This is a genomic window from Paenibacillus sp. FSL H7-0714 (assembly GCF_038003765.1).
Lineage (GTDB): Bacteria > Bacillota > Bacilli > Paenibacillales > Paenibacillaceae > Paenibacillus_AQ.
This window is the reverse complement of record NZ_JBBOPT010000001.1, coordinates 5,765,295-5,822,965: the sequence shown is the minus strand read 5'-3', so window position 1 is coordinate 5,822,965 and position 57,671 is coordinate 5,765,295. Positions and strand designations below refer to the sequence as shown.

39 protein-coding genes, 1 tRNA gene and 1 other annotated feature (2 of these 41 cut by a window edge) are annotated in these 57,671 nt (G+C 45.3%); of the genes, 30 read left to right on the top strand and 10 right to left on the bottom strand.

From position 1 onward, the window contains the following. Positions 1-302, bottom strand: the beginning of a protein-coding gene (locus NST34_RS26135) for a serine hydrolase domain-containing protein (protein WP_341129068.1). 607 nt of this gene lie to the left of the window's left edge; only the first 302 of its 909 coding nucleotides appear in the window; the start codon lies at positions 300-302; its stop codon lies beyond the left edge, outside the window. 403 nt (positions 303-705) lie between these two features. Between NST34_RS26135 and NST34_RS26130 the strand changes: the two genes are divergently transcribed. The 4 genes from NST34_RS26130 (at position 706) to NST34_RS26115 (ending at position 8,197) form a co-directional block, all read left to right on the top strand. Beyond that, entirely contained in the window at positions 706-1,725 is a 1,020-nt protein-coding gene (locus NST34_RS26130; RefSeq protein WP_042191311.1) for a LacI family DNA-binding transcriptional regulator, read from the top strand. A 117-nt stretch (positions 1,726-1,842) separates the two neighbouring features. Beyond that, complete coding sequence (locus NST34_RS26125) at positions 1,843-2,592, top strand: alpha/beta hydrolase (protein ID WP_042191309.1); 750 nt, start codon at positions 1,843-1,845, stop codon at positions 2,590-2,592. Between the two features lie 44 nt (positions 2,593-2,636). Beyond that, complete coding sequence (locus NST34_RS26120; protein WP_341129067.1) at positions 2,637-4,805, top strand: glycoside hydrolase family 3 N-terminal domain-containing protein; 2,169 nt, start codon at positions 2,637-2,639, stop codon at positions 4,803-4,805. Between the two features lie 47 nt (positions 4,806-4,852). Beyond that, positions 4,853-8,197 (top strand): GH36-type glycosyl hydrolase domain-containing protein, encoded by a 3,345-nt coding sequence (locus NST34_RS26115; RefSeq protein ID WP_341129066.1) that lies wholly within the window; start codon positions 4,853-4,855, stop codon positions 8,195-8,197. Positions 8,198-8,251: 54 nt separating this feature from the next. Here NST34_RS26115 and NST34_RS26110 read toward each other — a convergent pair whose 3' ends face one another. Continuing rightward, positions 8,252-10,117: an arginine--tRNA ligase gene (locus tag NST34_RS26110; protein ID WP_341129065.1), complete on the bottom strand. Its 1,866-nt coding sequence runs from the start codon at positions 10,115-10,117 to the stop codon at positions 8,252-8,254. 40 nt (positions 10,118-10,157) lie between these two features. Further along, positions 10,158-10,374, bottom strand: a binding site (T-box leader). A 279-nt stretch (positions 10,375-10,653) separates the two neighbouring features. Here NST34_RS26110 and NST34_RS26105 point away from each other — a divergent pair. The 3 genes from NST34_RS26105 to NST34_RS26095 all read left to right on the top strand — a co-directional run bounded on the left by NST34_RS26105 (position 10,654) and on the right by NST34_RS26095 (position 15,764). Beyond that, entirely contained in the window at positions 10,654-11,013 is a 360-nt protein-coding gene (locus NST34_RS26105) for a hypothetical protein (RefSeq protein ID WP_339266825.1), read from the top strand. Between the two features lie 14 nt (positions 11,014-11,027). Then, on the top strand, positions 11,028-13,835 hold the full coding sequence (locus tag NST34_RS26100) for a beta strand repeat-containing protein (protein WP_341129064.1): 2,808 nt from the start codon (positions 11,028-11,030) through the stop codon (positions 13,833-13,835). Between the two features lie 381 nt (positions 13,836-14,216). Beyond that, positions 14,217-15,764, top strand: coding sequence for an exosporium glycoprotein BclB-related protein (locus NST34_RS26095; protein WP_341129063.1), 1,548 nt, complete (start codon positions 14,217-14,219; stop codon positions 15,762-15,764). 80 nt (positions 15,765-15,844) lie between these two features. On the opposite strand, the gene NST34_RS26090 is transcribed toward NST34_RS26095, so the two are convergent. The 5 genes from NST34_RS26090 to NST34_RS26070 all read right to left on the bottom strand — a co-directional run bounded on the left by NST34_RS26090 (position 15,845) and on the right by NST34_RS26070 (position 22,950). Then, on the bottom strand, positions 15,845-19,189 hold the full coding sequence (locus NST34_RS26090; RefSeq protein WP_341129062.1) for a DEAD/DEAH box helicase: 3,345 nt from the start codon (positions 19,187-19,189) through the stop codon (positions 15,845-15,847). An 82-nt stretch (positions 19,190-19,271) separates the two neighbouring features. Next, entirely contained in the window at positions 19,272-19,961 is a 690-nt protein-coding gene (locus tag NST34_RS26085; protein ID WP_081393233.1) for a TetR/AcrR family transcriptional regulator, read from the bottom strand. Between the two features lie 58 nt (positions 19,962-20,019). Further along, on the bottom strand, positions 20,020-21,075 hold the full coding sequence (locus NST34_RS26080) for an ABC transporter permease (RefSeq protein ID WP_341129061.1): 1,056 nt from the start codon (positions 21,073-21,075) through the stop codon (positions 20,020-20,022). Then, entirely contained in the window at positions 21,072-21,803 is a 732-nt protein-coding gene (locus tag NST34_RS26075) for an ABC transporter ATP-binding protein (protein WP_341129060.1), read from the bottom strand. The genes NST34_RS26080 and NST34_RS26075 overlap by 4 nt, the downstream gene beginning before the upstream one ends. Before the next feature lie 262 nt (positions 21,804-22,065). Beyond that, a complete protein-coding gene (locus NST34_RS26070) occupies positions 22,066-22,950 on the bottom strand; it encodes a helix-turn-helix domain-containing protein (protein WP_076300697.1) in 885 nt (294 codons plus the stop codon). 125 nt (positions 22,951-23,075) lie between these two features. Here NST34_RS26070 and NST34_RS26065 point away from each other — a divergent pair, with 125 nt between their 5' ends. From NST34_RS26065 to NST34_RS26055, 3 genes are all read left to right on the top strand, one after another. After that, positions 23,076-25,166, top strand: coding sequence for an alpha-glucuronidase family glycosyl hydrolase (locus NST34_RS26065; RefSeq protein ID WP_341129059.1), 2,091 nt, complete (start codon positions 23,076-23,078; stop codon positions 25,164-25,166). 96 nt (positions 25,167-25,262) lie between these two features. Further along, a complete protein-coding gene (locus NST34_RS26060; protein WP_341129058.1) occupies positions 25,263-28,703 on the top strand; it encodes a glycoside hydrolase family 2 TIM barrel-domain containing protein in 3,441 nt (1,146 codons plus the stop codon). A gap of 43 nt (positions 28,704-28,746) precedes the next feature. Then, the gene (locus tag NST34_RS26055) at positions 28,747-29,802 is read left to right on the top strand and encodes an NAD(P)-dependent alcohol dehydrogenase (RefSeq protein WP_341129057.1); all 1,056 of its coding nucleotides are present in this window, start codon (positions 28,747-28,749) and stop codon (positions 29,800-29,802) included. 96 nt (positions 29,803-29,898) lie between these two features. On the opposite strand, the gene NST34_RS26050 is transcribed toward NST34_RS26055, so the two are convergent. Next, on the bottom strand, positions 29,899-30,552 hold the full coding sequence (locus NST34_RS26050; RefSeq protein WP_341129056.1) for a GntR family transcriptional regulator: 654 nt from the start codon (positions 30,550-30,552) through the stop codon (positions 29,899-29,901). Positions 30,553-30,774: 222 nt separating this feature from the next. Between NST34_RS26050 and uxuA the strand changes: the two genes are divergently transcribed. From uxuA to pstA, 6 genes are all read left to right on the top strand, one after another. Then, positions 30,775-31,851 (top strand): mannonate dehydratase, encoded by a 1,077-nt coding sequence (gene uxuA, locus NST34_RS26045; protein ID WP_341059664.1) that lies wholly within the window; start codon positions 30,775-30,777, stop codon positions 31,849-31,851. Beyond that, the gene (locus tag NST34_RS26040; RefSeq protein ID WP_341129055.1) at positions 31,852-33,474 is read left to right on the top strand and encodes a mannitol dehydrogenase family protein; all 1,623 of its coding nucleotides are present in this window, start codon (positions 31,852-31,854) and stop codon (positions 33,472-33,474) included. A 244-nt stretch (positions 33,475-33,718) separates the two neighbouring features. Then, a complete protein-coding gene (locus NST34_RS26035) occupies positions 33,719-35,155 on the top strand; it encodes a stalk domain-containing protein (protein ID WP_341129054.1) in 1,437 nt (478 codons plus the stop codon). Between the two features lie 55 nt (positions 35,156-35,210). Continuing rightward, positions 35,211-36,071, top strand: coding sequence for a phosphate ABC transporter substrate-binding protein (locus NST34_RS26030; protein ID WP_042191274.1), 861 nt, complete (start codon positions 35,211-35,213; stop codon positions 36,069-36,071). Between the two features lie 82 nt (positions 36,072-36,153). Continuing rightward, positions 36,154-37,101 carry a phosphate ABC transporter permease subunit PstC gene (pstC, locus tag NST34_RS26025; protein ID WP_042191272.1) on the top strand — a complete coding sequence of 316 codons (948 nt, stop codon included), beginning with the start codon at positions 36,154-36,156 and terminating at the stop codon, positions 37,099-37,101. Next, positions 37,098-37,973 carry a phosphate ABC transporter permease PstA gene (gene pstA / locus NST34_RS26020; protein ID WP_341129053.1) on the top strand — a complete coding sequence of 292 codons (876 nt, stop codon included), beginning with the start codon at positions 37,098-37,100 and terminating at the stop codon, positions 37,971-37,973. The genes pstC and pstA overlap by 4 nt, the downstream gene beginning before the upstream one ends. A gap of 515 nt (positions 37,974-38,488) precedes the next feature. Here the strand turns inward: pstA and NST34_RS26015 are convergent. Continuing rightward, positions 38,489-38,641 (bottom strand): hypothetical protein, encoded by a 153-nt coding sequence (locus tag NST34_RS26015; protein ID WP_341129052.1) that lies wholly within the window; start codon positions 38,639-38,641, stop codon positions 38,489-38,491. Between the two features lie 47 nt (positions 38,642-38,688). Further along, a tRNA-Arg gene (locus tag NST34_RS26010) sits at positions 38,689-38,762 on the bottom strand. A 280-nt stretch (positions 38,763-39,042) separates the two neighbouring features. On the opposite strand from NST34_RS26010, the gene NST34_RS26005 reads away from it, so the two are divergent. From NST34_RS26005 to NST34_RS25940, 14 genes are all read left to right on the top strand, one after another. Next, positions 39,043-39,888, top strand: a complete 846-nt coding sequence (locus NST34_RS26005; RefSeq protein ID WP_256989995.1) for a hypothetical protein — start codon at positions 39,043-39,045, stop codon at positions 39,886-39,888. Positions 39,889-39,986: 98 nt separating this feature from the next. Further along, entirely contained in the window at positions 39,987-41,321 is a 1,335-nt protein-coding gene (gene tig, locus NST34_RS26000) for a trigger factor (protein WP_076286460.1), read from the top strand. A gap of 283 nt (positions 41,322-41,604) precedes the next feature. Further along, positions 41,605-42,195: an ATP-dependent Clp endopeptidase proteolytic subunit ClpP gene (clpP, locus tag NST34_RS25995; RefSeq protein WP_036685049.1), complete on the top strand. Its 591-nt coding sequence runs from the start codon at positions 41,605-41,607 to the stop codon at positions 42,193-42,195. A gap of 12 nt (positions 42,196-42,207) precedes the next feature. Further along, positions 42,208-43,464 carry an ATP-dependent protease ATP-binding subunit ClpX gene (clpX, locus tag NST34_RS25990; RefSeq protein ID WP_042130648.1) on the top strand — a complete coding sequence of 419 codons (1,257 nt, stop codon included), beginning with the start codon at positions 42,208-42,210 and terminating at the stop codon, positions 43,462-43,464. Positions 43,465-43,573: 109 nt separating this feature from the next. Further along, the gene (gene ispG / locus NST34_RS25985; RefSeq protein WP_036685055.1) at positions 43,574-44,701 is read left to right on the top strand and encodes a flavodoxin-dependent (E)-4-hydroxy-3-methylbut-2-enyl-diphosphate synthase; all 1,128 of its coding nucleotides are present in this window, start codon (positions 43,574-43,576) and stop codon (positions 44,699-44,701) included. Positions 44,702-44,833: 132 nt separating this feature from the next. Further along, positions 44,834-45,505, top strand: coding sequence for a BlaI/MecI/CopY family transcriptional regulator (locus tag NST34_RS25980; protein ID WP_341129051.1), 672 nt, complete (start codon positions 44,834-44,836; stop codon positions 45,503-45,505). A 786-nt stretch (positions 45,506-46,291) separates the two neighbouring features. Beyond that, positions 46,292-48,001 (top strand): ATP-dependent protease LonB, encoded by a 1,710-nt coding sequence (gene lonB, locus NST34_RS25975; RefSeq protein ID WP_341129050.1) that lies wholly within the window; start codon positions 46,292-46,294, stop codon positions 47,999-48,001. Between the two features lie 291 nt (positions 48,002-48,292). After that, complete coding sequence (gene lon, locus NST34_RS25970; protein ID WP_042191259.1) at positions 48,293-50,656, top strand: endopeptidase La; 2,364 nt, start codon at positions 48,293-48,295, stop codon at positions 50,654-50,656. 12 nt (positions 50,657-50,668) lie between these two features. Continuing rightward, positions 50,669-51,325: a ribosome biogenesis GTP-binding protein YihA/YsxC gene (gene yihA, locus NST34_RS25965; RefSeq protein ID WP_042191256.1), complete on the top strand. Its 657-nt coding sequence runs from the start codon at positions 50,669-50,671 to the stop codon at positions 51,323-51,325. Between the two features lie 104 nt (positions 51,326-51,429). Then, on the top strand, positions 51,430-52,212 hold the full coding sequence (locus NST34_RS25960; RefSeq protein WP_341129049.1) for a tyrosine-protein phosphatase: 783 nt from the start codon (positions 51,430-51,432) through the stop codon (positions 52,210-52,212). 137 nt (positions 52,213-52,349) lie between these two features. After that, positions 52,350-54,341, top strand: a complete 1,992-nt coding sequence (locus NST34_RS25955; protein ID WP_341129048.1) for an S-layer homology domain-containing protein — start codon at positions 52,350-52,352, stop codon at positions 54,339-54,341. A gap of 125 nt (positions 54,342-54,466) precedes the next feature. Further along, positions 54,467-55,246, top strand: coding sequence for a YveK family protein (locus tag NST34_RS25950; protein WP_341129047.1), 780 nt, complete (start codon positions 54,467-54,469; stop codon positions 55,244-55,246). Continuing rightward, entirely contained in the window at positions 55,227-55,913 is a 687-nt protein-coding gene (locus NST34_RS25945; RefSeq protein WP_341129046.1) for a CpsD/CapB family tyrosine-protein kinase, read from the top strand. The genes NST34_RS25950 and NST34_RS25945 overlap by 20 nt, the downstream gene beginning before the upstream one ends. Positions 55,914-55,954: 41 nt before the next feature. Continuing rightward, on the top strand, positions 55,955-57,671 hold the 5' portion of the coding sequence (locus tag NST34_RS25940; protein WP_341129045.1) for a polysaccharide biosynthesis protein. Its footprint extends 116 nt past the window's final position; only the first 1,717 of its 1,833 coding nucleotides appear in the window; it begins with the start codon at positions 55,955-55,957; its stop codon lies off the right edge, out of view.

The window sequence follows — 57,671 nt, the reverse complement described above, 5'->3', positions numbered from 1 at the left end:
ATACGTAGTAAATCGAACAAGGTCAACTCCCCAGGTTGCATGGAAGGAAGGACTTCTTTATGAGTGAATGCATATTCTGGAAACACATCCTTAAGTGTTGTATTTAGTGATAGTTTTCCTTCTTCGATGGCTAGACCCACCGCCATGCATGTAAAAGACTTGCTGACCGAATGCTGCAAGCGCCGAATATCCTCTGCGAGATCCACTTTCCCCACTAACGTTCCATTTTTAAGCACAAGAACATTGAACACATTCAATCCACGTTCGCGGATCTGGGCTTCGAAGCGAGTCATGTTTAACATAAAATGTAGCCCTCTCTTTCTTAGATTCCAAGCTGGGATTAGGAAGTTTGGTAGACGAAATCATTGAAAATGATGTGGAAACGTTTCCTCTGACTAGATATTAAATAGCTAAATCGATGCTATTCTATTCTTATTTTAAAGTCAATGCAAGCAGAAAGACTACTATTTAACATCGAAACAATTAAAATTTAAAACGAATTTGAGATGTGAATCATTTTTAGTCAAAAATCATAGGTTGACTTCTAAAAAATATCTGTCCATAATGAACGTATTAAGCGATTTAGATCCGAAAACAGTCAAAATGATGTCATGGGAAACGTTTCCCATCATTTTATGCGTTTCCACTAAGCTGATTATATCAGGTGCAGGGGGAGCTCATTATAGGGGTGAAACAGGGGGAATTATGAATATCAAGGATATTGCAAGGCTATCAGGCGTTGGTATCGCCACGGTCTCCAGGGTAATTAATAACTCCGGTGTCGTAAGTGATGCAACCAGAGCTAAAGTAATGGCTGTTGTAAGAGAGCATAATTACATTCCAAATGGAAATGCAAGCAATCTGAAAAAAACGCGTTCTAATACGATAGCGCTTATGGTTAAGGGGATTGCAAATCCGTTTTTTGCAGACATGATCAAAGAAGTAGAGCGTCAAGTGAATCTGCGCGGCTGCCCGCTTCTGATCCAGCATGTTGAAGATGGAGTGGATGAGATCAATGCTGCTCTTCAGCTTGTGAAGGAAAAGAATTTATACGGGGTAATCTTTATGGGTGGTACATATGACCATTCTGAAGAAAAATTCAAACAATTGCCGATCCCATTCGTTTTGACTACCATCACGACTACGAAGGATGTTGATCCTGCCGTATTCTCCAGTGTGATCATTGATGATATGCAAGAGTCTTATAAAGCTGTGAGCTATCTAATTTCACTCGGACACCGGAACATTTGCTTTTTGGCCAGATTTCCTTTGGTTCAGCATACTACCGGAAACCGTCGTCTTATGGGTTATATTAAGGCGCTTGAGGATCATGGGATTGAGTATGATGCTTCCTTGGTAGAGGATTGTGAATACAGTCCAAGTTCTGGTTTCACGGCTACGAAAAGACTGCTTAATAAGAAAAAAGATATCACCGCTGTATTTGCCGCATCAGATACCATCGCTATCGGAGCTGCCAAGGCTTTATTGTCTTTGGGTCTATCGATTCCAAATGATATTTCGATCATCGGATTTGACGGTATAGAGATGGCAGAATACTATCACCCATCGCTGGATACGATTAGCCAACCTGGGGTGGATATGGCGAAAGCCAGTGTTGAAATTCTGTTTGACCTGATTTCGGGACAATCGGAGAACAAACATGTGGTATTCGAGTCTGTTTTGGTAAAGCGGGGATCTTGTAAGAAGATTAATAAACAAGCATAAACGCCTTTGGCGTCCTTATAAGGACGGTAAGCGTTTGAGCGAGAAATAGAAGGATAATTTATAGCGTAAGCATATAATTTCTTATATTTTAAAAAAGGTTCCGTAAGGAGATGACATATGGCACTTCTAACCGTTGAGACTGGTTCTCCTACCTTAAGAATGACAACGTCCATCAGTATCATCTCCCCCGTTGATTCGGGCAATACCACCGGAGGAACGCTCTATCTGTTACATGGTGCTGGCGACAATGCTAGCACATGGTACAGGCTGACCACCATTGAGCAGTATGCTAACAAGTATGGCTGTACAGTCATAATGCCTCAGGTAGGAAGAAGCTATTATACAGATATGGAGTACGGACTGGATTACTTCCACTATGTTACGCAAGAGCTTCCTGAGCTTTGTGGCCGAATGATGAGGCTGGATGATGATCCGCAAAAGACGTATGTTGCCGGACTATCGATGGGCGGATATGGGGCACTAAAATGTGCACTTACCTATCCTGAGCGTTACAGCAAAGTAGTTTCCTTATCAGGCGTTACAGATATTCAGAAAAGATTGAAAGACCCGCAAATGTCTTCGGATATGGCGAGGGAGATGGCAGGCACTTTCGGAAAACGCTTACAAGTTAAGCCGGATCAAGATCTGTATGCTTTAGCGGCTAAATTGGTCGACGATAAACGTAAGCTGCCTTCAATTTTGACCTGCTGTGGCTCGGAAGATCCATTTGTGGAGATGAACCGGGAATTTGCTTCTCATATGCAAGCGAGTCCCTATACATTTCAATATGTTGAGACTCCGGGAACACATGAATGGAGATTCTGGGAGGAACATCTGAAGACAACTTTTGATTTCTTGTACAACTAAGAGCAATGAGCAATTGCAGAAAGAGATATTATGGAGGATTTGAGATGAAAGACCAGCAACTGACGTCCCTGTTGAACCAGATGACGCTTGAAGAGAAAATAGCACAATTGCAGCAGCTAGCTGCTAATTTCTATGAAGGAGCGGAAGAAGGAGGGCAAATCACTGGCCCTATGGCATCCATGGGGATTACGGATCACATGATTGAGAACAGTGGTTCAGTACTTGGACTTTCGGGCGCAGAGCAAGTCATTGCCGTCCAAGAAGCTCATTTACGTAAAAATAGATTGGGTATTCCACTGCTGATGATGGCGGATATCGTGCATGGCTTTAAGACGATTTTTCCGGTGCCACTGGCGATTGGTTGCTCTTGGGATATGGAACGGGCGGAGCTAAGCGCTGAGATTGCTGCTAAAGAAGCGGCAGTATCTGGTGTACACGTTACTTTTGCACCTATGGCGGACCTTGTTCGGGACCCGCGTTGGGGAAGAGTGATGGAGTCTACCGGCGAAGATCCTTATTTGAATGGTAGGTTTGCCCGTGCATTTGTACGTGGATTTCAAGGAAATGACTTGACTGGTGATGTAAGTCGTGTGGCGGCTTGCGTTAAGCACTTTGCAGCCTATGGTCTATCCGAAGGCGGACGGGATTATAATACGGTCGATTTATCAGAACGTCAGCTACGGGAATATTATCTGCCAGCCTATCGTGCAGCACTGGATGAGGGTGCAGAAATGGTTATGACTTCGTTTAACACGATTGATGGGATTCCAATAAGCGGAAACGTTAAGCTGCTTCGTCAGCTGCTGCGTGAGGAATGGGGCTTTGACGGCGTGTTGATCTCCGATTGGGGCGCGGTGAAGGAACTGATCCCGCATGGTGTCGCCGAGGATGAGGCTGAAGCAGCACTTAAAGCTATCAAAGCTAGCGTGGATATTGAGATGATGACAGAGTGTTATGTGCACCAATTGCCAGCTCTTGTAGCTGACGGGCAAGTGGATGAAAGTATCATTGATGAAGCCGTACTTCGTATTTTGAAATTGAAGCAAAGACTGGGCTTGTTTGAGAATCCGTTACGTGGGGCAGATATAGAGAAAGAGCGCGAGGTAATTTTCTGTGATGCTCACCGGACAGCAGCGAGAGAATTAGCGGTTAAATCCTGCGTTCTACTGAAGAATGATCAGGTTCTGCCGCTTGCGACAGAGCAGCGGATTGCGCTAATCGGACCGTTTGCTAATAACGGAGATATTCTTGGACCATGGTCCTGGTTGGGTTCAACAGAAGAAGCTAGCCGTCTTGCTCCAGCTTTTGAAGCTCGTGCAGCTGCTGGTAAGGTTACCGTTGCAGAAGGCTCCGGGATTGAGAGCTTTACAGAAGAGCAATGGCTGGAGGCGAAAGCGGCAGCGCTGGAAGCCGATGTGATTGTGCTGGCGCTTGGAGAACATTCGGATATGAGCGGAGAAGCTGGAAGTCGTTCAGATATCCGCTTGCCGGAAGCGCAGCGTGAGCTTTTGCAACGTATGAAGACGCTGGGTAAGCCTGTTGTTGTGGTGTTGTTTAACGGACGCCCACTGGATCTTAGTGGTGTGATCGAGAACGCGGATGCTATTCTGGAAGCCTGGTTCCCAGGAAGCGAGGGCGGTGCGGCGATTACCAGTCTACTGTATGGTGACGAGAATCCGTCAGGAAGATTAACGATGTCTTTCCCTGTATCTGTTGGGCAAATTCCGGTCTATTACAATCATTTCAACACTGGACGTCCTCTACATGCACCGGGTGCGGACAAGCGTTATGTCTCACAATATTTGGACATTCCTAATGAGCCGTTCCTACCATTTGGCTTTGGTCTTAGTTATACGACATTTAGCTACAGTGAACCGATCCTTTCCGGTGAAATAATGACGAAGGATCAGCCTATTAAAGTAACTGTTACGGTGACTAATACAGGCAATGTACAAGGTGAAGAGGTAGTGCAGCTCTATATCCGAGACATTTCAGGAGAAGTTGTTAGACCAATGAAGGAATTGAAAGATTTTGCTAAGATCAGCCTCTCCCCGGGAGAAAGCCAGGAAGTGAGCTTTACGCTTACAGAAGAACAGCTTCGTTACTATCATAGCGACTTAAGCTTTAGCAGTGATCCGGGACAATTCAAATTGTTTGTGGGTCCAAATAGCCAAGAGGTTAAAGAACGCGATTTTCGCTTAACATTAGCTTAAGTAGAATATATACGACACAGGCTGTCGTAATAGAGGAGTGCAAGAATATGACTACTAATATGAATTCTAACATCCATTTAAACGCTGGAGACTTATCATTCACTTTTACAAACAGTGGGGACTTGTTCCAAGTTCTCCATGAACGGACAATGATCAATCAATTGCTGCCTAATATCGTGGATGGCTCCTTATCCAACCTATATTTACGCATTCATAGTAATGGAAGCATTCAAGCTGTTCCTTTGCTGGGCATTCATTCCTCAAGCACTGTACGTAAGGCTGGGAACCGCTTGGTTTGGGAAGGTACTGCGGAAAATATCGAGTATCAGGTTATTTTTACTCCGACGGCTCAAGGCGCTTGGTTCTGGGACGTGAAGCTTAAAGGGCAAGATGCAGATGTGGATCTCGTGTACGGACAAGATGTGGGTATTGCCGATATCGGTGCTGTTCGCAGTAATGAAGCCTATCTGTCACAGTATATTGACCACGCCGTATTCGAGGATCAGTCAAAGGGATATGTAGTATGTTCCAGACAGAATCAACCGCAAGGTGGCAAATTTCCATATCTACAACAGGGTGCAATCACTAAGGCAGCAAGCTTCTCAACAGATGGTTTCCAATTCTTTGGATTGTCTTATAAAGAGACCAATCAACCAGAAAGCCTGAGCCGTGAGCAATTAAGTAATGAAATCTATCAATATGAATTCGCTTATACTGCGCTGCAATCGGAGCGGGTGAAGCTGAGTGGGGAAGCCCGGTTTGTATTTTATGGATTGTTCAAGCAAGATCATCCAGAAGCGATTACCTCGTTAGAATTCACGAAGGATGTTGCTGCGGCTTGGGAAACGGTAAAAGAGTTGCCTTTAGAAGCTGAAGCACCGCTCGAGCGTTCTTTCTTGACAAAAGAGCTGGGAGCACCACTAGCTGCAAATTCTCTGACGAGCGAAGAGATCGAAGCCTTGTTCCCGGTTCGCTATCAAGAGGAAAAAGAGGGAGACCAGCTTCTGTCTTTCTTCACGGAAAATTATGAGCATGTTGTATTAAAAGAGAAGGAACTTAAGGTAGAGCGTCCTCATGGTCATATTCTAATGAGTGGGGATAATGCCCGACTTAACGATAAGGTAATCACTACGACTTCCTATATGTACGGAATATTCAACTCTCAAATCGTTATTGGCAATACCAATTTCAACAAGCTCATGACCAATGCCAGAAATGCACTTAACATTCCAAAGGCTTCGGGACAAAGAATCTATGTACAGTGGAATGGCGAATATCGCCTCTTGACCATGCCTTCATTGTTCGAGGTTGGTTTCAACTATGCCCGTTGGTATTACAGAACAGATGGCGAATGCTTTATTATTACGAACTACACTACTGCAGATTCTCCGGAGATATTCCTGAATGTGCGTACGGAAAGTGGAAAAGCTTATCGCTATCTAGTCACTAATCAAATCACTATGAACGTTAACGAATACGAGCTTCCATATCAATTCAAACAAGAAGAGGGAACCGTAACCTTCTCGGCTGATAGAAGTGCACTAAGTGCAGGAGAATATCCTGATCTGCAATATAAATTCCAGGTACAGGGAGCGGATTTCACTCTTCAAAATGAAGGTAGACTTGTCTCTCATGCTGACCAGTCAGATGCGCCGCTAGCTATTCTGGAACTGTCGGAGAGCAGTGAATGGACATTGAACACTCAAGGTCTTCTGGATGGTAAGGAGATTCAATCGAGCAGCCGTACAGCCGAAGAGGAGATTTCCGCATACCGCGAGTTCTACAGCGGGGTTATGAATGGCTTCCGCTTGACGTTAGGTGATGGGTCCGAAGGTGAGTTGTTTAAGGTAAATGCTCTAGCTTGGTGGTATACACATAATATGCTCGTCCATTATTCAGTCCCTCACGGATTGGAACAATACGGCGGCGCTGCTTGGGGAACCCGTGACGTGTGTCAGGGACCAGTGGAATACTTCATGGCTACGCAAAAATACGATCAGGTTCGCGAAATATTGCTGACCCTGTATGCTCATCAATATGGCGATGATGGTAACTGGCCACAGTGGTTCATGTTTGATAAATATACGAAGATTCAGCAAGAGGAGAGCCACGGAGATATTATTGTATGGCCACTCAAAGTGCTTGGAGACTATTTGGCGGTAACGCAAGACTACAGTATTTTGCAAGCGACTGTGCCTTATACTCGTAAGCATAGCTTTGATTTTACAGAGGAAAAAGCGACGCTGCTGGATCATGCACGGAAGGAAGTTGCTTATATTAAGAATCACTTCCTGCATGACACGCATTTGTCTTCTTACGGTGATGGTGACTGGGATGATACACTCCAACCGGCTAATCCACAGCTGAAGCAGTACATGGTTAGCAGCTGGACAGTGGCGCTTACCTATCAGACATTGAATCAGTTCTCAGAAGTGCTTCATAAAGTTGATCCAGCAGGTTCGGAAGAGCTGAAAGCGATGGTGGAGGGAATCCGTGAGGATTTCAACACACATATGCTTCAATCTGAGGTAATTCCAGGCTTCTTGTATATGGAGGACCCAGAGCAAGTGAAGCTTATGGTACATCCAAGTGATACGGAAACAGGGATCCAATACCGTCTGCTGCCAATGACGCGCAGTATGATCAGTGAGCTGCTTACACCAGAACAAGCCGAAGCCCACTATGAAGTAATCCAGGATAAACTGTTCTGTCCAGATGGCGTTCGTCTGATGAACCGTCCAGCTCAATATGTTGGCGGCGTAAGCACCCATTTCAAACGTGCGGAGCAAGCTTCTAACTTTGGTCGGGAAATTGGACTTCAATATGTACATGCACACATCCGTTATGTAGAAGCTATGGCTAAGCTAGGGAAAACCGATCAGGTCTGGAATGGCCTAGCGGCGATCAATCCGATCGGAATCCGCGACGTGGTGCCAAACGCTGAACTACGTCAGGCTAACTCTTATTTCAGTAGCTCGGATGGTAAATTTAACACCCGTTACGAGGCGCAGGAGAATTTCGATAAACTGCGTAATGGTGACGTAGCGGTTAAAGGTGGCTGGAGAATCTATTCAAGCGGTCCTGGGATCTACATGAACCAGTTGATCTCGAATGCACTGGGGATCCGTACGGAAGGCGGAGATTTAATCGTCGATCCAATTCTGCCGGAGTCGCTGGACGGAATGCGCTTTAGCTTTGAATATGCAGGCACTAAGGTAGACTTTATTTATCACCTTACGGGCTCTGATAACAGTCGGATTACTGTTAACGGTACAGAAGTTCAAGCCGAAGGTACGCTTAATCGCTACCGTAGTGGTGGTATCCGTATCAAACGTGAGGACTTTGATCGTCTCTGCGTAGAAGCTGGAAATGTGATAGACATCTATAAGTAAGATAATAAAAGAAGGGCAATCTCCGCGATAAGCGTGGAGATTGCCCTTTTTGTACTACATACGGCTCGGTGTCGGTAACCCAAGCACTTCAAGTACATCCCCTAAAGTATCCTTAAATCTCGAAGTGAGCCAGAGGCGGAACGCGATGGTAGCCTCCTCACCTTTTAAAATCGGACATATAGAATAGAAGTTATTGAAAAGTGTGGCTAAGGTATGCGCGTACGTGCAGAGTATATTCGGTGTTAACTCTATGCTGGCAGCATACAATGTCTCTTGCCAGACGCTAAGCTGTCTCAGCAAAGCGAGCTCTGCCTTTTCCATTTCGATGGGGCATTGAAATTCTGAGCCATCTGTGCTGAATGGGATTGTAGATTTGCTCAAAACACTGCTAGCACGGGCATAGGTGTACATCAGATAAACCCCGGTATTACCGGATATTTCGGTAGCCTGTTTGAAATCAAACACGATTTCCGTTCCCAGGTTAAACCGCAGCAGATAATAACGAATAGCAGCAGCTGCAATGATATGGCTGGAAAGACCCTCTTTATCGGAGCGCGAATGTTCTATGTTCTGTTCCATAAGCATTACTAAATCGCTCACCTTAACGCCGATTCCTTGGCGCCCGGACATGGCATAAGAAGATTTCCCTTCTGAAACATCTATCCCCAGCTCAGCAGCAGAGGCCGGACTAAGAGAAACAACGCCATAACTTACATGATGGAGCTTCTCAGCCTGCTCGTTATATCCTAGTGCTCCTAAAGCCTGCTTAACCATTTGTTGCGGATATTCCTGTCTATAATCGATCACGTTAATAACACGGTCGGCATGTCCATAAGGCTCATGGGTTCCAGTTAATCCTGTGGTCCATAAACCAGACGAGAATTCACTGTAGGTGAAATCTTTGGATAGTAGACCGAATTTCCAGAGATGATAAGCAATGTCTTTGGCTGTGTACGTCAAAATCCCATTCGAACGCACAAGCACCTTATCCATCTGATGATCCTCTGAATCCGCTCCACTGCTAACCTCTGTCCCTTGCTTTAGCACCCAGCAGCCCGCAAGTTTGCCTTCAGTCTCCTGTACAAAAACTGCCGTTTGCTTCAATAGCTCAGATGCGGCTGTCCAGAATCCCTCTTTTAAAATATTGCTCTCCCACACCAGCAGGTCATAGTGAATACCAAAACGCTTCATTTCCGCTACATGTTCTCTCACAATACGTTCAGCGACTAAGTTGCCCAGCCACGCCTCATTACCATCACCCTGTTCAAGGGCATGCAGCATATCCGTGCGCTTGTGAGTGATCTCTGGATTCCGTGCATATTCTTTGTTCACTTTGGCATATAGATCCCAGCAATAATCACCGAAACGTTGATGTTCCCCTTCTAAAGGTACATTTAATAAACCAACGACTGTATCTGCCAGCTGGTTGCCCAGATCATCCACATAGTTATGGACCTCTACGTTATGTCCGGTTCTTTTCATTATTCTGACCAGCGCATCGCCGATGCAAGCATTTCTCAGATGACCTACATGAGCAGCTTTATTTGGATTGATTGAAGTGTGCTCTATGATGACCTTTTCCCTTGTGCTGTCAGGCAGATTAAAGGAATGTTTAGCCCACACCTGCCAATTCATATACAAATTAATAAATCCAGGAGCAGCTACTTCGACTTTTTGTAAAAGACCCGTGTATCTCTCTTGTAATTTAATTTCTGCTTTTACTAACTCTGCTATGACGAGAGGGGATTTACGCAGGAGTTTGGCTAGCTGCATAGCAATATTGCAGGAATAATCACCATGCTCTAGATTAGCTGGCTGTTCGATCAGAATTGCAACATCGTTTGGGTAGGCAACTTCTAAGGTGTGGAATACTTTTTTTACACTTTGTTCAATGCTGTGTTTGATGATTTGACTTAACATTTTATACCCTCCTTTGAAAATACAAAAAAGCCCTCGTCTCAAAAGAGACGAGGGCTTTAGCGCTCGCGGTACCACTCTCGTTGCTAAACAGATGTTTAGCCACCTTACAGGATAACGGTCTTCAGCCGGGACTTCCTACTTAGGTTCAGAAGTCCATCTCACGGGTGCGCTTCATTAGGTGATCTGTACCGGCTTGCACTTACCCGGCTCGCTGTGGACTAGAACACGTTAACTACTCTCCCGTTCATCGATGCTTGAATAATTTTTATCAGTATAACGAATATTTCGAAAAAAGCAATAGGGTGTTAGTTAGAAAACGTAGAAAATGCTTGAGTTTAAGATTGTCCGATTAGTAGATTACAAATTCAAAGAATAGAAGGTTGTCTTTTTTTGAGTGGCAATTCCTTTGCATAAATGTCCACACATTAACTTTGAATACAGAATATTACTATATAGAGCTATTAATTATGAACCATGTTACTAGTTTTATAGTTTTTTTATTTTTCAAACTGCAGCAGAAGAGAGGAGTGAAAAAGATGGCTTTATTCTCAACCGGACCTATAGATAATAGTCCAATTCTAGGGGTCAGACAGACACAAATCGTAACAGTAAAAGTAGTTAATCGTGATTCTCTTAATCCATATAATCTTGTTATTCAGGGATTTTTGCTAAATGGGTCAAGATCGATGTATGTGAATGAAATGATTAATCTCGCACCTAACCAAGTTCTAACTAGGAACTATTTTGCAGATTTAGATGCATTTGAATTTGAGTTTACGACATTAGAAGTTGTTGAAGCAGAGGTAGGGATCTCGGTCTGGGGAAAACAGGCTTCAGGGGAATTAGTAGAACCTCATCGTATAGTAGCGTGGGAAAAACATGTAGGAATAATCTAAAGGAGTGTTGAGAATTGAGCTATTTATCTACTGGGCCGATAGATAATACCATGGTGGGAGGTATACGACCTACTCAACATGTTACGATCAAAATCGATAACCGAAGCGACGTTATTTCTTCTACGGTTCTCGTCCAAGGATATTATATGGATGGGACAAGAACTTTATATGTTAGTGAGCTTGTTAACGTTATGCCTGATCAATTTATAACAAAGGACTATTATGCGGATTTTGATGCGTTTGAATTTGTTTTTACGACTTTAAGCCTGGTAGATGATCCTATTCAAATTTCAGTCTGGGGAAAAAATAGTGTAGGTCAAATTGTGACTGCTCACCGACTTGTCCATGCTGAATTACTTGGAGCAACGGTAGGGGCAACTGGTGCTACAGGGGCAGATGGAGCGACAGGGGCAACGGGAGCGGATGGAGCAGATGGAGCGACAGGGGCAGTCGGAGCAGACGGGGCGACTGGAGCGACAGGAGCAACTGGAGCCGACGGAGCGACTGGAGCAACAGGGGCAGACGGAGTGACTGGCGCAACAGGGGCAGCCGGAGGAGCGACAGGAGCAACGGGAGCCGATGGAGCGACAGGAGCAACGGGAGCCGATGGAGTGACAGGAGTAACGGGAGCCGATGGAGCGACCGGAGCAACGGGAGCCGATGGAGCCACTGGAGCAACAGGGGCAGACGGAGCGACTGGAGCAACGGGAGCGGACGGAGTGACCGGAGCAACAGGAGCCGACGGAGTGACAGGTGCAACGGGAGCCGATGGAGCAACAGGGGCAACGGGAGCCGATGGAGCGACAGGAGCAACAGGGGCAGACGGAGCGACAGGAGCAACGGGAGCGGACGGAGTGACAGGAGCAACAGGAGCCGACGGAGTGACAGGTGCAACGGGAGCCGATGGAGCGACAGGAGCAACGGGAGCCGATGGGGTGACTGGAGCGACGGGAGCAGATGGAGTGACTGGTGCAACCGGGGCAGATGGAGCGACTGGAGCAACGGGAACCGATGGAGTGACCGGAGCAACAGGAGCCGACGGAGTGACAGGAGCAACGGGAGCCGATGGAGCGACAGGAGCAACGGGAGCAGATGGAGTGACCGGAGCAACGGGAGCCGATGGAGCCACTGGGGCAACGGGAGCCGATGGAGTGACCGGAGCAACGGGAGCGGCTGGTGTAACTGGAGCAACAGGAGCCGACGGAGTGACCGGAGCAACGGGAGCCGACGGAGTGACAGGGGCAACGGGAGCAGTTGGAGCGACTGGAGCAACTGGAGCGACTGGAGCGACTGGAGCAACTGGAGCGACTGGAGCGACTGGAGCAACTGGAGCAGCTGGAGGAACTGGAGCAACAGGCGCAGACGGAGCGACTGGAGTAACAGGAGCAGATGGAGTGACTGGAGCAACAGGAGCGGCAGGTGTAACAGGAGCAACGGGAGCGGATGGAGCCACTGGAGCAACAGGGGCAGCTGGAGTGACTGGAGCAACAGGAGCGGCAGGTGTAACTGGAGCAACGGGAGCCGACGGAGTGACTGGAGCAACAGGGGCAGCTGGAGTGACTGGGGCAGCCGGAGCAGTTGGAGCGACTGGTGCAACAGGAGCCGACGGGTTGACTGGAGCGACGGGAGCGGCAGGTGTAACTGGAGCAACAGGAGCGGCAGGTGTGACTGGAGCAACGGGAGCGGCTGGAGTGACCGGAGCAACAGGAGCCGATGGAGTGACCGGAGCAACGGGAGCAGTTGGAGCGACTGGAGCAACGGGAGCCGACGGGGTGACTGGAGCAACAGGAGCGGCAGGTGTGACTGGAGCAACAGGGGTAGCTGGAGTGACTGGTGCAACAGGAGCCGACGGGGTGACTGGAGCGACGGGAGCGGCAGGTGTGACTGGAGCAACGGGAGCGGACGGAGTGACTGGAGCAACGGGGGCAGCTGGAGTGACTGGAGCAACAGGGGCAGCTGGAGCGACTGGAGCAACGGGAGCCGACGGAGTGACTGGAGCAACAGGGGCAGCTGGAGTGACTGGAGCAACAGGGGCAGCTGGAGTGACTGGAGCAACGGGAGCGGCAGGTGTAACTGGAGCAACGGGAGCGGCAGGTGTAACTGGAGCAACGGGAGCGGACGGAGTGACTGGAGCAACAGGGGCAGCTGGAGTGACTGGTGCAACAGGAGCCGACGGGGTGACTGGAGCGACGGGAGCGGCAGGTGTAACAGGAGCAACAGGAGCGGCAGGTGTGACTGGAGCAACGGGAGCGGACGGAGTGACTGGAGCAACAGGGGCAGCTGGAGTGACAGGAGCAACAGGAGCGGCAGGTGTGACTGGAGCAACAGGGCCGAATATTCAAGCTGAGGGATTCTCAGCGTTCCTATCAGCTTTGTCAGTTTCTACTTCTTCCCAACTGACTGGATGGTCTGTGGCTTCTCCTTTCTATTCTGATCCTTCCTTTAACCCCGTTTCGGGAAATTACACAGTTCCGACAACGGGTAGATATTCTATTGAAGCGACCATTAACTATTCCACAACTGCCTCAATCTCAATTAGTCTTGGTAGTGGGGTTAATCCAGCTTTCGTAGTTCAGAGAACTTCTCCTACTTCAACAAATCTGGTAAGTGGATTATTCCCTGTGTTGGATGTGAATGTTGCGCTTATTCTAGATTTGAGAGCTATTTTGGGAAGTGGGACTGTAACGCTGGTTGGAGAATTTGCACTAACAGCAGGTGATGTTATTGGTTTGTTCTATGTTTCTAATGGCTTGACGGTTCCTTTGAATCTGGGCGGTGCCAATACTTCGGGTATAGTTTGGTCTGTTCATGAATTGACGTAAATTTATCTCTGAGTTTGATTGTAAAAATAGAGGATGCTCAGTAGCCGTTAGGATGGCTTCCTGAGCTATCCTCTATTTTGTTAACGGGACAAGTTTTGGGCAGAACGGAATAATGCTCCTAAGAGTTACAATCTATTGAATATTGATAGATTTATAGATTTTTCCAATAGCACTCAATATGTATAGTAGTAGCTTTTGATAGATGTCCACACATTAAAAAGAGAAAAGAATATTACTATTAAGAGCTGAAAATTTCCAACTGAAAAATATAATAGGCTCATTGTTAGCGAATTTAGAGTAGATCGGAGGAATGATTATAGTAACGCTACTATTTAGAATTTTTTGCAGGCAATCTATTTAAAAATAAAAGGAGTTGATAACTTGAGTTATTTATCTACTGGACCTATAGAAAACAATCTGGTAAGCGGTGAAAGACCCACTCAGCTTGTTACTATTAAACTTGTTAATCAGAGTGATGTCACTGCGTCGTTGATTCAAGTCGAAGGATATTATATGAACGGTACAAGAACACTATATGTTAGTGAACTTCATACTGTGGGACCTAATGAAGTACTAACAAATGATTATTATGCAAATTTTGATTCATTCGAATTTTCATTTACAACACCAACTTTGATAGACGATCCAATTCAAGTCTCAGTTTGGGGAAAAAGCAGCACAGGTCAATTAGTGACTGCTCATCGGCTTGTCTACTCTGAATTGTATGGTGAAAATATAGGTTATTCAGGAGCCACCGGAGATACCGGAGCGACAGGAAGTACAGGTGCGACCGGAGCAGCAGGAAGCGCAGGAGTTACCGGAGCAACGGGAAGCGCAGGTGCAACAGGAGCGACGGGAAGCGCAGGTGCAACAGGAGCAACGGGAAGTACAGGTGCGACCGGAGCAGCAGGAAGCGCTGGAGTTACCGGAGCGACAGGAAACGCAGGTGCGACTGGAGCAACAGGAAGCGCAGGTGTAACAGGAGCGACAGGAAGCGAAGGTGTAACTGGAGCAACAGGAAGCGCAGGTGTAACAGGAGCGACAGGAAGCGCAGGTGTAACTGGAGCAACAGGAAGCGTAGGTGTAACAGGAGCGACAGGAAGCGCAGGTGTAACTGGAGCAACAGGAAGTGCAGGCGTGACTGGAGCAACAGGAAGTGCAGGTGCAACAGGAGCGACAGGAAGCGCAGGTGCAACAGGAGCGACAGGAAGCGCAGGTGCAACAGGAGCGACAGGAAGCGCAGGAGTTACCGGAGCAACGGGAAGTGCAGGTGCAACAGGAGCGACAGGAAGCGCAGGTGTAACTGGAGCAACGGGAAGCGCAGGTGTAACTGGAGCAACGGGAAGTGGAGGCGCAACTGGAGCGACTGGAGTGACAGGAACAACCGGAGCAACGGGACCTGCTGGTTCAGGTGCAATCATTCCTTATGCTTCTGGTCTTCCTGTAGCTATGACAACTGTATTAGGAGGCTTGCTTAATACTTCAAGTATCGTAGGATTCGGAAGTAGTGCGACGAATATTAGTGCTGCTGGCGGTACGATAGATCTCACCGGAGCGGCTGGAACCTTGCTGAACTTTGCATTCTCAGTTCCACGCACCGGAACGATTACCTCTTTGGCGGCCTATTTCAGCACAACAGCAGCGCTTAGTTTATTAGGTTCTACAGTAACAATCACTGCTCAATTATACAATTCTTCTACCCCTAACAATACCTTTACTGCAGTCCCTGGTGCTGTAGTCACATTAAGTCCTCCATTTACAGGTGTCCTTTCACTTGGCACAATTAGCAGTGGTATTACTACAGGCTTGAGCATTCCTGTAACCACTGGAGAGCGGTTGCTGTTGGTCTTCACTTCAACAGTAACGGCCGGAGTCGACGTTGCGACAACCATTGCTGGATACGCTAGTGCAGGAGTTACAATCACTTAATACGATGAATTTGAAAAAGGGATATCCCAAAAGCCATTTGGCTGAAGGATATCCCTATTTTTCTCCAAACATCATTACACCTAGATCATCAGAATTTCTCGGATGTCTTGTTCTGTAAGGGTAGATAACCCTTCCTGACCTGGCTGGATCACTTCATCGATTAAGTTCCTTTTCTTCTGTTGTAGCTCATACATTTTGTCTTCCACAGTACCTTGGGTGACGAGCCGAATGACTTGAACTACTTTTTTCTGTCCGATCCGGTGAGCCCGATCTGCAGCTTGCTGTTCGACGGCAGGGTTCCACCATAGATCGTATAGAATGACAGTGTCTGCTCCTGTTAAGTTGAGTCCGGTTCCGCCAGCTTTTAAGGAGATCAGGAAAATATCCCGCTCTCCTTCATTAAATTGATTACATAAATCTACGCGCTGAGACACAGGCGTTTGACCGTCTAGGTAAAAATATGGAATACCTTGATAGCCGAGTTCACGTCCAATCAAACCGAGCATTTCTGTGAACTGGGAGAATACTAGTATTCGTTTACCTGAACTGCGGCATTCCTCTATGATTTCAAACAGCTGCTCGAATTTGGCGGAGCTTCCTTCATACCCGTCCACAAACAGAGCCGGGTGACAGCATAGCTGGCGCAGACGGGTGAGACCAGCAAGGATTTTAATCCGATTATTATTACCGAAGCTATCCTGGGTCAGATGCTTAAGCGCCTCTTTTTTCAAACGGGCGAGATAAGCGACATATAACTTCTTCTGCTCAGGGAACAGCTCACAGGCTTGGAGTGATTCGATTTTCTCAGGCAATTCTTTTAACACATCACTCTTTAAGCGCCGCAGCAAAAAGGGACGTGCCCGTTTAGCGATAGTTTCCCTCGGCAAATCGTGAAAAGCCTTCTTACCTGGAAACAACCCGGGAAACACAGTGCCGAAGATGGACCATAGATCTTCTAGCGCATTCTCAACAGGAGTCCCAGTAAGTGCAAAACGATGCCGGGCTTGAAGAGCCATAACTGCTTGAGCGGTCTGCGTAGTATGGTTCTTTATGGTTTGCGCTTCATCGAGAATCAGGGTATGAAAAGATTTCTTAGCATACAACTGAACATCTCTGCGAAGCAGTGGGTAAGAGGTGATGATTACATCCGCCTTCGCTGCATTTTTTAAAATCCGACCGCGTTCCGTTAAGCTTCCATCTGCAATAACAGCCTTAATCTCAGGCGTGAACTTTTTAAGCTCATTATGCCAGTTGTAGGTCAGAGAGGCAGGAGCGACAATAAGAGCGGGCAGACCACTCTGACGAATATCCGGAAGCTCAGAGAGCAGAAAAGCGATACTCTGCAGCGTTTTGCCAAGACCCATATCATCCGCTAAAATTCCCCCGAAACGATAATGGGCCAGCGTCTTCAGCCACTGAAATCCATACTGCTGATAATCCCGGAGCACAGGGGCCAGACTCTCTGGTATAGGGAAGTCAAGGTTCTCAGGATTGTGCATATTCGCAAGTAACCTTTTAAAGGATCTGCTCAGTTTGACTGAGTCACTTTGAGAATCGGAAGAGGTTAAGTGTAACCCACGAACGACTGGTAAAGAAAATTGCACACCTTTAATCTCACCTTCTCGGATGCCCATCTCGTTTATAAAGGTGATGATTTCTTGGAGCTCCTCGCTCTCCAGCGGTAGCAGTGCCCCTTCTGGCAAGCGGTAGTATTTACGTTTATCCTGAAGTGATTTTAAGACCATCACAATCTCAGATTCGGGAATACCACCCATGTCGAATTTAAAATCAAGCCAGTCGGTTTTCTCATTCCAACTAATACTCACTTTTGGTGGCGTGGTTCCCGTGAATAGTCTTTCTTTGACAGCGGTGGTCGCATAGACCGTTAATAGTGGTTCAAGCAACGGAATCGTGTGGTATAAAAAATCGTACTCACCGTCCTCATCCGTCATAATATACCCGCCTTCGGTTTTGGCGAAGGATTCATGCTCCATCAGCTCCAGAATTCGGGCCTCTCCTTCACCGTCGCGTATAAGAATCAAGTCCGTACCGCGAACATGGGCTTTTTCATCCAAAGGATTGATGATAATGTCACCATACTGAAACTCTAGCCCGGCGAGCAGTCGATCTCTCACGCGGTCCAGATAGAGCCTGGCTATAAGCTTATGTTGCACAATTCGATCAGCAATAGATTCGGCAATATGCACGTTTCCCAGTTTTTTTAGACCAGGGATAACCTTGTCCATAAAGGGCTCCATTTGTTCGGGGGCAATATCGATGCCATCTCGACGAGAGGATTCCAGCATTTTTTTCATCTCAGATAGGCGCATGCATTCCTGAGCAGTTAGCTTCAACAGCTTACCTTCAGACAGCACGAGTCCGTAATCTTCCAGAACTGAGATCTGCTCCAGTCCTTGAATATCCAGATGGTAGCCTTCGCCTTCGGCTTGTTCGAACGCAAAGCTAAGGGGCGGTGCTTCATTAGACATATGAATGCCTTCGTACAACACCTCTTCTTGTTGCAGATATACCGACGGAACCTCTGAAAGTGCGGGCTGAAGCGTCTCCCAGAAAAAAGGAGGGATAGCCAGCTGGCGATCTCCCCCCAGGTTGCCACCATATGGAGAGTAGTTAGTGACGTTATCGCGATACATTTTTTCATTTAAGACAATTTCAATTAGCTTCTGAAGAACGATGTTATCTTCCTTCCGAAAGCTGTGAATGGAAGGGTCATAGACGAAATGCTTCGAGAATTCGAAGGTTTCTCCACGATGTACATGTTCCAGAAAACCTCTTATTCTATGAACGACATATAGTCGTTTCGAGCCGATTTTCATTTCTATTCCCAGCATGGTAGTGCTATAGCTGTAAGTGAATGGCTTGCAGATGAACTCGACATTTAAAGGGATCCTATTATCTACAAAAGCCCCAGTACCGCTCGGACGCGGCTTATGGTTACTGAACATGCCTAGCAGGCTGCTCACAAGGTGCTGGTCTCTGGACCTTCCTCCCATGTCTCGCGTAGAATCCGTAACATTACGTGGGGTTAAGACTCCAGTATCTTCAATAGTAGAATGGCTGGAAGTTCCGGTACGGTCTGGCCGTTCTCCAGCAGTTTCAAGGGAATCAATGCTGATCAGTACGGCTGCGATATGTTTGCAGAAAGGCCCTCCATGCGTGTAAGCAGGACAAGTACATTCTGCCGTGACATCACCGTCGATATCGATGACAACCATGACTTCGTAGCCAATGCCCCCTTGAACGAGCGCTTCATAACGAGAGCGGGGAAGATCTGGGATGGATTCATTACGTTCTTCAACATCTATTATATCGACGCTTCCTGACTGGTAATAAGCCAATCCTTTTTCAAAAATAGACTTGCCGCACAGCAGCTTAATTACCCGTTCTGTCACACTAAAGCCCATAACATAATTCCTTCCTCGTAACTTGTTCTTCGAAAAGTCCGATTATTATATAGTCCTTATGATAACAGAACGGGCGTGCGCATCAAATAGGGGCTGCTACTCCACTAATCCCGTGCATAATAAAACGGATCGTCAGGTTAATCTCTTCCTCATCGTTCCAGTCCTTCTCCGGTTGTAGCAGCAGGCGATTAAGCAGATACCCACCAATGGATGAAATAGTGAAACGTAGAATAGCGGGTGTGGGTAATTCAATGACTTCACCTTTTGCCTTGAAGTGTTCAACAATTTCGATGACGCGCTCCAGCACCTTGCTTAGAATATTTTCTGCGAACTGTTCTCTGAGCAACGGTTGGAAAGGAATCTCCTGTATCAGAATCTTTAGCATTTTAAAATTTCTACGGGCGAACTCCAGACGATTGACGATAAATGACCGTAGGAATTCTTCGAAACTGTCATAGGGAACATCGAGTACCCCGTTGAAATTCCGCAGTACAAAAGGAGCGAGCATACGACTCATGGTGGGGCCGATGATGGAGAGCAGTAAATCTTTTTTGGTTTTGTAATATCGGAAAATCGTACCCTCTGCTACGCCTGCCTTTTGAGCAATTTCACTAGTCGCAGCAGCAGCGTAACCTTTTTCGGAGAACACCTCAATCGCCGCATGCAAAATGGAAATCTGCTTCGGTGTCAGTTTATCCTCTTCGCTTATGGCCAGCAGCTCTTCAATCCACTGCTCTTCTATATTTTGTTCCGTAGAATCATATTCTTTCATTACAATTATCCTCCAAACTTGGTTCATTCCGTTCAACCGATAAAAGTTCTTAGTGAGGCTACATTTTCCGGTGTTTGCGCAGTGCCAATACATTCAGCACCATGAATAATAGTGAGAATCCGATCAGTACATAGACATCCAGAGCGATGGAATTCCATCCTTTGCCACGGATCATGATGTTCATAAGCGCTTCTGATCCATAATAAATTGGGGTTGCGTAGCCGATGCGCTGTAGCCATAGCGGTAGAGTGTCGAGTGGGAACAGTCCGCTGAGGAAAACTTGTGGCACGATAATAAGCGGGATGAACTGAATCATCTGTAGCTCGTTGGCTGCAAAAGCAGATAGTAGCGTGCCCAGCGTCAAAGCTGTCATCGACAGGAGTAAGGTGATTAGCATTACGTATCCAAAGCTTCCTGTCATCATAATGCCAAGAATCTGAATAGAGAACCATGAGATCAACAGCGCTTGGAATACGGTAAAAATGCCGAAGCCACATACATACCCGAGTACAATCTCCCATCTTTTTAAAGGAGTGGAAAGTAAACGTTCAAGGGTGCCTGTAGTCCGCTCACGCAGGAAAGAAACACCGGCAATCAGGAATACGAAAAAGAAAACAAATACACCAATCATAATCGGACCGAAGCGGTCAATCGTCTTCATATTCTCAGAACCGTATAAGTAGCTGATCTGGGGCTGTAATTGCAGCTGTTCCTCTGTACTTGGAAGAAGCTTCTGAGAAAGCTTTTGAAGCGTCATAATTACCGCCTTGTTGGCTGTAGGATTGCTACCCTCTAACAACACTTGAGGGATGACTCCTGAATTCCCAACGTTTCCGTCCAAAGTGATTAAAGCGTCAATCTTTCCATCTACTAGAGCACTTTTCCCTAGCTCTTCGCTGGCATACTCTTTAATTGTGGTATTTTCTTCTTTTAACGCAGCTGAGATATTTAGTGGCACACCGGATACTCCGATTTTTGGCTCATAGGCGTCCCCGTTGAATACCAAGCTCATTAAACTTAGAACGATAAGCGGTGCAATGAACATTAAGGCCATCGTTCTTTTATCATGAATAAATTGTCGCAAAATCCGTAAGGTGATCGCTCGGATTCTCATGAACGGACACCTCCATAATATAGAAAGGCTTCTTCAATAGAAGCTGAGCCAGTGGCTTCAAGCAGTCCGGCAGGTGTGTCGGCGGCAAGCAGCTTGCCATCACGGATCATTCCAAGGCGATCACATTTCTCAGCTTCATCCATGACATGCGTAGTGAGTACAATCGTGGTACCTTTCTCGTTCAGCGCTTTTAGTTCTTTCCAGATGGATAGTCGGAGTACAGGATCGATACCAACTGTTGGTTCATCAAGAAGAAGTAACGGAGGCTCATGGAGCAGTGCAATCGCCAGGGATAGGCGGCGTTTCATTCCGCCAGAGTATTGATCTACTCTTTTGCGCAGATGCTCCTGAAGATCTACTAGTTCCATAACAGCTTTGATGCGTTTGCCGCGCTCCGCACCCTTTAGTCCATATAGCGCAGCGAAGAACTCCAGATTTTCTTTTGCGCTGAGTTCTGTATATAGGGCATCAGATTGAGCCATGTATCCAATTTGCTGCAGCATGGATAACTTAGGCATAGTGACACCAAGCACTTTTACCTCACCTGAGGTCACCACATCGATACCTGTAAGCAGCTTTACTAGCGTTGTTTTTCCGGAGCCAGAGGGTCCTAATATGCCGAAGGTTTCCGCACGCTCCACTTGAAGTGAAATATCTTCGAGCACCTGTTTGTCTCCAAAGGCTTTACTAACATGGCTCACTGAAATGACTGGAACTTTCGAACCCATATTCATCTCCTCGATTCTGAATAGTCTGGGATACAAAGTGGTGTTACTGAATGCTCTGCACAACAATAATGAGTGAGCGCTCACTCATTATTGTGCTCCGGAATCCAGTAAATGTAAAGTGCTAGATTTCCGCTACTTGAAACTAACTTACAATTAGGTGTAAATAGCAAAGTAGCGGCATTTTTGCACAAGATGCGAATACCTGCTCACGAACCAACTTGATATGATGTTAATAAGGAATACAGCTGGGATGTTCGACAACTCAATGATGCAAATGCCATTGCTTCCGAAATTGATTAGGCGTTGTGCCGAAATGGGTTTTGAACAATTTGCAAAAATGAGAGCAATTTGTAATCCCCACTTCCTCGGCGATGTGTGCAACCGTGTATTTGCTTGAAGTCAGAAGATGAACGGCTTCCTGCATTCTTTTGACCGTTAAATAATCGGAAATACTGCTGCCTGTACATTCCTTGAACAAGTGGGATAAATGATGGGGTGAAAGATGTAGATCCTTGCTCATTTGATCGAGCCGCAAAGGTTCCTTGTAATGCAACTGCAGCCATTCCATAATACGTTCTGCCTGATGTGGTTTACGAAGCAATTGTTCCATGGAGGTCGGCTTCTGCTGTGTATCCCAAAGCGGCTTTAAAGTACGTAGGAACGTGATGAGAAACAATGAGACCTCTTCCATGAAATCATTTTTGTGCAAAGTTGGAAGCGCTTTATCCAGATCCTTCAGAAGAGCTATCAGGGATTGCAGGTCCTGCTGTTCATACCATCGAGGTGAGGCAGAATTGCCGCTGTGAATATGATTGAAAAAGCTTTGTAGGATGGGCCACTTTTCAAAATAAGCTTTAAATATGCTGGGCTCATAATGCACGATCGAACGCACGAACGGAACCGCCTCATTAATTTCAATTTGAATATGATGCAGTTGATACGGCTGGAAAATACAAATCATCCCTGGCTTTATTTCATAGCTATTTTGATCAATAATCAGCGTCCCTTTACCTTCATGAACAATAAGAATTTCAACACCCTGATGAGCATGGAATGTACCTTGATAGTCGTCTGTATTTGTACTTGTTCTTTTATATACAAAATAGAGATGGAACGGTTGTAAGTCCTGCTGCTCATGGTACGTCACATTCGTGTTCCTCCTATTAGTAGGGATGCGGATAACCTATCGTTTACAAAAGTATAAGAGAACCATTGCACAGCTAGCAACATCTAGATTAAAAAGTCTTACTCACTAATGGAGGACACCGAATTATGGCAGAACAAAAGACAGAATTACATAACGCAGGGTATAAAGCTTGGCTCGAATATCCATATATTCAATCGAGTGCAGTAAGAGAGTGCTATTCTCCTTGGTGCTATAACATCTGGACAGTCAAACAAGATCATCCAGTGATCATAAGTGCTGTGCAAGAACTAACACGTGGCATACAAGGAATGCTCGATATAGAAGCTACCATTGCTGAATCTCAGGATAAAGATAAACAAGCTTGTATTGCAATCGGTACGTTTGATAGTAATCATCCGTTGATTACGCATACCTTTAGCAAGGCTACAAGGACAGCAATTGGATCAGAAGGATATGCCATTCGAACAAATACGGAGAAGGACTGTATTGCAATTGGTGCTTCCACACCCGTGGGTTTATTGTACGGTGTATTTGCATTCCTACGCTTACTTGGAACGGGTCAATCTATTAAGGCGTTGGATATGTTGGATCAGCCGGTAAATACGCTCCGCATGATGAATCAATGGGATAATATCGATGGAAGCATCGAACGTGGTTACGCAGGGAAGTCCATATTCTACTCATACAACGAAATCACTAAGGACTTTGCTCGATTGCAAGATTATGCGAGAATGCTCGCTTCGATAGGAATCAATGCGATTGCTATAAACAATGTCAATGTACATCGGTTTGAAACGATGTTTATTACGGAGCGCTATCTTCCTGACATCGCGAGGATTGCCGATATCTTCCGTACCTACGGGGTGAAGCTATTCCTAAGTATTAACTATGCTAGCCCGATCGAAATCGGTGGATTGAATACAGCTGATCCGTTAGATTCTGATGTACGCCAATGGTGGAAGGCAAAGGCGGTAGAAATTTATAAATTGATTCCAGATTTCGGTGGGTTCCTCGTAAAAGCTGATTCAGAGAATCGTCCAGGTCCATTCACTTATGATCGTGATCATGCAGAAGGTTCGAACATGCTGGCTGAAGCTTTATTGCCTTTCGGGGGAATCGTCATCTGGCGCTGCTTCGTTTACAATTGCAAACAGGATTGGCGTGATCGCTCCACCGATCGTGCACGAGCGGCATATGATCACTTTAAACCGCTAGATGGTCGATTCATGGATAATGTTATTTTGCAGGTGAAGAATGGACCGATGGATTTTCAAGTACGGGAAGGTGTGTCTCCGTTGTTCGGTGCCATGAAGCATACGAATATGATGATTGAATTTCAGGTTACGCAGGAATATACAGGCCAACAGCGTCATGTCTGCTACCTCATTCCTCAATGGAAGCAAGTTCTTGATTTTAATACTTACGCAACGGATTCGGAGTCATCGGTGAAACGGGTCGTCGATGGATCAATGTTCGGTTATAAATATAGCGGCTTCGCTGCTGTTTCAAATATTGGCAATGATTATAACTGGACGGCGCATTTATTAGCGCAGGCCAATCTATATGGTTACGGTCGTCTCGCTTGGAATCCGGAATTAAGTGCAGAGCAAATCGCGAAGGAATGGATTATGCTCACATTCGGTGCAGAGGATGAGCAGTTAATAGTCACGATTCGTGAGATCTTGTTAACCTCTTGGCATATCTATGAATCTTATACTTCGCCGCTTGGCGTAGGCTGGATGGTCAATCCAGATCATCATTACGGTCCAAATGTGGATGGATATGAATATTCGAAATGGGGAACGTATCATTTTGCAGACTTACAAGGTATTGGTGTAGACCGGACAATAAAGACGGGTACGGGATATGTTGCTCAGTATCAAGGAGCGAATGTAGATTTGTATGAATCGGTAGCTACTTGTCCAGATGAGCTATTACTCTTCTTTCATCATGTACCGTATACGCATACTCTTAAATCTGGTAAAACGGTCATCCAGCATATTTATGATACGCATTTTGATGGCGTGGATCGCGCAGCAGGGCTGAAAGAGAAGTGGCAATCCCTTGAGGGGAAAATGGATGGCAGCAGGTTTGGACAGGTGGCAGACCGTCTGCACGAACAGGTACTACATGCCCGCGAGTGGAGAGATATCATCAATACGTATTTCTATCGAAAAAGCGGTATCCCAGACCAGCATCAACGTACAATATACTAAATATTAGCAATAGGAGGAGTGTGTCCAGCAGGGCCGCTCCTTCTATTGCTCCATCCCTTTGTTTCATAATCCTATGAGAAGAAAGGAAGATACACCTTGAATCAGAAAAGATTATTTAATGAGGGCTGGGAATTCGCCAAGAGTACTTTAGAAGTGACGAATGCTGAGTCCTTGGATTTCCATCCCGTCGATCTCCCGCATGATTGGTTGATTTATAACACGTTAGACTTATATGAGAATAGTATTGGCTGGTATCGAAAGTGTTTTATAAATACGAAGAACGATGAGCAGCTATTGCTGTGTTTTGATGGTATTTATATGGACTCCACGATTTATGTGAATCATCAATGGGTTGGGGAGTGGAAATACGGTTATTCTTCCTTTGAATACGAGATTACAGATATGCTCATAGACGGGGAAAATGAAATTCTAGTGAAGGTTGTGCATCAGAGTCCGAATAGTAGATGGTATTCAGGAGCGGGTATCTACCGGAATGTATGGCTCAAGACAAGAGATTGCAATCATATCGTGACAGATGGAATTTACATTCATACGGTACAAAAAAATGACGTTTGGCGAGTGGAGATCGACACCGATGTGAGCATTACAGGAGATATGCGGCTTTCCCAAACCGTTCTACACAAGGATCGAGAGATAAAGACCAGTGTTGAGAAGATCTCCGCAGTAGGATTAACACAAGTTACCTCACGTGTAAGTCAGGTGCTGACTGTAGAGAATCCTTTATTATGGAGCCCCGGTGAGCCGCATTTATATCAGCTAAAAACGGAATTGCAGCATAAGGCACCTGATCAGGGCTCTGATGATGTGTGGACAACAATAGAAGAAGTAACACAGTGTATAGGTTTTCGAACGATTGTACTGGATCCGCAAGAGGGAATGCTTCTGAATGGGTTAAAGATCAAGCTTAACGGAGTTTGTGAGCATCATGATCTTGGAGCATTGGGTTCGGCGTTTCATACAGCAGCATTGCAAAGAAGACTTGAAATCTTAAAGGACATGGGCGTAAATGCAATACGCACCGCTCATAATATGCCTGCTGCAGAGCTTATGAATCTGGCGGACGAAATGGGGCTGCTTGTGGTTTCAGAAGCCTTTGATATGTGGGAGCGATCGAAGACCACATATGATTACGCAAGATTTTTCAAGGAATGGGCGTTAAAAGATGTGAGAAGCTGGGTCATGCGAGATCATAATCATCCAAGCTTGTTAATGTGGAGTATTGGCAATGAAATTTATGATACGCATGCTGACAAGCGAGGGCAAGAATTGACGAGCATGTTGATGGAAGCCGTGCTTCAATATGATCCGAAAGGCAACGGGAAAGTGACCATTGGATCGAACTATATGCCATGGGAGAATGCTCAGAAATGTGCGGACATCGTAAAGGTGGCAGGCTACAATTATGCGGAAAAATATTACCATCAGCATCACGCGGAACATCCTGACTGGATTATCTATGGTAGTGAAACCGCCTCTATTGTGCAGAGCAGGGGAATATATCATTTCCCATTCGAGCAATCCATCCTGGCTGATGACGATGAGCAGTGCTCTGCACTAGGTAATAGCTCTACAAGCTGGGGAGCGAAGTCAGCAGAAGCGTGTATTATCGCGGAGCGAGATGCAGCGTTCTCATTAGGGCAATTTATATGGACGGGTTTTGATTATATTGGTGAACCTACACCGTATCATACGAAGAATTCGTATTTTGGACAGATTGATACAGCGACCTTTAAAAAGGATTCATATTACATCTATCAAGCGGCTTGGACAAATTACAAGGAGCATCCGATGGTGCATATTTTTCCCTATTGGGATTTCAATCCCGGTCAAATGATCGATGTTCGAGTCTGCTCGAATGCTCCCAAGATAGAATTGCTGTTCAATGGTGAGACTGTTGGGACCTATGAAATCGATCATGTACATGGAACGCAGCTAGCGGGCTGGTGGAAGCTTCCTTATGAACCAGGCGAGCTCAAGGCAATCGCTTATGATGAGGCTGGCCAAATCATTGCAGTAGACATCAGGAAATCGTTCGGGGATGCGAGTCGAATCTGCTTAAAAGCTGATAAGGGTACACTCCTTGCGAACGGCACAGATTTAATCTTCATCGAAATTACGATGGAGGATGAGCACGGTAATGCTGTTGAGAATGCAAACAGTCGCGTTCAGGTTCAGGTGGGCGGAGCAGGCCGTTTGATCGGTTTAGATAATGGAGACAGCACGGACTATGATCCATACAAAGGAATGAGTAGACGCTTGTTCAGCGGTAAGCTTATGGCGATTGTTGCTGCGAGTTTAGAAGCAGGTACGATAACAGTTGAGGTTACATCGAAAGGTGTAGTAGGTAGTAAGCTACAGCTTCAATCGCTCCCTGTGGCAGATCGTGGAATAGGCATTTCAGCTAACACTAGAAATCTAGAGTTGCCCTGTGTAATGGGAAATGTAGAAGAAATTCCTTTACGAAAGATAGAAATTATAAGTTATTCTGGACAACAGTTTAATGAAAATAGAAGAGACATGAATGTACACGCCATCCTTTACCCTAAAGACACTTCCTATACTGAAGTGGAGTGGAGTATTGTAAATGATGTAGGGATTGAGTCCAATCTAGCGCGGCTCGAACAACTGGGACAAGAAGCCAAGATCACGGCGTTAGGAGATGGGAGTTTCCGCGTTCGCTGTATGAGTAAGAACGGTACGAAAAAGACAAAGCTGATTTCACAGTTGGAATTTACAGCGAGCGGTCTGGGGACGGCTTACAAGGATCCGTATGGATTTATATCTGGCGGTCTACATGACGAGGTTAAAGGCGAAGTCGGAAACGGAAATGAACGAGGCGTAGCAACGAGTCGAGATGGTGAGACGCAGGTTGCTTATCGCGAGATTGACTTTGGAACTTACGGCTCGGATTTGATAACGATTCCCCTATTCGCATTGTCTAGCGAAGCCTACGAGCTCCAGATTTGGGAAGGCATGCCGGACGAAGAGAACAGTGAGCTTTTGGCAGACGTTATTTATCAGAAGGAATCGCAATGGAATGTTTATCAGGAGGCAACCTATCTATTATCCAAGAGACTCACGGGTATCAGCTCTATTTGTTTCGTATTACAGAAGAAGGTGCACATTAAAGGCTTCTCATTTGTGAAAAAGAACCGAGCGTTCGAGCAGAATAGGGCTGTGGATTGTGATCGCATTTATGGTGATACGTTCACCATCACGGAACAGGGTGTTGAAGGAATCGGGAATAACGTATCTCTCGTGTTCGAGCAGATGGATTTTACGACGGAAGGTACTTCAAAGCTTGTCATTTGTGGGAGAACTCCGATCGATAAGAATACCATTCATCTTCGCTTCGAAGAGGATGAAACATCTAACAATCAACTGATCGAATTTACACAGTCAGATGGATATGTAGAGCGAGTATTTGAGTTGGAGAAAGTGACAGGGGAGCAGAAGGTAACGTTTATCTTCTTGCCTGGAAGTCAGTTCGATTTCGGTTGGTTTCGGTTTGAATGATCGATTGTCCTTTCAACTACTACGATAAATGAGGTGCGTGTACATGTTAACAGGCAAGATGAATGCTGCAATAATGGATGAGCAATTATCAATTTCTGTGAAGCAAATAGATATTCCTGTTCCTAAGGTTAATGAAGCGCTAATTAAGGTGTATTGTATCGGAATTTGCGGGTCAGATGTTCATTACTATGAGCATGGAAGAATCGGTCGTTATGTAGTAAAGGAACCGATCATATTAGGCCATGAGCTGGCTGGTGAAGTCGTTGAGGTTGGTAAGCAGGTATCAAATATAGCTGTAGGTGACCGAGTAGCGGTTGAGCCAGGAGTGACCTGTGGACAATGCGACTATTGTAAATCAGGACGTTATAATTTGTGTCCAGATGTGGTCTTTCTTGCAACACCCCCAGTAAATGGGGCTTGGGCAGAATACATTGTCATGCCAAGCGATTATCTATTTAAACTTCCGGATTCTATGAGTTATGAGGAAGGCGCAATGCTGGAGCCATTGTCGGTTGGTTTTCATGCGATGATGCGTGGTAAGGTTCAACCGTTTGATCGAGTGCTAATAACGGGTCTTGGTCCGATCGGACTGCTTGCAGGACAAGCAGCAAAGCTATTTGGCGTTTCTGAAATTTATGGTACGGATGTCGTACCTTTTCGGCGTCAACTTGCAATGGAGATGGGCTTCACTGCAGCATTAGATCCAGTAAAAGAGAATGTTGGACAGCGCCTCAATGAGTTAACGAACGGATTTGGAGTTACACTCGTCGTAGAATCATCGGGTAACGCAAGGGCGATGGCGGATACAATTAAGTGGGTTCGCCGTGGCGGGAGAATTGTATTTGTCGGTTTACCAGCCGATAGTGCTATTCCGATGGACATGGGACAATTTATCGATGGTGAGATCGATGCTTATGGTGTTTTTCGTTACGCGAATACCTATCCGGCTGCGATCCAAGCGTTGCAGCATTCTTCATTAGATATTGAGAAAATAGTTACGCATCGCTTTGCGCTTACAGATACTCAAGAGGCTCTTGAAGTAGCACGTAAAGAGAAGGATACAAGTATTAAGGTAATGATTTATCCGAATATGCCTTAATGCGTGTTATATAAAAAGAGACCGTCCCAAAAGCCATGAAAATGGCTGCTTGAGGCGGTCTTTTTATTTTTATGTAAACTCTGTAAATACGCGTTATTACGCTTTAATATAATCTGCAAAATTCTCCAGTAAGTATAGGGAGTTCATATCTTCACGCAAATGATGCTGGACTAGCTCATCCACTTTGTCTGGTTCATGGTTTGTCATACAATCCAGGATCATGTGATGCTCGCTCAAAATTTTCTCCAGCTTTTCTTGCTTTAGGGTATGCAGGCGTCGATATCTTTCATAATGCACATGGGAAAACTTAATTTGCTCCCACAAAAATTCATGTCCTGCTAATGTGAATAACGTCTTATGATAGGCGTCATCCAAAGCAAAAAAGTGCTCAATGGCATGTTCTTGATGTATGGCATTTTTTTGTTCTTCTAGGTTCTTCTTAAGTTCTATAATTCCTTTAAGAGTAAGGCTATCGCATAGACCTTTGATAATATCCTTTTCTAAAACGCTTCTTAAATAGATCATTTGCTCGACAGATTCCAAATCAATGTATGAAACCAGATTCCCTTTCTTCGGATACACATCAATATAGGACTCGAGGGATAGCTGCTTTAGTACATCGCGCAAAGGTGTTCTGGATATCTGAAACCGTTCGGATAACACGGTCTCACTTAGAATGGTTCCAGGTTTTAGCGTTAAATTAAGAATTTCGTGCTTTAATAGGTTCAAAATATCATTTTTGGTGGACATGAGGTTGCGTCTCCATTGCCGTTGAATTTGTAATGCTGATATCTGAAACGGGATCCTGAAATAAGATAGTGATTTCATTATATAATTTTTTAATCTTGTATACAAGATCGGGGATTATTGATTTTATGTCATTGACAAAAGGTATTATTAAAATCTAATATTTGAGTATATTATCTTGTATACAAGATCTCGACATATGAAATTATAGGAGGTTTTATCTAGATGAACATGACATGGAGATGGTATGGAGAAGGCAATGACAACATTACGCTTGATCATATCCGGCAAATTCCGGGGGTAATGGGTATTGTCTGGTCACTACATCATAAGGTAGCGGGCGAAGTGTGGGAAATGGATGACATTCAAAAGGTTGCGGATCAAATTACGAGCAAAGGGTTTAGCACTGCCGTAGTAGAGAGTGTGAACGTCCATGATGATATCAAGATTGGACTCCCGACGCGTGATAAATATATCGATATTTACATAGACACCATACGGAAGCTTGCCAAGGTCGGTACTAAAGTGATCTGTTACAATTTCATGCCTATCTTTGACTGGACTCGGACGGAGCTGTACAAGGAATTGCCAGATGGCTCGAATGCTCTTTTTTATGAAAATGCGGCCATTAATGAGAACCCGCGCGACATGGTAAATCGTATTCTCGAGGGGGCAGGCGAATTTACGATGCCTGGCTGGGAGCCAGAGCGTCTTGCGAAGCTCGATGAGCTATTCGCCGCTTATGCAGATATAACGGAAGAGAAGCTGTTCGAGAACTTGGTCTATTTTCTGAAGCGCATTATTCCTGTCTGTGAAGAAGTCGATATCAAAATGGCTATTCATCCCGATGATCCTGCTTGGCCGATCTTTGGCTTGCCCCGCATTGTCCGCAGCCGTGATACGATCCGTCGTTTACTTGACGCAGTAGATAGTCCGTATAATGGATTAACCTTCTGCACTGGGTCGCTCGGTACGAATCCGAAGAACGATCTGCCGGCTATGATTCGGGAATTCTGTAATCGCATTCATTTTGCTCATATTCGAAATGTTAAGGTTTTTGAGAACGGAGATTTTATTGAGGTCTCTCATCGTGGACGGGATGGCAGTGTGGATGTGGCAGAGGTTGTTAAAGCGTATCATGAGAATGGATATACGGGGTATGTGCGTCCAGATCATGGTCGTCATTTGTGGGGGGAAGAGAAGACTTGCCGCCCGGGGTACGGGCTGTACGATAGAGCAATGGGGATCATGTATTTACTTGGTGTGTGGGATAGTCTCGACAATACGATGGGGGTGAAGTGAATGCTGCTTCTGACAAGAGAGAGTATTCAATCATGTGCAGAGGCGTGGAAGGACGCTGACGTGGAGCTTCCTCAGTTTGATTATGAGCAGGTGGCAGAGAATACGCGCGTTAGGCCGGAATGGGTCCATTTTGGAGCGGGAAATATTTTTCGGGGATTTGTTGCGAATGCTCACCAGAAGCTGTTGGAGCTTGGAAAAGCAGATACAGGTATTATTGCCGCTACCTCCTCTGACTACGAGCTGATTGACAAAATTTATAAACCGCATGATCATTTAACACTTCTCGTACTAATGAATGCGAGTGGCGAGTTTACAAAAAAGGTCATTAGCAGCATTACCGAAGCTATTATGGCAAACAAGAATCGAGCGGAGGATTACTGCCGTTTGGTTGAAATTTTTGAAAACCCGAGCCTGCAGATGGCCAGCTTCACCATTACAGAGAAAGGTTATACCTTGACCGGTCCTGATGGAATGTACCTTGATATCGTAAAGAAGGATATGGAGCAAGGGCCAGAGCAGCCATCCCACAGCATGAGTGTGATCGCTTCTCTAGCGTACCGTCGATATCTTAAGGGGCAGTATCCGATGACTTTTGTCAGTATGGATAACTGTTCGCACAATGGGGATATGTTGAAAAATAGCGTGATTACAATCGCCAAGGCATGGGCTGCGAAAGGGGTTGTGGAGGAAGGTTTTGTTGCGTACCTCGAAGACGAGAGTCTCATAACATTCCCCTTGTCGATGATCGATAAAATCACACCACGTCCATCCGAGGTAGTACGTAATGCTTTACAGGAGCAAGGGATTGGCGGCATGGATATACTTATTACCTCGAGGAACGCTCATACCGCGCCTTTTGTTAACGCAGAAGTTAGTGAATATCTGGTCATTGAAGATAAGTTTACGAATGGGCGACCTTTATTAGAAGAAGCCGGCATTATATTCACAGATCGTGAGACCGTGAACAGGGTAGAAACGATGAAAGTTACCACCTGTCTAAACCCCTTGCATACTGCATTAGCGGTCACTGGCTGTCTACTAGGCTACACACAGATTTCGGATGAGATGCAGGATCAGACTCTACGTACATTAGTCGAGCGGATTGGGTATAAGGAAGGATTGCCTGTAGTTGTAGATCCTATCATTCTACGTCCACAGCAGTTTTTGGATGAAGTGCTGCAAGAGCGCTTGGCGAATCCATTTATTCCGGACACCCCGCAGCGAATTGCGACAGATACGTCGCAGAAGGTAGGCATTCGTTATGGGGAAACGATCAAATCCTATGTACAACGCGAAAATCTTCATCCAGCTGAATTGACGGCGATTCCACTAGCAATTGCTGCTTGGTGCCGCTATTTGATCGGAGTGGATGATGAAGGAAATTCATTTGAGCTAAGTCCCGATCCGTTAATGGAGTCGCTTCAAGCGCATCTGCAGGGAGTGACTTTGGGAGATTCGACCTCTAATGTGCATAGAATTCTAGATAATGAGAAGATTTTTGGTGTACCGTTATATGAAATCGGTCTGGGTAGCAAGATTGAAAGTTACTTCTATGAGATGCTGAAAGGCCCAGGAGCTGTACGGAGAACGTTGGAAAAGCATTTAAATGAAGAGTTAGTGTAGATCACATTTACAAAAAGCCTCATGGAGTAAAAGCTACTGCACCTCGCAGAGCTATCCTCCATGAGGCTTTTTCGTGTGTAGTCCATTTGGTTTATCTGAATTTAGCAGACTAGTACGCTAATATACCTACTTTTTCAAAAAAATAATTATAGTTAATATTTCCATAACATTCCTCTGCAACAGAGTTGACAATTGTAGACGAAAATGACATTAGCAGTTACCTATACGAAAAGGGTGAATCTAATTGAAAAACAGTAAATGGATTAGCGCAACGTTGGCTTCAGCACTTCTTGCAACTGTAGGCGTTGGGAGTGTATCTGCAGCTAGCATCGGCAGTAATGTAAAATCTGTGGCTACCAATCAAACCGCTGCAAAAACAGCAGTTAAAGAAGGTACAGCCACTTGGAATGTAAATGGTACGCCGATTGTGTTTAACACCATTAATAGCAGTGGTTACAAGCTGTACTCGCTGAATCAGGTAACTGGTGAAATTGGAGCTAAGTTAGTACTTGGAGCTGGCGGGTTTGAACTTAATGACAGCAAAGGATTACATAATGTGAAGCTCAAAACAGGCTCAAAGAGCTATCAAGTAGATGGTAATTCCGAGACATTCACAGTTGCTCCAGTATTTTATAACGGTAAAACCTATGTAGAGCTTTCTAAGTTAGTTTATGCATTAGGTGGAGAACTGGATGCTGATGCTAGCACGATTCTAAGCTTTGCTCGTCCTGAAGGATTGTTTGATACTTTGCACTGGACAGCAGCTGGAAGTCTGATTGCGAACAAAAGTGATGCTGAATCTGCTCAACTTATCAAGTTCAGCACAGAGCCAGGTAACTACGAAGTATTTTCATCAAATGACAGTGCAGTAGATTTTGCAGTATCGCCGGATGGGCAGTGGGGAGCTTTCAATGATGAGACTGGTTTGTTGAATCTGATTAACCTGTCTAGCGGAGCTACTAAGACACTTGGCACTGACAATAGTGTAAAAACGGATCTGGTGTGGTCGAACGATGGTAAAAGTATTTACTTCGTCCAAGGTGACAAGCAAGAGAAACTCGCAAAAATCGCTGTAGACACTGGTGAAGTTAAATCCGTATTGGCAGACAAAGTAGAAAATAAATCCGAACTGCGCATTTCCGCTGATGAAAAGAGCGCCGTTTATATCGTTAACTTGACGGGTGTTGCTAAAAACGATGCGGACAGCACAGAAGATTCTCTTACTGTAGACTTCAGCTCTGCTGGAGAGCAGCTTTACAAGCTTGACCTGGCTACGAAAGATGCTAAACCAGCTGCACTGACAACTACACCGGATAACAAACTGTACCCTGAAATTTCTGCTGATGGTAGCGTCGTTTACCTGAGTGCAGATGCTGAGGGTAACGCAGCTAACACATTGAAGGTTGTAAAAGCAGACGGAAAAAGCAGCAACATTGCACTTGATGTTGAAGTAACTTGGTCTACTGGCGTTAAGAACGGCTTGGTTGTAGCAGGTTCAGCGGCAGATGGAAGCACAGTAGTCTATTCCGTTGATAACAATGGAGCTAAGACTGAGCTGTTCCGCTCCACTGAAGATGTATCTGAAGTAGCTGTTTCGAATGATGGAAGCAAGCTTGCTATCGTAAGTGATGGCGGTGTATGGGTGGTTCAAGGCGGTAAAGCATTGCAACTGTCGAAGTAATAAATATCCCTAATCATATTTTAACGGCGTAGAGCCGAGAGGAGAAATAATACAAATGAAGATTTTCAAAAAGCTAACAGTAACGGCTCTAACGGCTGTAATTGCGGTAACCGCATCTTTCGCAGGGGTTGCAGCAGCAGCCGATTCACTTAAAGGTAAAATCACAGTTAACGGTTCAACCGCACTTCTTCCATTGACGCTTCAAGCGGCAAAAGAATTCCAAAAGCTGCACCCTAAAGTGAAAATCGCAGCCTCAGGTAAAGGTTCAGTAACTGGACCTCAAGCTGTTAAAAAAGGCATCGCTGATATCGGCGCTTGCGACTGGGATGCTAGCATCGACGTACCGGGCTTCAAAGCTTTTGACGGTCAAGTAGCAAACAAAGTAGCAGTTATTCCTTTTGCTACAATCGTTAACAAAAATGTTGGTGTAGATAACCTTACAACTGAACAGCTTAAAGGTATTTTCGCAGGTAAAATCACGAACTGGAAAGAAGTAGGCGGTGCAGATGCTGACATCGTGGTTATCACTCGCTCTTTCGGTTCCGGTACACGCGTTAACTATCAAGCTAAAGCTTTGGATGGCGGAGATATCGTTAAAAAAGCTAAAAACTACAAAGAAACAGGTTCATCCGGTGACATGAAGACTGCCGTAGGAACAACTCCTAACTCTATCGGTTATATCGACCTTGTATATGTAAGTGGCGACGTAAAAGCTGTTAAACACAACGGTATAGCTGCTACTACAGACAACGTAATCAATGGATCTTATAAGATCTGGGCTTATGGTTACTACATGACTAAAGGCCAACCTACTGGCGCTACAAAAGAATTCATCGAATACGTACAAAGCAAGAAGTTCCAACAAGGTTCCCTGAAAAAGCTTAAATTTATTCCGATCGCAGCAATGAAGGGCTAATAACATCTAAAGAACATATTGAACGGTAACAGCGGCCAGCTCCGATCTTGATACGGGGGTGGCCGCTTACAGGAGGGAAAGTATGGGGGCACCAGTCCAAGGCTTGGCAACTAGGGGAAAAGAGAGCGTAACGCAGGTTAGCGCTAATCCTAAACGTCATGGTAGACATTTGTTTAGCAACAAATTGTTTAAGTTTTATTTTTTATTCAGCATTCTTGCGCTTTGCTTCGTGCTTGGACTTGTAATTCTATTTATCGGCAAAACGGCTATGCTTCTGTTCGGCCATCTCTCGCCTGCGGACTTTTTCTTTTCCTTTAACTGGACGCCGGAAGAGGATTCTTTTGGAGCGGCTGCCTTCATTGTAAATACACTTTCACTAACTGCATTAACGCTGCTGATTGCAGTTCCTATTTCGGTAGGGATGGCAGTACTTTGTGCAGAGATTGCTCCAAAATGGATGAAGACTTTTATCCGTCCAGTGCTAGATTTATTGGTAGGTATTCCTTCAATTGTTTACGGATATATAGGCTTAACGGTATTACTTCCTTTCTTGCGCAGAATTAGTGGGGAGAGCTTAGGCGATGGCTTGTTAGCCGCTGCACTTGTGCTCGCATTAATGGTGCTGCCAACGATTTGCCGAATCAGTGATGATGCCATTGTCTCTGTACCGCGCAAATATCGGGATGCTGCATATGCTCTTGGATCTACCCGTTTACAGGTCATCATGCGTGTAGTACTGCCTGCGGCTAGCCGGGGAATTATCTCTGCGGTTATTCTAGGTATGACTCGTGCTGTGGGTGAGACGATGGCTGTAGTTATGGTTATCGGAAATACACCGCAATTGGCGAAGACGTTATTCACGCCAGCATCGGTGCTGACTAGTAACATCGTTATGCAAATCTCCAATGTAGAGTTTGACTCTACATGGAACTATGCGCTACATATGATGGCATTTCTCCTGCTAGTAATATCATTTGTATTAATTCTGATCATCCGCGTGCTGGGTAGAAAAAGGAGGGATGCAGCGTGAACGGATTCGCAAGTACAAAGCATACAGCGCGGGCTCAAAGAAACAATAAAATGGCAACCATAGGGTTTTATACGCTTGGGGCTTTAGTCATGCTGCTGATCTTCTGGCTGCTCTTCACGATTCTTAGTAAAGGTTTACCGGCACTTCGGCCCGATTTCTTGATTAAACAGCCTGAAGAGATTGACGCAGGTGGTGGGATTGGCCCGGTACTGTTTAACTCCTTTTACATTTTGTTCATCTCGCTGTTTATTTCCGTTCCAATTGGTTTGGGTGCGGGAATCTATATGGCTGAATATGCACCAGACAATAAATTTACAGGCGCACTACGTATTTGCGTAGAATCTCTGTCATCGGTACCATCGATTGTGTTCGGTATGCTCGGACTCGCGATTTTTGCGGAATATTTCGATATCGGTCTGACGATTCTTGGCGGAGGCGTCAGCTTGGCGCTGCTGAATCTACCTATGCTCGCGCGAGTGACAGAGGAAGCGGTACGTGCTGTCCCCGGGGAGATCCGCGAGGCTGGTTATGCGCTTGGGATGACTAAATTCCACGTGATCCGCACGGTAGTTCTGCCCGTTGCAATGTCTGCCATTGTTACTGGGATTTGTCTCGTTGCTGGACGCGCCTTCGGGGAGTCTGCGGTTATTATCCTTACCGCTGGTCTCAGTACCTCGGGCGAAATGTGGGATTTCAATCTGTTCTCGCCGGGTGAAACACTGGCCGTACATCTTTGGTATGTACAATCCGAGGCGATTGTAGAAGATGCGCGTCAAATTGCTGATAAGTCGGCAGCCGTACTTGTATTTGTAGTTTTGTTTATCAATTTTGTATTTCGATTTCCGCTGTGGCTGGGAAATCGCCGGAAGTAATGAATTGGGGTCTACGGGGGAAGCCTGTAGGCCTTTATTTGTTTATAGGGTTATTGATGGGGTGTCGATGGATTAGTATTGGATTGAAGTTTTTTATTCGTAATTAGGGAATATCTCCCTAAAATTCAGCGTTTTATGCTCTTTAGAAGTATAATTAGGGAAAACCTCCCTGAAATATCCTTGATTACTCATGATTAGCGGTTTTTAGGAAATATTTAGGGAGGAATTCCCTAAAAAGTTTGTTTTTTTGAGATTATAGGTAAATATCAGGGAGGATTTCCCTAAAACTATAGTCTCGGCAGGAAATAACCATTCGATCTGTTCAACCTATGTAGCTCCAAAAACTGAAAGGTCCTCGTCCTAATGTAAGCTGCCACGAATCCGATACCCAGTTGCTCATAATACACCACCGTCGAGCTCCTAGTTCCCTCAACCAATCTAGTGTATCGAGCGTACCGCAGTTGATACAGCGCCCAAGGATGGTATGAGGAACGCCAACTGTACTCGGCCGAGACTTAGTTACTCAACAAGCCTAGTGCACTGATCATAGACCAGCCGACACACCACCTTAAGATGCCCCGAGAAGCATCACCAGCTGTCGGGTCAGGGCCGACTGCGAAGCGTATGCTTTCGATGCCTATACTCCGACGAACCTCTGTGCTTCTCATCCCCTGAACGCAAAAACAGCCTCCCCGAAGGAAGGCTGTTACTCTGACGTCCCGGAAGGGATTCGAACCCCTGACCGTGCGCTTAGAAGGCGCATGCTCTATCCAGCTGAGCTACCGGGACATGATTGCTGGCTGAAAAGCAAGCAGGAGTTATCATATCATGTACGTCGATGTTTTTCAAGCTGTTTTTTAAAAAGAGTACGGGGTATGCTATAATCTACAATTATTAAGTTTCGGATGAAGCTTAAGGTCTTAATAACATTTATGACGTTTTAGAATTCAATTCACATAATTAGCTATAAGGAGGTGCCCTCATTAAAGATTCAGATTCCCCCGCCACAAAAGAGAATATCGTCCTGTTTCCCAAGACACTGGACTATTATCAAATCCAGCTTACGGTGATGCTGGAGAGTGAACGATACGGGGAAGCGATGGAGCTACTGCGTTTTTTGTTGCAGTGTCAAGGACAGGAAGAACGAAATTACGAGGAATGGCGGTCTCTGCTGGAATGGCTCGAAACAGCTTTTCCCTACGCCTCTCAGAATGGAGATGCGGAAGGAGCCGTTCACCCCGAAGACGAAGATTTAAGGGAAGAAGATATGGCCCGTCTCTTGGCCAAATCAAAAATGACTGAGGATGCGGGGTATCCTCAAAAGCTGCTGCAGCGGATAATGAATGAGCCGCTGTCAGAGGCGACAATCCTAGCACTAGAGCAGCTTTCATATCTGGAAGGCGGCGGAGTCGATGAGGCGCTGACGGCATGGCTGCAGGGGGATAATGTTCACCCACTGCTGCAATTTCGGACCCTGCAGACCCTTCGGCGGCGTGGGATGCAGGGAACAGTGAATCTGATTCGTGGTCACGAAACAGCAATTGTAGAGATTGAAAGTGTACCGCTGCAGACAGAGGATTTTCCGCCGCAGGTGAGTCAGGTGCTCGAGCGGGTAGCCGAGCAGGCGGAGGTACATGAGCCTACGCTGTATTATTTTGCACAGGAGCTCTGGGGCCAGTTCGTCATGTCGATTTATGGATCGGAAGAGTATCGGAAAATACTGGATGGGGAAGACGCGCTACTAGATATTTGGGCGGGGGCGTTACACCAGTTTGTATCTGAGAGCTTAAACGGTACACGGCAAGAGGAGGAGACTCGTGGAATGTACGGCATTACAGACGGCATGCGCTTTCAATTTGAGGGGGCATATCGTGCGCTCAAGGGTTTTGTAAAGACTTCTCTACTTGATAAATAAAGTAATGTTGTATATAATATAATGGTTATTCTGTGCGTGGATTGTATCATTTTTTGAAGTAAACTTGTGAACCTATATTTTGGAGGGAAAAGTATAATATGAAAGCAACATGGGAAAAAATAGAGAAGAACCTTGGAGTTCTTGAAGTAGAAGTTGACGCAGAACGCGTTGCAGCAGCACTTGATAAAGCTTTTAACAAAGTCGTTAAGAAAGCTAACGTACCAGGCTTCCGTAAAGGTAAAGTGCCACGCCCGATCTTTGAATCCCGTTTTGGTGTAGAAAGCTTGTACCAAGATGCAATCGACATTCTTCTTCCTGAAGCTTACGGTGAAGCAGTTGAACAAACTGACATCTTCCCTGTAGACCGTCCTGAAGTTGATATTGAGCAATTTGCTAAAGGTCAATCCTTTATCTTCAAAGCGAAGATCACGGTTAAACCTGAAGTGAAGCTCGGCGATTACAAAGGTCTGGAAGTTCCAGTACAAAAAGCTGAAGTGACTGAAGAAGAGCTGAGCGCTGAGCTTGCTCGTCTGCAAGAGCGTCATGCTGAACTCGTAGTAGTTGAAGAAGAAGCAGCAGCTAACGGCGACATCGCTGTGATCGATTTTGACGGATATGTTGATGACGTACCGTTCGAAGGCGGAAAAGCTGAGCGTCATTCTCTTGAACTTGGTAGCAACTCCTTCATTCCTGGATTTGAAGAGCAAGTAGTGGGAATGTCCACTGGAGATTTCAAAGATGTTGAAGTTACTTTCCCTGACGAATACCATGCAGAGAACCTTGCGGGTAAGAAAGCAGTATTCAAAGTGAAACTGCACGAAATCAAACGCAAACAACTTCCTGCACTCGATGATGAGTTCGCTAAAGATGTAAGTGAATTCGAAACTTTGGAAGAGTACAAAGCAGATCTGAAAGCTCAGCTCGAATCCCGTAAACAGGATGAACTGAAAGGCCTTCGCGAGAATGCAGTTGTTGATAAAGCAGCAGCAAACGCTGAAGTTGAGATCCCAGAAGCAATGATCAACAGCGAAGTTGAGAACATGGTTCGTGACTTCGACACTCGTCTTCGTCAACAAGGCATGAACATGGATATGTTCCTTAGCTTCTCGGGTCAAACTCGTGAAGACTTGCAGAACCAAATGAAAGGCGATGCTGAAAAACGCGTTCGCAACAACCTGGTACTGGAAGTTATCGCTAAACAAGAGAACATTGAAGTTTCCGAAGAAGAAGTTAACGAAGAGTTGGCTACTATGGCTGAAGCTTACAAACGTACTCCAGAAGAAATTCGCAGCATCTTGGCAGCTAACGGTTCACTGGGCAGCTTGAGCGAAGAACTTTCTTTGCGCAAAACCATTGATTTCCTTGTTAGCAATAGTGTAGAAGTTGAAGCAGTAGAAGAAGCACCAGCTGCTGAAGACGCTAAAGCTGAGTAAGATTTTTAAAACTACCTAGAACGGCCGAGCAATTGGCCTCCATACAGATATGATAAGGCACGTAAGTTTCGTTACGTGCCTTATTTTTATCCTCGGGCACAGATATATGTGATTACATAGGTATCCGTATGAGCGTATGGTATTAAGAAATTGGCATGATGACGTCACTATCACAAGCGGTGGACAGGTCTGCTGTAGTGAAAAAATGACATCGGGCCGTGAACGTGTTAAAATATTTTTGAAACGATAAGACTAATCTGTATAGAGAAAAGAGGTTGGTGGCATGAGTCTGGTACCAATGGTTGTGGAATCAACAAGTCGTGGGGAACGTTCATACGATATCTATTCCAGATTGCTCAAGGATCGCATTATTTTCTTAAGCAGTGCGATTGACGATGATGTCGCCAATCTGGTTATTGCTCAATTGCTGTTCCTTGCAGCAGATGATCCCGAGAAGGACATTCACTTGTACCTCAACTCACCCGGTGGTTCAGTAACAGCCGGCATGGGTATATACGATACGATGCAATATATCAAACCGGATGTTTCAACCATTTGTGTAGGGATGGCGGCAAGCATGGGATCGCTCCTTTTAACAGCTGGGGCTCCGGGCAAAAGATACGCGCTGACTAACAGCGAAGTTATGATTCATCAACCGCTCGGTGGTGTTCAAGGTCAAGCGTCCGACATTTGGATTCATACCGATTGGATCCTCAAGACGAAACAGAAGTTGAATCAAATTTATGTAGATCGCACAGGTCAGCCCCTTGAAAAAATCGAACGGGACACAGACCGCGATAACTTCATGAGCGCGGAAGAAGCCAAGGAATATGGGCTTATTGACCAGGTTCTTTCTTCACCGATGAAATCTTAAAGGGGTGGTTAGATGTTTAAATTTAATGATGAAAAAGGGCAATTGAAATGTTCTTTTTGCGGCAAATCACAAGAGCAGGTTCGTAAGCTTGTAGCAGGACCGGGCGTTTATATATGTGACGAATGTATCGAGCTTTGCACGGAAATCGTGGAAGAAGAGCTCGGTCATGAGGAAGAGCTTGATCTGAAGGATATTCCGAAACCAAAGGAAATCCGCGATATTTTGGATCAATATGTAATCGGTCAAGAGCAAGCGAAGAAATCGCTGTCTGTTGCAGTTTACAATCACTATAAGCGTGTGAACAGCCAAAGCAAAATCGAAGATGTTGAACTGACGAAGAGTAATATTCTTTTGCTTGGTCCAACAGGTTCGGGTAAAACTTTGCTCGCACAGACGATGGCGAAGATTATCAACGTTCCATTTGCGATTGCTGATGCTACTTCCCTAACGGAAGCTGGTTATGTCGGCGAGGATGTTGAGAACATTCTGCTTAAGCTGATTCAAGCGGCAGATTATGATGTGGAGAAAGCCGAACGCGGCATTATCTATATTGATGAGATTGATAAAGTGGCACGTAAATCCGAGAACCCGTCCATTACCCGTGACGTATCCGGTGAAGGTGTACAGCAGGCACTTCTGAAGATTCTCGAAGGAACGGTTGCTTCCGTACCACCACAAGGTGGTCGTAAGCATCCTCATCAAGAGTTTATTCAAATTGATACGACGAACATCTTGTTCATCGTGGGAGGTGCCTTTGACGGTCTGGAGCAAATGATTAAACGCCGTATCGGTAAAAAAGTCATTGGCTTCAACGCAGCAGTTGAAGGACAAAAGGATCTCAAGCCTGGCGAATATTTGTCGATGGTATTGCCTGAAGACTTGCTCAAATTCGGATTAATCCCTGAATTTGTAGGCCGTCTACCGGTCATCTCGACTTTGGAGCCGCTTGATGAGAATACGCTGGTGCGTATCCTTTCCGAGCCTAAGAATGCACTCACGAAACAATACATCAAGCTGCTGGAAATGGATAACGTAGCGCTGAAGTTCGAACCATTGGCACTCGAAGCAATTGCCAAGGAAGCGATCAAACGCAATACGGGAGCCCGTGGACTGCGCGCGATTATTGAGAGCATCATGCTTGATGTGATGTATGAAGTTCCTTCACGCGATGATATTAAAGATTGTGTGATCACGGAGCAGGTCGTTCAAGAGAAGGCTTTGCCTGAATTGAACCTTAAGAAAGACAAAAAGAAAGAGGAAAGCGCGTAAGTCGCTTACCTTAACAATATATGTCACTGTCTCCACCTTTCTTCCGCTTATCCCGCTTCACTAGCGGTTGCGAAGGGGTGGAGCTTTGGCGTTATGGGGGAGAAAAATCATGTTCTTGAGACACCAAACCCGTCCTGTCAATGTTGGCGGGCTCATTATTGGGGGAAACAACGAGGTTGCGATTCAAAGCATGTGTACAACCAAAACAGCTGATGTGGAGGCTACTGTAGCCGAAATTTTACGGCTTGAGGAAGCAGGCTGCCAACTGGTACGCGTTACTGTCAACAATGAAGAGGCGGCCGCCGCGATTAAGGAGATCAAGAAGCAGATTCATATCCCACTCGTAGCGGATATTCATTTTAACTATAAGCTCGCGCTGATGGCTATTGAGAACGGCATCGATAAAGTACGGATTAATCCGGGCAATATCGGTCGTCGGGAGAAGGTAGAAGCAGTAGTTAAAGCTTGTAAAGAAAAAGGAATTCCGATTCGGATTGGTGTAAATGCCGGTTCTTTGGAGAATCATCTCTTGGAGAAATACGGATATCCGACTCCAGAAGCTATGGTAGAAAGTGCACTGTACCATATTGGGATTCTGGAAGAGCTGGATTTCCACGACATTATCGTATCTTTAAAAGCATCCGATGTGCCAATGGCCATCGAAGCTTACCGTCAGGCTGCGGAAGTTATTCCTTATCCGCTGCACCTCGGGATCACAGAATCCGGCACCTTGTTTGCCGGTACAGTAAAAAGCTCCGCGGGTATCGGTGCACTGCTCTCTATGGGCATCGGCAGCACCCTGCGTATCTCGCTTAGCGCTGATCCAGTGGAAGAAGTTAAGGTGGCACGCGAGCTGTTGAAGACCTTCGGTCTGATCTCTAACGCGGCAACACTCATTTCTTGTCCGACTTGCGGACGACTTGATATAGATCTCTTCTCCATCGCTAATGAGGTGGAAGAATACATTTCGAAGCTTAAGGTGCCTATTAAAGTATCCGTGCTCGGCTGCGCCGTTAATGGTCCTGGTGAGGCGCGTGAAGCGGATATTGGTATTGCTGGTGCCCGTGGGGAAGGTTTGTTGTTCCGTTACGGTCAGATGATTCGTAAGGTGCCTGAAGCGGAACTCGTGAACGAGCTGAAGAAGGAAATCGATGCGATTGTTGTAGCGTATGAGGCAACAGGAGAAATCCCAGGCCGCGCTCACGCTAACCTTGCACCTCCGGTGCAATCAAAGTAATTTGGTCTTTTACGAATTAATGATTCAATTCATAATAAGTGGCGAAGAACGCCCTGTTACACCCCGGTATAACCGGTGGTGGGAACGGGGCGTTTTTTTTGCGTGGAATTAATGATTAAGGGGGGACATTGAATGCATTATGAACAAGCCCATGAAGCATTTATTGAGAAACATCTAGCAAGCAGGAATGGGGAACGACGAGGAAGGCTAGAGAGAGGGCATCGTCATGCCGAAGAAATGTTTTTACAGAATGTATGGTGGCCGCTTCGTGGAGATTTCAATGATCTACATCCGGAGTATGAAGTGCTGGATTGGCGCGGACGATCTTATTTCGCGGATTATGCTTTTTTGCCGGGGCCTATCAAGCTCTTGTTCGAGATCAAAGGGTATGCAGCGCATGTGAGGGACATGGACAGGCTGAAGTATTGTAATGAGCTAAATCGTGAGACGTTTCTGTACGGAATGGGTTACCAAGTAATTTCATTTGCCTATGACGATGTGGAACAACGCCCAGAGCTATGCATTACACTGCTGCGTGTGGTGCTAAGCCGTTACTTAATTGTAGATGCACCGCATGGAAAATTACTATTTGCTGAGAAGGAAATCATGCGATTAGTGGTTCGCCAAGCGGGGACAGTTCGTCCCAAAGATGTAGCGGATTATTTTGCTTTGGACCCCAAAACGGTACGTTTGATGTTGATGAAGTTGTGTGAAAAGGGCTGGTTGAAGCCTGTGAGAAGAGGGATCGGTGTTAAAAATGTTGAGTATAGGCTGGCTCGTGATGTCCTTTATTACTGGGATTAACATAGTAAGTTTAAGTGGTTGATGGAATAATGTTTAAGGAATTACCTGCAGATGGGATGCTGGAAGTGCGAATGACTTGATTAGAAGGAGTGGGGTATGGAGTATGGTAAGAAAGTTGGTATGTAATATGTAGTTAGTATGGAATGTGATAAGGAATGTGGTGAGGAGTGTCGTAAGATGTGCACTATGGAGCGAAATTTGGAGCATTAATAAATAATTAGGGAAAACCTCCCTGAAAAAAGCCTAATATCGTTCCAAATCGATCTTTTTAGGGAAAACCTCCCTAATAAATGAGCGATTCACCTTATTTATAACCATTTTGGCTGATAATCAGGGAGGAATTCCCTAATTATCAGCCTAGAGTTCATAAACAACATATAATCAGGGAGGAATTCCCTAATTATCCGCTTAGAGATCATAAACAACGAATAATAAAGTGGATTTTCCCGGATTATCGCTTGAAGACCATCTTAAGCTTCTTCCATAGATGACTTAACGCCATTGAGCAGCACAGTCGACAGAACTAGGTGCCTACTGAACGTGAATGTAGCACCAAGTTCTATGACTGTTCATACTCATCTTCCGCTAGAGGGGGTGGTGAAGAATCTGAGGTGTCTCTAGCACTCCCAGACCTTTCAATGCCTCGAAAGTCGAACTCCACTACTTGTCCTACACCAACAATTCAACAAATCCTCAATTGTGCGTTTACTAATTACCGAAACGGCTATACTACCTAATAGTAGCCAAAGGTGGAAAGGTAGACTGAACGAAACAGGAGGATGACCTATGGAATTAAGTATAGTTGTGATGATCGTGCAGCTCTTTTTCGCGCTGGTTATCGGCGTATACTTTTGGAATCTGCTGCGGGGTCAGAAGACAAACAAGACGGCGGTAGACCGAGAGTCGCGTAAGGAACTGGATAAACTACGGAAGATGCGTATGATTTCACTAACCAAACCATTGTCGGAGAAAACTAGGCCGGCTTCTATTGGAGATATTGTTGGGCAAAAAGATGGGCTCCGTGCCCTGAAGGCCGCACTATGTAGTGCTAATCCGCAGCATGTGATTATTTATGGTCCGCCAGGAGTCGGCAAGACTGCAGCGGCGCGCGTGGTCATGGAAGAGGCGAAAAAAAATGTCCTTTCCCCTTTTAAAAGTGACGCCAAATTCACTGAAATTGATGCGACGACCGCTCGTTTTGATGAGCGTGGTATTGCCGACCCGTTAATCGGATCGGTGCATGATCCTATTTATCAAGGTGCTGGAGCCATGGGCGTAGCAGGTGTGCCGCAGCCAAAGCCAGGAGCGGTGACGAAGGCGCATGGCGGGATTCTTTTTCTGGATGAGATCGGTGAGCTTCACCCCATTCAGATGAATAAGCTGCTAAAGGTGCTGGAGGACCGGAAGGTTCTACTAGAGAGCGCGTATTATAATTCGGAGGACAATAATACTCCGGCTTATATTCATGATATTTTTCAAAATGGTTTACCTGCTGATTTCCGGTTAGTAGGCGCGACTACGCGATCCCCGGATGAGATTTCTCCCGCGCTGCGTTCACGGTGCATGGAGATTTATTTCCGTCCGCTATTGCCGGATGAGATTGCGGTCATCGCGCGTGACGCGATACAGAAGATCGGACTGAAGCCAAGCCCTGAAGCAGTCACTGTTGTGCAGCAATATGCAACAAATGGCCGGGAGGCAGTCAATATGATTCAGCTCGCTGCTGGACTAGCGCTAACGGAGCAGAGAGATACGCTAAGTGCTGCTGATGTAGAATGGGTGGCAGGCAGTAGCCAGCTTCCACTTCGAACAGAGCGCAAGATTCCTTCCGCGCCGCAGATTGGATTGGTTAATGGACTTGCAGTGTATGGACCGGGAATGGGCACCTTGCTCGAGATCGAAGTATCCGCAGCACCTGCGCACAACGGTCAAGGTAGATTGAACGTAACCGGAGTAGTAGATGAGGAAGAGATTGGTGGAGGTTCTCGCACGATTCGGAGAAAGAGCATGGCTAAAGGCTCCGTTGAGAACGTATTGACCGTACTGCGTACCATGAATCTGGAACCAGACCGTTATGATCTGCATGTGAACTTTCCAGGTGGAACACCCATTGACGGACCCTCAGCAGGGGTTGCGATGGCAGTTGCTATCGTCTCCGCCATTCGTGGTCTTCCCGTGGATAATACCGTAGCGATCACTGGTGAGATAGGCATACATGGGCGTGTGAAGCCTGTTGGTGGTGTGATTGCGAAGGTGGAGGCTGCTTTTCAGGCAGGAGCTACTACGGTGCTTATTCCAAAAGAAAACTGGCAGTCCCTATTCGCTGACCTCGCCCCACTACGCGTCATTCCAATGGAAACGGTGGAAGAAGTATTCCGTCATCTGTTCGGCGCCGATACAGCAGATGTAAGGCTTCCAGCAGTAGCTGGAGAGTTATTCTCAGCAGCACCTTCACTCCTGAAGGCTGATGCCGCTGGCGAGTCTGCAAAGGGTTGAGCTTAAATTATTACCTAAAATGTAAGCTAGGGTGTTATGGTTTCGATAAGTAAATCGAGACTTGTCGATGTTAAATAAAGGGAGCCGCAGGTGTGTCTGCTGCTTCCTTTTTTAAAGTATAGATTCACACTTTCCATAATCCTTACATTTCTTGGAGAAACGTTGCCGTTTTTTAAGGATAATAAGGTTGTTTATTCTTAAATTGCAAGTACTTTGTTGGTGTTTTGGGGCTGCTTTTGTTAGAATGAATTCATATGAGATTAATTGAGAGCCATGGGAGGTGCGAAAGCGATGATGACAAATAAAACAAAAGGTCGTCGTTTTCCTTTATTACCGCTAAGAGGTCTTCTTGTGTACCCAAGCATGGTTCTTCACTTGGATGTGGGTCGTGAGAAGTCAGTTCGGGCACTAGAAAAAGCTATGGTTGAAGATAATTTAATTCTTCTGTGTTCACAGTCGGAAGTGAATATTGAAGAGCCTGGTCAGGACGATATTTTTCGGGTCGGTACTGTCGCGAATGTGCGGCAAATGCTGAAGCTGCCAAACGGTACGATTCGTGTACTGGTTGAGGGTGTAGAACGAGCCGAAATTATTAATTATATCGATAATGATGAGTATTATGAGGTTATGGCGCGCGAGCTACCAGAAGAGGAAGATGGCGATCAAGAGTGTGACGCGCTGATGCGTACAGTACTTAATCAGTTCGAACACTATATAACGTTATCCAAAAAAGTGACACCAGAGACACTGGCTGCTGTATCCGATATTGAGGAGCCTGGTCGTCTTGCGGATGTTATTACGAGTCATTTATCGCTAAAGATTAAGGATAAGCAAGAAATTCTTGAGACGATTGATGTAAGTAAACGGCTAGAGAAGCTTCTTGATATTCTGAATAATGAGCGTGAAGTGCTGGAGCTTGAACGTAAGATCAATCAACGTGTGAAGAAGCAGATGGAGAAGACGCAGAAGGAATATTATTTGCGCGAGCAAATGAAAGCGATCCAGAAAGAACTCGGCGAGAAGGAAGGCCGGGTGGGAGAAGCGGAAGAGCTGCGGAATCTCATGGAAGAGAAGAATTTGCCGGAACGCGTGAAAGAGAAGATGGAGAAGGAAATCGATCGTCTGGAAAAAATGCCAGTGAGCTCAGCGGAAGGTGGCGTAATTCGCAACTATGTGGATTGGCTGCTGGGTCTTCCTTGGAATGAACAGACAGAAGATGACCTTGATATCAAGAAGGCAGAACAGGTACTTGATGAGGACCACTATGGTTTGGAAAAACCAAAGGAACGGGTATTGGAATATTTAGCTGTTCAGCAGTTGGTGAAGAAGCTAAAAGGTCCGATCCTATGTCTTGTAGGGCCTCCAGGTGTGGGAAAAACTTCACTCGCTCGTTCCATCGCCCGTTCACTCAATCGTAAGTTCGTTCGCATTTCGCTTGGCGGTGTACGTGATGAAGCGGAGATCCGTGGTCATCGCCGGACTTATGTAGGTGCGATGCCAGGCCGAATCATTCAAGGGATGAAGACGGCAGGAACGATTAATCCGGTTATCCTGCTAGATGAGATTGATAAAATGGCTGCAGATTTCCGTGGCGACCCATCCTCAGCATTGCTTGAGGTATTGGACCCAGAACAGAATAATACGTTCAGTGACCATTTCGTAGAGTTGCCGTTTGATTTATCGAACGTTATGTTTGTTACAACAGCGAATGTAGTGCATAACATTCCGCGTCCGTTACTTGATCGGATGGAAATGTTATTCATTCCGGGTTACACGGAACTGGAGAAATTGCAGATCGGTAGCCGTTATCTTTTGCCGAAGCAGAAGAAGAATCATGGTCTTGCAGAAGACCAGCTGATCATCGAAGACGACAGTTTATTGCGTATCGTACGTGAATATACTCGTGAATCCGGTGTGCGTAATTTGGAGCAGCAGATTGCAGCGTTATGCCGCAAAGCTGCGAAACAGATTGTGTCCAAGGAAAAAGAAAGTGTAGTCATTCTACCGGATGACATCAAGGATTACCTGGGTGCATCGAAATACCGTTACGGTATGGCGGAGCTTGAAGATCAGATTGGCACAGTAACTGGACTGGCCTGGACTGAGGTTGGTGGCGATACGCTGTTGATCGAAGTGACTGTCGTGCAAGGAACGGGTAAGCTGACACTTACTGGACAACTGGGCGATGTAATGAAGGAGTCGGCGCAGGCCGCTTTCAGTTATACACGTTCGAAGGCGGAGGAGCTGGGACTCCAGCCCGATTTTTATGAGAAGATCGATATTCATATCCACATTCCTGAAGGTGCGATTCCGAAGGATGGCCCATCTGCAGGGATTACGATTGCTACCGCATTGATCTCCGCACTTACGAAGCGCTATGTTTCGAAAGATGTGGCCATGACCGGTGAGATCACCCTGCGTGGACGTGTATTGCCGATCGGTGGACTGAAAGAGAAGTCTTTAGCTGCACACCGTGCTGGATATAAAAAGATCCTTCTTCCTAAAGACAATGAACGTGATCTGAAAGAAATTCCAGAGAGCGTACGTAATGATGTGGAGTTCATACCAGTATCTAACATGGATCAGGTCTTGCATCATGCGTTAGTTGAGCATCATAATGAAATTAGCAGTGAGCCACCGAGTAGTGTGCATTAGAAAGGAAGTCCTATGAAAGTTAATATTGCCGAATTTATAATCAGTGCCGTTGGCCCTGATCAATACCCTGATGATGCTTTGCCAGAGGTTGCTCTGGCAGGGCGCTCCAATGTAGGGAAGTCATCCCTCATTAACCGAATGATTAACCGCAAGAATCTGGCTCGGACAAGCTCCACTCCAGGTAAGACCCAGCATATGAACTATTACCGTATCAATGAAGACAGCATGTATTTTGTTGACTTTCCAGGTTACGGATATGCTAAAGTGTCGAAGACGCAACGTGCAACATGGGGCAAGATGGTAGAAAAATATCTATCTGAGCGCGATACGTTGAAGCTTGTTCTGCTCATCGTGGATCTGCGTCATCCGCCGACCAGCAATGATAAGATGATGTTCGACTGGTTGAAGCATTATGATCTTCCTATGTGTGTAGTAGCGACTAAGGCGGATAAGATTCCGAAGACTCGCTGGCAAAAGCATATCAAGATCATGAAGCAGGAGCTTGGCGTGCTGCCAGGGGATAATTTCATTCCATTCTCTTCAGAGATTGGCCTTGGTAAAGAAGAACTTTGGGGATTGATTGATGGGTATGTTCTCTCCTCTCCAGATTCTGAAGATGCTGAAATAGATGGAAATGAACCTCAGCAAGAGGAACCTACTGAAGCATAAGACAAGAACTCATTTACAATCAAGCAACCATTCCATTTGGGAATGGTTGTATTTTTTTATGGGTAAAACTAAATTTTCTATGTGAAGGGACCGATAGATAACATATGAAAGATATCCATTGCCACATCTTACCCTTTATGGATGACGGAGCTACTGATTGGGAATCCGCTCTCGCCATGGCGCAAGACGCCTATAGGGACGGGATTACATCCGTCATTGCCACACCACATCACGCCAACGGTCAATATATGAATAACTCCGCTAGTATAAGAGAAGCAGTGGATCTGATGAATGAGAAACTTCGTCAGCATGGCAATCCACTGCTTGTTCTTCCAGGTCAGGAAATCAGAGTGTACGGAGATTTACTGGATGATCTGGAGCGGGGGCAACTGCTAAGTCTTGCAGACTCGCGGTATATTTTGCTAGAAATGCCTTCTTCACGAGTCCCACGCAACATGGAAGAAATCTGTCACGAGTTGATCATTCAAGGGTTCGTTCCGGTTATCGCCCATCCGGAGCGTAATGCTGAAGTAGCTGCCGATCCTTCTAAGTTAGAAAGATTGATAGAGCTGGGATCACTTGGTCAGGTAACCGCACAAAGTCTTGCAGGCGTCTTCGGGAATAAACTTCAGAAGCTATCCCTGGAGTTATGTCGTAGAAATGCAGTACATGTGTTGGCCTCTGATGCACATGACAGTGTTCATCGTCCTTTTGGATTAAATGCTGCTTATGTGGTTTTAGAGAAAGAATTAGGTCCTGGGATGCGCGACTATATGCGCGAGAACTCTCAGCAAATTGTGGCAAATGGAGAGGTTATTCGTAGTAATCACGTACAAAAAAGGGGGAATCGACACAAATTGTTTGGCATTTTTTCCCGAAAGGGCTGACTAATCTACCTAATAGTGGTAGAATGGGTTTTATTGGGTGAATCGTTGATATACGTAATAGTGTAGACATAAGGTGAAATAGTCTAGGACTATAGTAACAAAAGGAATTTAAATACATATAAAGAGGTGGATATTTAGTGACTTTGAAAAAGAAACTAGTAGTATCAACATTGGCAGCAAGTATGGTAGCAGCATCCGTAGCGGGTCTTCCGTTGGGTAATCTTGGAGCAGTGGGTACAGCATCTGCAGCTACAGTTAGCAGCAGTACAGCAGTTAAGGAGAAAGTTCTTAATGTTTACAAGCAACTCTCTGCAACAGATGTAGTTTACCTCTATAATTTGAAAAATGAGGTTGCTGCGCTGGACGAGGCAACTTTCGCAGAGATTTTTGCTCCAGTCTTGAACAAGCTTTCATTGGATGAAGTAGAAACAAAGACATCACTTAAATTGTTCCAAAGCGTTACTAGTGTAGTATATGATGTTTATGGGAACGATTTCTCCGGAATTCAAATTATCCGTAACGACGACAAAAATATTGCCCTGTTGAGCAAAATTGCAACTAAAGCGGGTGTGTCTGGTCTTACTGTAGATAGTGTTTCTGAATTCTTAATCAGTGTAGAAACAGAACTTCGTACACTGGTTAGCAGCAAGACAACTGCAGAGTTGTTGGAAATTCTCAAATCTGAATCTGGTTACGATACTTTGTTGGATGAGGCTATTGCGAAAGTATTGAGCCACACTACAGGAGCAGGAGCTCTTACAGTAAGCCAAGCGTTGCAAAATCTTGGAGTTACTGCTAGTGATGTGAAGCAAACATTGAAGAACCTGAATAATACGATTAAATCTGCGAAGCCTGCGGCGAAATCACTTGCACTTGCTTACGTTAAAGCGTATGGATTGGGCGATAATGGCAACGGCAACGGTAACGGTAACGGTAATGGTGGTAGCAATGGTGGAAATGGAAATGTTACAACTCCTGTAACTCCTGCTCCAACTCCAGGAATCTACGACGTATCCAAGCTAGTAAGTGTTGTTGACGGTAAAGCAACATTGAAATTGGTAGATGCCGATGTAATTAAAGAGTTGGATAAGCTAGTTGCAGCGAATTCTGGCAAAACAGGTCTTACTTTGACCCTGAATCTGGGAACAGTAAGCGCTACTACAGTTGAAGTTCCGCTTTCCCAAGCAATTATTGAAGCTGCAAAAGCTAAAGGTGTTGCAAATATCGCGGTTACGTTCAATGGTGTAACAGTAACGATTCCTGTAAGTCAGTTCAGCACAGCTATTGCATTGACAGTAACTACCGCTAAACCAGAAGTTGTAACTTCTGTTACCAAACTGAAATTGGCTTCGGATGTGTATGAATTTGCACTTAGCGTGAACGGTGTAGCAACAAGCACATTCAAACAACCAATTACCATTAAACTTCCGCTTAAGAATACTGATGGTCTTGATAAAGAATTGCTGTCCGTAGCGAAGCTTGTATACGGTAGCCTGCAATTCCAAGGTGGTGTACTTGATGGAGAGTTCATCGTAGAACCACGTGATACTTTCTCATCCTATGCAGTGCTTGAGAATAAAGTAAACTTTACGGATATTGCTAGTGTACAAGCTTGGGCTGGCAAACAAATTCAAGTCGTAGCTGCAAAAGGCGCGATTGAAGGCGTGGGCGAAGGCAAATTCGCACCGAAGAGCAATGTAACTCGTGCAGAGTTCGCTAAAATGTTGATTCGTGCGCTTAATCTGGAGAACAACTCTGCCGTACAAAGCTTTAGTGATGTAAGTTCATCTGCTTGGTATGCACCATATGTAGCAGTTGCAGCAGAAAAAGGAATCATTACTGGACGCAGTGCGGCTAAGTTCGATCCTAATGCAACCATCACACGTGCAGAGATGGCAACAATGATCTCCCGTGCAGTGAAATCTATCAATCCAGCTGCAACAACGAATGTAACGGCAATCAGCCAATTCTCCGATGCTGCTAAGATCAGTGCATCTTTGAGAGATGGCGTAGCATTCGCAGCAGATCATAACTTGGTTATCGGAAATGCTGGTAAGTTCAACCCGAACGATACGGCTACTCGTGCTGAAGCAGCAGTAATTATCTACCGTACTATTAACTTCAAGTAAGTAAATTTAAAAGTATAGTATATAGCCTCCTCTCATGTAGGTGAGAGGGGGCAATTTTTTGCCAATAGGGAAGTGCTGTACTATAGTAACGAAATATTTCAGAAATAGCTTGGAGGTAATTACACTTGTCATCACAAGAATTGGATCTTCGCGATTATTTTCAGATCGTCAGGAAGAGACTATGGCTGATTGTTAGCATAGTTGTTTTGGTGTGCGGTGTTGCTGGTGTGTACAGTCTGTATATTAAGAATCCGGTGTATGAAGCATCTACTAAGATTATTGTTAACCAGACTCCGACTCAATCGGCAGCAGCGCAGCTTGATTTGAACCAGATTAATACTAATATTCAATTGATTAATACGTATAAGGAAATTATTAAGACTCCGGCCATCCTTGATATTGTTACGAGAGATTATCCGCAGTTCAATATTACTGCAGAAGAACTGTTGAAGAAGGTTAATGTGAGCTCCGTCAATAATACGCAGGTGATGACACTTGTCGTTCGAGATAATTCATATCAGCGAGCTGCTGAAATCGTGAATGCTATTTCACTTGTATTCAAGGATGAGATTCCTAACCTATTTAACGTGGAGAACGTATCGATTCTGAATGAGGCCAAAGTGAATCCACTTATCGAGCCAGGAGCTGTAGAACCGAATGTCTTAATGAATATGGCTATAGCTTTCATCGTTTCCCTGATGATTGGTTTAGGGATTGCTTTCTTGCTGGAATACATGGACGATACGCTGAAGACTGAAGCCGATATTGAGAAATATCTTGGTCTACCAACGATAGCGATGATTACAAGATTGGGTTCAGAAGAAAGCAAACAAGGCGCAACACAGGCACAGACGCAAACATCCAGAAAGGCGGGCGAACTCGAACATGTCACAGCTGCCAAATAAACAACGACATCTAATTACCGTTACGAACCCTCGCTCCCCTGTATCTGAAGCGTTTCGTGCGCTACGCACGAATATTGATTTTTCCTCTGTAGATGAGACTATTCAAGTAATCATGGTAACTTCGTCCGGACCGGAGGAAGGTAAATCAACAGTTTCTGCTAATTTAGCTGCGGCTTACGCACAGGCAGATAAGAAGGTATTGTTGATTGACGGTGATTTGCGGAAACCGACAGCACATAAGACTTTTTCGCTTAGTAACCGATTTGGGCTATCTTCACTACTGTCGCAGCAGGCGGTTCTTGATGATACTGTCCAAGATTCTGGTGTTTCCAATCTTTCCATTATGACCTCAGGACCGATTCCTCCAAACCCAGCAGAAATGATGGCTTCTAATCGGATGAGTACTCTTTTGCAGGACTTGCGCCAGCGTTATGATGTCATTCTTATTGATACTCCACCGTTATTGGCGGTTACAGATGCGCAGATCATGGCTTCCAAGAGTGATGGTGTCATTATGGTTGTCAGCTATGGCAAGGTGAAACGCGATATTGCTGTAAAAGCTAAAGCTAACCTTGATCGTGTAGGTGCGAAAATGCTTGGCGTGGTTCTCAATAATGTAAAACGTAAAGCCAGCGAAGGTTACTATTACTACTACTATGGAAATTGATTTGTTCTTTAACAATAATGTTGTTTTTGGAGGCACTGAAAATGACAGCGAAATCTAGAGTAGTTCTTTTATTCTTTATTGACCTTGCAATCATCTGGTTCAGCATTATAACATCCTATTTGTTTCGGTATCCTAATCATCCTATCCAGGATTACGTTGTACAGATGCTGCAATTTGGTGTGATTGCAACGGTTGCATTCGGTGGAAGCCTGATCTATTTCGGTCTATACCGAAGAATGTGGCAATATGCCAGCATTGGTGAGATCATATCCGTTTCAAAAGCGATTGTAGTAGGGTCATTACTTTCATTTGTTTCCGCGTATTTTATTTTGCCAGAACGAGTGCCCTTAGCAATAGAAGTTCGGACTATGGAGACTGTTTTAGTGTTAGTAGGTGGGGTTCGATTCTTGTGGAGAGTGCTCCATAATGATCGAATCAATTACAAAGACACTCAGACCCATACACTTATTGTAGGTGCAGGCGATTGCGGAATATTAATTGCCAGGGAAATGATGGGACCCTCTTTTGCTCATACGAAGCTAGTAGGTTTCATTGATGATAGTATCAATAAATATCATATGTCGATACTGGGTGTGCCAGTCTTAGGCAATCGTTACGCGATTCCCGCTATTGTGAAAGAACGGGAAATTCATGAGATTATTATCGCTATGCCTTCCGTTTCACGTACTGAAATCTCTGAAATTATTAATCTTGCGAAGAAGACAGGGGCCAAGCTAAAGATTATACCGGCGCTTAACGATCTGATCGCGGGAAAAATATCAGTGAAAAAACTGCGAGATGTTAGCGTTGAAGATTTACTAGGTCGTGAGCCGATTATAGCCGATTTGAACAGTATTCTAGGTTATGTACACCACAAGACTGTGTTAGTTACGGGGGCTGGTGGATCTATTGGTTCAGAGCTTTGTCGGCAGATTGCCCCATTTGGTCCTGACAAGCTAATGTTACTTGGACACGGAGAGAACAGCATTTATATGATTGAAATGGAGCTTCGTAAGAAGTTTCCTGATCTGAATATTGTTACCGTAATCGCGGATGTACAGGACCGCAGTCGGATAATGGACGTATTCAGCAGCCATAAGCCACATGTTGTCTTTCATGCGGCAGCACATAAACACGTTCCGTTGATGGAACGAAACCCTTCCGAAGCCATTAAGAATAATGTTTTTGGAACAAGGAATGTTGCGGATTGTGCAGATAAATATGGTGCGGAGAGATTTGTAATGATCTCTTCGGATAAAGCGGTTAACCCAACGAGTGTGATGGGTGCAACTAAGCGTATTGCTGAAATGTATGTGCAAAGTCTGCATACCACAAGTAGAACAAAGTTCTCAGCCGTGCGTTTTGGGAACGTGCTTGGCAGTCGTGGAAGTGTAATCCCGGCCTTTAAAGAGCAGATTGCTGCTGGTGGACCAGTCACTGTTACTCATCCAGAAATGGTCCGTTATTTTATGACGATTCCAGAAGCTGTTCAGCTTGTAATCCAGTCGGGTTCTTTTGCCAAAGGTGGCGAAGTATTCATTCTGGATATGGGAGAACCCGTAAAGATTCTAACGTTAGCGGAAGATTTGATTACTCTCTCTGGTTATGAACCTTATAGGGATATTGATATTCAGTTCTCCGGTATTCGTGAGGGCGAGAAGTTATATGAAGAACTGTTAACAGATGAAGAGAATTTAGGCTCTACAGATCACGGAAGAATCTTTATCGGTAGACCTAATGTAATAAGTCTGAATCAGC

Bases quoted from the DNA above. Each gene is read 5' to 3' on its own strand.
- NST34_RS26075 (WP_341129060.1), bottom strand. From the start codon at position 21,803: ATGGGTTCGAAAGTTCCAGTCATTTCAGTGAGCCATGTTAGTAAAGCC.
- NST34_RS26050 (WP_341129056.1), bottom strand. From the start codon at position 30,552: ATGTCCACCAAAAATGATATTTTGAACCTATTAAAGCACGAAATTCTT.
- NST34_RS26110 (WP_341129065.1), bottom strand. From the start codon at position 10,117: ATGTTAAGTCAAATCATCAAACACAGCATTGAACAAAGTGTAAAAAAA.
- lonB (WP_341129050.1), top strand. From the start codon at position 46,292: ATGGAATTAAGTATAGTTGTGATGATCGTGCAGCTCTTTTTCGCGCTG.
- NST34_RS26080 (WP_341129061.1), bottom strand. From the start codon at position 21,075: ATGAGAATCCGAGCGATCACCTTACGGATTTTGCGACAATTTATTCAT.
- clpX (WP_042130648.1), top strand. From the start codon at position 42,208: ATGTTTAAATTTAATGATGAAAAAGGGCAATTGAAATGTTCTTTTTGC.
- NST34_RS26115 (WP_341129066.1), top strand. From the start codon at position 4,853: ATGACTACTAATATGAATTCTAACATCCATTTAAACGCTGGAGACTTA.
- NST34_RS25945 (WP_341129046.1), top strand. From the start codon at position 55,227: ATGTCACAGCTGCCAAATAAACAACGACATCTAATTACCGTTACGAAC.
- NST34_RS25980 (WP_341129051.1), top strand. From the start codon at position 44,834: ATGCATTATGAACAAGCCCATGAAGCATTTATTGAGAAACATCTAGCA.
- NST34_RS26120 (WP_341129067.1), top strand. From the start codon at position 2,637: ATGAAAGACCAGCAACTGACGTCCCTGTTGAACCAGATGACGCTTGAA.
- ispG (WP_036685055.1), top strand. From the start codon at position 43,574: ATGTTCTTGAGACACCAAACCCGTCCTGTCAATGTTGGCGGGCTCATT.
- NST34_RS26065 (WP_341129059.1), top strand. From the start codon at position 23,076: ATGGCAGAACAAAAGACAGAATTACATAACGCAGGGTATAAAGCTTGG.
- NST34_RS26125 (WP_042191309.1), top strand. From the start codon at position 1,843: ATGGCACTTCTAACCGTTGAGACTGGTTCTCCTACCTTAAGAATGACA.
- NST34_RS26030 (WP_042191274.1), top strand. From the start codon at position 35,211: ATGAAGATTTTCAAAAAGCTAACAGTAACGGCTCTAACGGCTGTAATT.
- uxuA (WP_341059664.1), top strand. From the start codon at position 30,775: ATGAACATGACATGGAGATGGTATGGAGAAGGCAATGACAACATTACG.
- pstC (WP_042191272.1), top strand. From the start codon at position 36,154: ATGGGGGCACCAGTCCAAGGCTTGGCAACTAGGGGAAAAGAGAGCGTA.
- NST34_RS26085 (WP_081393233.1), bottom strand. From the start codon at position 19,961: ATGAAAGAATATGATTCTACGGAACAAAATATAGAAGAGCAGTGGATT.
- NST34_RS26015 (WP_341129052.1), bottom strand. From the start codon at position 38,641: ATGAGAAGCACAGAGGTTCGTCGGAGTATAGGCATCGAAAGCATACGC.
- NST34_RS26055 (WP_341129057.1), top strand. From the start codon at position 28,747: ATGTTAACAGGCAAGATGAATGCTGCAATAATGGATGAGCAATTATCA.
- NST34_RS25960 (WP_341129049.1), top strand. From the start codon at position 51,430: ATGAAAGATATCCATTGCCACATCTTACCCTTTATGGATGACGGAGCT.
- NST34_RS26090 (WP_341129062.1), bottom strand. From the start codon at position 19,189: ATGGGCTTTAGTGTGACAGAACGGGTAATTAAGCTGCTGTGCGGCAAG.
- NST34_RS26040 (WP_341129055.1), top strand. From the start codon at position 31,852: ATGCTGCTTCTGACAAGAGAGAGTATTCAATCATGTGCAGAGGCGTGG.
- NST34_RS26130 (WP_042191311.1), top strand. From the start codon at position 706: ATGAATATCAAGGATATTGCAAGGCTATCAGGCGTTGGTATCGCCACG.
- clpP (WP_036685049.1), top strand. From the start codon at position 41,605: ATGAGTCTGGTACCAATGGTTGTGGAATCAACAAGTCGTGGGGAACGT.
- NST34_RS26105 (WP_339266825.1), top strand. From the start codon at position 10,654: ATGGCTTTATTCTCAACCGGACCTATAGATAATAGTCCAATTCTAGGG.
- yihA (WP_042191256.1), top strand. From the start codon at position 50,669: ATGAAAGTTAATATTGCCGAATTTATAATCAGTGCCGTTGGCCCTGAT.
- lon (WP_042191259.1), top strand. From the start codon at position 48,293: ATGATGACAAATAAAACAAAAGGTCGTCGTTTTCCTTTATTACCGCTA.
- tig (WP_076286460.1), top strand. From the start codon at position 39,987: ATGAAAGCAACATGGGAAAAAATAGAGAAGAACCTTGGAGTTCTTGAA.
- NST34_RS26005 (WP_256989995.1), top strand. From the start codon at position 39,043: ATGCTGGAGAGTGAACGATACGGGGAAGCGATGGAGCTACTGCGTTTT.